Genomic DNA, 45005 nt, shown 5'->3' on the forward strand with positions numbered 1-45005 from the left:
CCTAGTATGCAGGCCGGCACCGGCCGAAACGACCGCGGGCCTGGCCTCCGGCCACCCGCCGGTGGCGTCCGGATCACCGCCGGGAAGACGTCCCGTTCAATACGCTCACTGCATGACCACCATCGTGCCCAGTACCGCCGCTCTCGCCGATCTCGATGTGGACGCGGTGGTGATCGGCACCGCCACCGGCGACGAGGGGCTCCTCGTGACCGGGGGCGCGGCGGACCTGGACACCGCGCTCGGCGGCCGGCTGACGGAGGTGCTTGCCTCGCTGGGTGCGACCGGCAAGGCCGGCGAAACGGTCCGCTTCGCCACCCTCGGTGCCGTGCCCTGCACGACGGTCCTCGCGGTCGGGCTGGGCCCCCTCGCCACGTCGTCCACGCCGATGTCGTCCACGCCGATCGACACCGAGGCACTACGCCGGGCGTCCGGGGTCGCGGTGCGCTCCCTCGCCGGGACCGCGCGGGTGGCCGTCGCTCTGGCGGCCGCGCCGGGCGCGGTCACGCCGGAGTCGGTGCGGGCCGTGACCGAAGGCGCGTTGCTCGGCACCTACTCCTATGACGGGCTGCGCACCACGTCAGCGAACGGCCGCCCACGCCCCGTCGAGGAGCTGACGCTGCTCGTTGACGAGCGGAGCCTCCCGACGGCGGAAGAGGAACTGCGCCAGGCCGTCATCATCACGGATGCGGTCACCCTGGTCCGCGATCTGGTGAACACTCCGCCGAGCCATCTGTCCCCCGCCCTGTTCGCCGACATCGCCGTCGAGCGGGCCACCGCCGCCGGCGTGACAGTCGAGGTCCTCGACGAGGTGACGCTCGCCGAGGGCGGCTTCGGAGGCCTGCTCGGTGTCGGCCAGGGATCCGCGAATCCGCCGCGGCTGGTGCGGCTGGAATGGCGCGGCGGTGGATCCGAGCGGCCGGCGCTGGCGCTGGTCGGCAAGGGCATCACCTTCGATTCCGGGGGATTGTCCCTGAAGCCGTCGACATCCATGGAATGGATGAAGACCGACATGGCGGGCGCGGCCGCGGTGCTCGGCACCGTCATCGCCGCGGCCCGGCTCAAGCTCCCGATCACTCTCACCGGCTGGATGCCCTGCGCGGAGAACATGCCCTCGGGCGACGCGATCCGTCCCTCCGACGTTCTCACCCTGCGCGGCGGCACCCGGGTGGAGGTGCTCAACACCGACGCCGAGGGCCGGCTGATGCTCGCCGACGCCCTCGTCCGCGCCAACGAGGAGTCACCGGACCTGATCGTGGACGTGGCCACCCTGACCGGCGCACAGATTGTCGCCCTCGGCCACCGGACGAGCGGGCTGATGGGTCGTGCGGCCGCGGTGGACGCGGTCGCGGCGGCGGCCGCCGCCGCCGGCGAAAGCGTCTGGCCGATGCCCCTTCCGCCGGATCTGCGCAAGGGACTGGACTCAACAGTGGCCGACATCGCCAACGTGCCACCGGGAGGCAACCGGGATGGCGGCATGCTGGTCGCCGCGCACTTCCTCGCCTCGTTCGTCCCCGAGAAGGTGTCCTGGGCGCACATCGACATCGCCGGTCCCTCCTGGAACGGTGGAGAGCCCTACGGCCACACCCCCAAGGGGGGGACCGGCATGATCGTACGCACGCTCGTCCAGCTGGCGCAGGACCGCGCGGCGATGGTGGCCTCCCCCGGTTCGGCCACCGGTTCCCCGGCTGAGAGCTGACCTGCGGAGGAAGGTAGGTACACAACGGTTGCTGGCGCATCGCGCAATGCAGCACACTCACGCCCATCCGAGCGGCAGTGGACGCACGACGTGAAAGACTGGCATCCGGTCGCCGTGGCTAGGCAAGTCGTGGCCTGACACTCCTGCTTCGGCGGCCGCGCTCAGCGGCGGGAACGCCGTCGGGAGCGGCGGCCAACCGCGCCACCGGCTTCGCCGCCGAGCGTAGCGGGCACTACGAGTAACGCTCTCAGCACCACCAGCAAGACCTCAGGATTCAACGAGAAGGGACCCCTGGCGTGACGAATTCAGCGGCCGGTCCCGTCGACCTGGTCATCCTCGGTGGCGGCAGCGGCGGATACGCCGCCGCGCTGCGCGCCGCGGAACTCGACCTGAGCGTCGTTCTGATCGAGAAGGACAAGCTCGGCGGCACCTGCCTGCACCGAGGTTGCATCCCGACCAAGGCGCTGCTGCATTCGGCGGAGATCGTTGACAACATCAACGAAAGCGAGGCCTTCGGGGTTCGCTCGACCCTCGACGGCATCGACATGGCCACGGTCAACTCCTACAAGGACTCGGTCGTCGCCGGGCTCTTCAAGGGGCTGACCGGCCTGATCAAGTCCCGGGGGATCGAGGTCGTCGAGGGATTCGGCCGGCTGGTCTCCCCGACCGCCGTGGCCGTCGGAGACCGGGTCATCGAGGGGCGGCACGTCCTGCTCGCGACCGGTTCGTACTCCAAGACCCTGCCCGGCCTGGACATCGACCACGACAAGGTCATCACCAGCGATGACGCCTTGACCCTCGACCGTGTGCCGGCCTCCGCGGTGGTACTGGGCGCCGGGGCCATCGGATGCGAGTTCGCCTCCGTCTGGCGGTCCTACGGGGCCGAGGTGACCATCGTCGAGGCGCTGCCGCACCTCGTCCCGCTCGAGGACGAGTCCAGCTCCAAGCTGCTGAAGCGCGCCTTCCGCAAGCGCGGCATCAAGCAGCATCTCGGCGCGCGGTTCTCCGGGGTGAAGTCCACCGACCAAGGCGTGACGGTGTCCCTCGAGAACGGGACCACCATCGAGGCCGAACTGCTGCTCGTCGCAGTCGGTCGTGGACCGGTCTCGGAAGGTCTCGGCTACGAGGAGGTCGGCATCGCGACCGACCGCGGCTACGTGCTGGTCGACCGTCAGCTGCGCACGAACATTCCGACCGTGTCCGCGCTGGGCGACCTGCGGCCCGGGCTCCAGCTCGCCCACGTCGGCTTCGCCGAAGGCATCTTCGTCGCAGAGCAGCTCGCCGGGCTGGGCCCGGTGCCGGTCGACTACGACAACGTTCCGCGGGTCACCTACTCCCATCCGGAGGTGGCCTCGGTCGGCCTGACCGCCGCGGTCGCCAGGGAGCGGTACGGCGAGATCAAGACGGTCACCTACAACCTGGCGGGCAACGGCAAGTCCCAGATCCTCAGGACCTCCGGTGCGGTCACTCTGATCGCGGTCCCCGATGGTCCGGTGGTGGGCGTGCACATGGTCGGCGACCGGGTCGGCGAGCTCATCGCCGAGGCTCAGCTCATCACCAACTGGGAGGCGTTCCCCGCCGAGGTCGCCCAGCTCATCCACCCGCATCCCACGCTGTCCGAGGCTCTCGGCGAGGCGCATCTGGCGCTGGCCGGCAAGCCCCTTCACGTCCACGGTTAGCGGGCACCGCCCTGGATCGTGCCTGCCCGCGCCACCCCCGCGGCCCGATCCGCCCAGGATGCAGGCCACGCCAAGCATGAGCGCCTCCGGCCGGCCGCCCGCGCGGTGCAGATGCCGGACGCGACGAAGGAGTCGTTCCGCATGTCTGTATCTGTCAGAATGCCCCGGCTCGGGGAGAGTGTCTCCGAGGGAACCGTCACACGGTGGCTGAAGCAGGAGGGTGAACGCGTCAAGGCCGACGAGCCACTGCTCGAGGTCAGCACCGACAAGGTCGACACCGAGATCCCCGCCCCCGCCTCCGGTGTCGTCAGCTCGATCAAGGTCGCCGAGGATGAGACCGTCGAGGTCGGCGTCGAGCTCGCGGTGATCGACAACGGGTCCGCGGGTGGCGGCGCCGCACCGGCGCAGGCCGCGCAGGCGCCCGCGGCGCCGGAACCCGAGCCGGCGCCGGAACCCGTGAAGCCGGCTGCCGCGGCGCCTCCGCCTACTCCGACGCCCGCACCCGCACCCGCTTCGACACCCGCTCCGACGCCCACGCCGGCACCGGCGTTCGCTCGTCAGCCGGAGCCCACCCCGGTCCCGGCCCAGATCCCGGCCGCCGCCAACGGGAACGGCGACGGCATCGGTCGCTACGTCACTCCGCTCGTGCGCAAGATGGCCGCCGAGCTCAGCGTGGACCTGGGGACCGTGGCGGGAACCGGGCCGGGTGGACGTGTCACCAAGCAGGACATCCAGGACGCCGCCCGGTCGCGGGACGCGGCTCCCGCAGCGCAGGAGACTCCCGCGGCCCACCCCACAGCCCCGGCTGCCCCCACAGCCCCAGCTGCCCCGGCCGTGGCGCCGACCGGCGCAGCCCCCGTCCGCGGACGGACCGAGAAACTCTCCCGCCTGCGGGCGTTGGTCGCTCGCCGCATGGTCGAGTCGCTGCAGATCAGCGCGCAGCTCACCACCGTGGTGGAGGCCGACGTCACCCGGATCGCACGGCTGCGGGACCGGGCGAAGAGCGACTTCCAGGCTTGGGAGGGCATCAAGCTGTCATTCCTGCCGTTCTTCGCCTTGGCGACCTGTGCGGCGCTGCGTGAGTTCCCGCAGCTCAACTCCAGCATCGACGTCGAGGCGGGCACGGTCACCTACCACGGGGAGGAGAACCTCGGCATAGCCGTGGACTCCGAGCGTGGTCTGGTCGTGCCCGTCATCCACAACGCCGGCAATCTCAATCTCATCGGGCTGGCACGCAAGATCGACGACTTGGCGAGCCGCACCCGGGCCAACCGAATCTCGCCCGACGAGCTCGGCGGGGGCACCTTCACCCTGACGAACACCGGCAGTCGAGGCGCCCTGTTCGACACGCCGATCATCAACCAGCCGCAGGTGGGCATCCTCGGCACCGGCATCGTGACGAAGAAGCCGGCCGTCGTCGACGATCCGGAGCTGGGCGAGATCATCGCGGTTCGTTCGACGGTGTACCTGTCCCTCACCTACGACCACCGCATCGTCGACGGTGCCGACGCAGCTCGCTTCCTGGCCTTCATTAAGCACCGGCTGGAAAACGGAGCCTTCGAAGCCGAACTCGGTCTGTAGCCCGGTCCCGGCCGGCTGACCGGACGGTCAGCCGGCCGGGACCGGGACGTTCTCCGAGACCCGCCAGCCGGAGCCGGTACGGATCAGGGTGAGGTCACGCCGTTCCGGCGGCTTCGCCGCCTGATGCGCCACCACCTTCCCCCCGGCGTCGAGGAAGTCGTAGGCGTTCAGGCGTTGGGTGACCCGCAGCACGGTGCGGTCCGGTTCCTCGACCCGGACCTTGAGATCGAGGATGTCGCTGCGCAGTGCCGAGGCATGCGCCCCCCTCGCGACCACCTGCCTCATCAGCGCGACGTCCGAAGCGTGCAGCTCACTACCCGCGGCATCAGACTCTGTCAGGAGGTTCTCGTCAGCCCGCTCGAACGCACGGCTGCGCGCGGTGTTCAACTCGGCGAGTACCGAACGCCAGACCTGCTCGGGCGACTGATTGGCGACCGGCGACGCCGTCGGTTCCCGCCCAGCCGCGGAGGCTGCACCGGTTGGTGGCGCAGACGTCCCGGCCGCGCCGGGCGCATCGTCCTTCTCCGGGCTGGCCAGCAGCAACGCGACGGCCACCACGACCACCGGCAGGCCCAGCCCGGCGGTCACCGGGAACAGCAAGCGCTGGCGGCGGGCTCCCACCCGACGCGGTCGGCGCGCGGAGGTCGGCCGGGTGCTTCGGCCCGGAGAGCTGAGGCCCCCCGGGGTGGCCGCACCCCCGGTGGCCGACCCGTTGCCCCCGGCGCCCCGGCCGCCACCGCGGGCGGCCTTCCGAGGGTTGGTCGTCGCACGGGTCGACCGTCGGGGCGGTGGCGGCAATGAGTCGAGCAGTTCCGCGGCGTCGACGGCCGTCGCTCCGGTGATGGTTCGGTCGGGCGGGGCCGGATCGCCGGGCGGGTCCACCCGGGGGATCACCGGCAGGGTTTCGGTCGGCGAGGGGCCGCGCCGCGCCGCGCCACCCGGCTCGCCGCCGCCCGCCAAGCGGACCGGGAGCGGAGTCGCACTGCGGGCCAGCGACGCGGCGAGTTCCAGGGCACTCGGTCGTCGGCGCGGGTCGTCGATCATGGCGGTCGCCACCGCCACCGCGGCTGCGTCCGGCCCGGTGGCCTCACGCATCGCCCCGAGCAGCAAAGTGGCCAGATCATGGACATCCGCAGACGCGGCCTCAGGTGGGATCGGATCCGGTCTGGCGGCGTCGGCCAGCGCCGCGGCCCCGAGCCCGATCAGAACCGGACGCCCGTTCGGCTCCAACAGGATGTCCTCACGCTCGAGCCGGCCATGCACGACGCCGACGGCGTGCGCGGCGGCCAGGGCCTGCGCGATCGGCAGACCGATCGTGACGACCTCACCGGGGTCCAGGTCCCCGCGGGCGGCGAGCAGCCGCGCGAGGCTGACACCGCCGACGACCGGCTCGGTGATCAACGCCAGGCCCTCCGCGGTCGGCAACACCGCCACGACCGGCACCAGATGGGGATGCTCCAGGTCCACGAGGGCCCGGGCCGCGATAACCGCCGCGGAACGCAGCACTGGGTCCGGCGCCAGCCGCACCCGCCGCACCACGCACTCGATCCCGGACTGGTCGAACTGACCCGACCAGAGCTCTCCAGAGCCGGCGTCCCGCAGGCGGGAACGCATGCTCACCCCCGGGACCTCGGGTACGCGGCCGACGCGCCGGGCCAGTCTGTCCGCGGAATCGTCGGTGAAGGTCACAAGAAGCGACGCTAGGCTCAAACTCGTCCGGTCTGCATACCTCTTCGTCCGGTTGTGGATAACTTTTTACGATCCGCCGCGGGGCATGCGATCGATGACCGTCACGTGCGACAGCCTTCAGAGAGCGACGAACCTGTGCAGATCCTCGCCACCAGCGGTGGCTTCCTTCCGGACGGCCGCTACGGAGCCAAGGTCGGTCCCATCCTCCATCACGCCATCAGTCTGTCCGCGACGGGCGCACGGCCCCGGGTATGCCTGCTGCAGACCGCCCTGGGCGACGACCAGGCCGCCTACGCCCGCGGGTACGCGGCGTTCAACCGCGACCGACCCGACGTGCTGGTCTCCCACCTCACGCTGTTCCCGATGCCGAACATCGCCGACATCCGCGCCCATCTGCTGGCGCAGGACGTCGTCTGGGTCGGCGGGGGCAGCGTCGCCAATCTGCTCGCGGTCTGGGCCGTGCACGGGCTCGGTGAGATCTTCCGCGAGGCGTGGGAGGCGGGGGTCGTGCTCGGCGGAGTCTCCGCCGGTTCACTGTGCTGGCATATGGGCGGCACCACCGACTCCTTCGGCCCGGATCTCCGCCCGGTGGCGAACGGCCTCGGCCTGCTGCCCTTCAGCAACACCCCGCATTACGACTCGGAGGCCGGCCGGCGGCCGCTGTTCCAGCGGCTGGTCGCCGAGGGCACGCTGCCGGCCGGATGGGCGACCGACGACGGAGTGGGTCTGCACTTCCACGGCACCGATCTCGTCGAGGCGGTGGCCGACCGGCCCGGGGTGCACGCCTGGCGGGTCGAACGCGGTCCGGACGGCACCGCCGTGGAGACCGCGGTGGTGCCCCGTCTGCTACCCGCGGTGCCCCGCGACTGAGCCGGCAGGCTTATGATTGTGGATGTTCTCAGGCTTTCCGCGGTCCCCTACCGCGAAGCATGGGACATACAGCGCTTCCTCGCCGAAATTCGCTTGGCCGCGGAGCGGCCCCTTCTTCGCACCGGTCGCTGAGCAGATGGAGCTGGTGGTATGACCGCCGTCGCCCCCGAGGGTCGTCCGCTGCTGCGCATCGAGGCCCGTAATGCGCAGACGCCGATCGAACGCAAGCCATCGTGGATCAGGACTCGGCTGCGCACCGGCCCGCAATACCAGGACGTCAAGGGGCTGGTCCAATCGGCCGGGCTGCACACGGTGTGCGAGGAAGCCGGCTGTCCCAATATCTACGAATGCTGGGAGGACCGCGAGGCGACCTTCCTGATCGGCGGGGAGGTCTGCACCCGCCGCTGCGACTTCTGCCAGATCGACTCCGGGCGACCCGCACCGCTCGACCATGACGAGCCGCGCCGGGTGGCGGAGTCCGTCGCCACCATGGGCCTGCGGTACGCGACGGTCACCGGAGTCGCTCGGGACGACCTCGCGGACGGCGGCTCGCGGCTGTACGCGGAGACGGTCCGCCAGATCCACGCTCGCTCGGCCGGTACCGGCGTGGAGGTCCTGATCCCGGACTTCGGCGGCCGGCCCGACCAGTTGGGCGAGGTGTTCGGCGCGGCGCCCGAGGTACTCGCCCACAACCTCGAAACCGTACCCCGGATCTTCAGGCGGATCCGGCCGGCGTTCCGGTACGAACGCTCACTCGACGTGCTGCGCCAGGCCCGCCAGTCCGGGCTGGTCACGAAGTCGAACCTCATCCTGGGTCTAGGTGAGACGGCGGAGGAGATCCACACGGCCCTGCGGGATCTGCGGTCGGCGGGGTGTGAGCTACTCACCGTGACCCAGTACCTGCGCCCGACGCCGCGGCACCATCCGGTCGAGCGGTGGGTGCGGCCGGAGGAGTTCCTCGACTGGGAACGTGTCGGCGCGGAGCTCGGCTTCTCCGGGGTGATGTCCGGTCCGCTCGTCCGGTCTTCCTACCGGGCCGGCCGTCTCTACCAGCAAGCGATGACGGCACGTGACCAGGGTCGCAGCGAAATGTCCGTTCCCCGGGAAAGTGTGTCGGAAAACTCTCACGGGCAATGGCCGAGTCCGTGGTGACCATTCCTCGAAGCAGCTAGAATTAGCTTAGCGTTACCCCCTTGTTACGTGGGGGTCATCCTCTTCGCCCATCATCGAGGTGTGTGCCCACGACCGTGCCGGGAGGTCGTTCCCATCGTGCTCCGTTCACTGCTCAGCGTTCTCGAAGAAGTGACCCTGCTGCTGCTGCCGCACGGAGGTCAGAAGACCGCGCGTCGTAACGCGTGGCGGGCGGCCACCGATCTGCACGTGACGACCGGCTATCGATGGATGGACACCACCGTGCCGCTGTCGGTCACGCCGGTCACGCCCGGGCCGCCCCGAGTCACCACCCCGGGCCGCCGCCCCGCGTCCGCTCGCGGTCGCCACCCAGCACTGATCCGCGTCACGCCCTGATCACGCCCGGCAGTCAGATCCGCCAGACTTCCCGCCGGCCAATGGCGATCGGCGGGCGCGGGACGAGCATGCCTACCGCCAGCCAGGAGGCCGTAGGCTCGCGGTCATGGCACTGAAGAAGAAGCCGACGGACGCCCCGGGGTCGGCGATCCCGGGAGCGGCGGGGAAGGACCAGTCGGCGGGCGCAGCCGACAAGAACGGCGCGGCTGGCAGGCGCGGCACCAATCCTGGCTCCGCGGGGAAGATCCCCGGCACGGCCGGCAAGGGTGGCGCGGCCGGTCGGAACGGCCGCAGCGGCGAGGCGGGACCGGGAAAGGGATTCACCACCCGGGTCGCCCAACTCCGGATGATCTACAAGGTCACCCGGCAACGCGATCCGCAGGCGTTCTGGATCACCCTGGCAGGCTTCCTCGCTCCGGTCGCCGTCGGCATCGTGCTCGCAATCTTCGTCGGTCCGCTGTACCTGTGGATTCCGATCGCCCTCCTGCTCGGGGTGGTCGTCGCCCTGAACCTGTTCAGCCGACGGGTGCAGCGGACCGCCTACGCCGAGATGGAAGGCAAACCGGGCGCCGCCGCCGGGGTGATCGAACGGATGCGGGGCGACTGGCGCCTCACCCCCGCCGTCGGCGTCAACCGGCATCAGGATGTGGTGCACCGTGTCGTCTGCCGCGCCGGGATCGTGATCATCGCGGAGGGTCGCGGGCGTGGCCCGCGGGAACTGCTCGCCGCCGAGAAGCGCCGGATCCGCAAGGCCGTCGGCGACACGCCGGTGACCGACATCATCGTCGGCACCAGTGAGGGGGAGACTCCCCTGCCCAAGCTGCAGAGCACCCTGATGCGGCTGCGGCGCACCCTGCGCCGCGGCGAGGTCGATGCCCTTGACCGTCGCCTGCGGGCGATGGGCGGCGCAGCGCTGCCGATCCCGAAGGGACCGATCCCCCGCAACATCCCGCGCGGCGGCCGCATCCGCTAGCGCCGCCGCCAGGCGTGGTCCGCCGTGCCACCCACGGTGGACCACCCCCGAAGCCCCGTAGTGGAGGGATCCGCGCTACTTCTCGGGGCCGGAGCCCACGGGGTCGCGCACCACCACGGTCCCGGCGGCGCGATCGTGAAGGCCGCGTAGGTCACGGTCCCAGATGAACACCGGGATGAACAGGCCCAGCAGAACGGTACGCACGACGATCCACGGCCAGGACTGCCGACCACAGTCACGCAGCCGGATCACGCGGATGCCGACCAGCCGCATGCCGATCGTCTGGCCGGCCGTACCGACGAGGATCAGCTCCTCGAGCAGGAAGACCGCGTAGATCGCGAGGCCACGCGCATCGGCGGCGTAGCTCAGTCCGACGATGTACAGCATGCCGACGATCAGGTTCGCGGCGACCGCGTCCACGAGGTAGGCCAGCAGGCGCGGACCGAACCCGACCACGGATCCTCGGCCGTCCCGCGGCAACCCGAGGCGTACCCCGGGCGGGGTGTCCCGCGGCAGACCTAGCCCGTCAAGCCAGCCTCCAAGTGCTCGTCCCACGACGCAAGCTTATGTGGCACCGCAACATGCACCCAACTCATCACGTTAAGTGATTAAGTAGGTTTCGGTAACGCTACGGAAACTATCCCGTGATGTCGTGCGCCGACGGCCTGGTGACCGGAGACACGCCAACATGGCGTAACCTGTGGCCCTAAGAAGCGTGACGCGATGCTGGAGGACGAATGTTCGCAAAAGCAGAAGACGTGCTTCGCTATATCCGGGACGAAGACGTTCAGTTCATCGATGTCAGGTTCTGCGATCTTCCCGGGATCATGCAGCACTTCACCATCCCGACCCAGGTCTTCGCGGAGTCGGTGTTCACCGAAGGCCTGATGTTCGACGGCTCGTCGATCCGCGGCTTCCAGGCCATCCACGAGTCCGACATGCTGCTGCTGCCGGATCCGCACACCGCTTTCGTGGACCCCTTCCGCGAGCACAAGACCCTCGCCATGACGTTCTTCATCCATGACCCGATCACCAAGGAACAGTACTCCCGGGACCCGCGCAACATCGCCAAGAAGGCGGAGACCTATCTCCGGGGCACCGGCGTCGCGGACACCGCGTATTTCGGTCCGGAGGCGGAGTTCTACATCTTCGACGATGTCCGCTATGACTACAACCCCTACGGGTCGATGCACCAGGTCGACTCGGTCGAAGCCGCCTGGAACACCTCCCGGAAGGAAGAGGGCGGAAACCTCGGGTACAAGCCGAGGTTCAAGGGCGGCTATTTCCCGGTGCCGCCCACGGACCACTTCACCGACCTGCGTTCCGAGATGACCCGGGTGCTCTATGAGACGGGTATCACCGTCGAGATGCAGCACCACGAGGTCGGCACCGCGGGCCAGGCGGAGATCGACATCAGGTACGACACGCTCCTGAAGACCGCCGACAACCTGATGCTCTACAAGTACATCATCCGCAACGTCGCCCGCGGCCGCGGCAAGACCGTTACCTTCATGCCGAAGCCGCTGTTCGAGGACAACGGATCCGGTATGCACGTCCACTCCAGCCTGTGGAAGGACGGGGAGCCGCTCTTCTACAGCCCGAACGGGTACGGCGGTCTCTCGGACACCGCCCGCTACTACATCGGGGGGCTGCTGCACCACGCCCCGGCGCTGCTGGCCTTCACCAACCCCACCACGAACTCCTACCGTCGGCTCGTGCCCGGCTACGAGGCGCCCGTCAACCTGGTCTACTCGGCCCGCAACCGGTCGGCGTGCTGCCGCATCCCGCTCAGCGGTGACTCACCGAAGGCCAAACGGGTCGAGTTCCGCGTGCCGGACCCGAGCTGCAACCCGTATCTCGCCTTCGCCGCGATTCTGATGGCGGGGCTCGACGGCGTGCGGAACAAGATTGATCCGCCGGACCCGATCGACAAGGATCTCTACGACCTCCCGCCGGACGAGCTGGCCGCGGTTCCCCAGGTCCCGGGTTCGCTGGAGAAGGTGCTCGACGCGCTGGAGGCGGACAACGAGTTCCTGCGGGAGGGCGACGTCTTCACCGCGGATCTGATCGAGACCTGGCTGGACTACAAGCGGGTCAACGAGGTCGACGCCATCCGCCTGCGGCCGCATCCTTACGAGTTCACCCTCTACTACGACATCTGACGCCCAGCCGTAAGGTTCCGGCCATTGACCCATCGCCGGGCCGCGGGTGATCCGGCGGGCGCCGAGGCGGTGACCGCGGCCTGCTCCCAGACAGGTGCGGCACGGTGAACCGCGGGGGGTCGGTCACGCTCTCGAGGCGGGCGGCCCCGATTGACCCCTGCGGTTCGTCTGGTCCTTCGCCGCGGTGGCAGAAGGCCTCTTCGAGCCGGGGACGCGTGCGGAAACCAGGTCGCGCCGCCACCTCCGGGCGGAGACCGGCCGAAGGCCCGCCGATATCCACCGAGTGCCGGCGAGCGCCAGAAAGATCACGGGCAGGGGATGCCCGGACCCTTTCCCGGGGTACCAGGCTAAACCCCCGAACCCACATTGAAAATTAATATACTAATTCCCCGAGGCCCTACTTCGACGACGTCGGAGGCGGGCCTCACGTCTATGCGGAACGGCGCAGTCCGGAATACCGGCCATCTCCCTCCGACACCCGCCGGGACACCACGACACGAAAGCGGAGCCGGGGACTCCGAAAATCCCGGACGGCAGTCGGCCCCGATCGCCCAGGGCCAGCCTTTCGTGACATAGCAGAGACCGAAAATTAACAATCACGGAACAGGAAGGTAACTGGGCACGACAAGGCTCCGGTCGAACCCTCCCGTCATTCGCGGCCTGGGTCGGCTGACCAGGCCGATCACGAAGTCGCTCCGTAACGTACAGGATCAACCACGGGGAGTATGAGTGAGTTATCAGGCCGAATACATCTGGATCGACGGCACCGAGCCCGAGCCGCTGATGCGCAGCAAGACCCGCATCAGCAGGGACGGTAAGGAGCCGGAGATCTGGGGCTTCGACGGCTCGAGCACCAACCAGGCGCCCGGATCGAACTCGGACTGCGTGCTGCGGCCCGTCTTCGTCACGCCCGACCCGCTGCGGGGTGGCGACAACCTCCTGGTGCTCTGCGAGGTCGAGCTGACCGACTTCACGCCGCACCCGACGAACACCCGGGCCGCCGCCCGGACCGTCGCCGAGAAGTACGCCGACATGACGCCGATGTTCGGCATCGAGCAGGAGTACACCTTCTTCAAGGACGGCCGTCCCTACGGCTGGCCGGAGGTCGGCTACCCCGCGCCGCAGGGACCGTACTACTGTGGCGTCGGCGGCTCGAAGATGCCCGGCCGCCAGATCGTCGAAAGGCACGCGCAGGCCTGCCTCGACGCCGGTCTCGCCATCGAGGGCACCAACGCCGAGGTCATGATGGGCCAGTGGGAGTTCCAGATCGGCGTGCTCCCCGCCCCGGCGATCGGCGACCAGATTTGGCTGGGCCGCTGGCTGCTCCACCGGATCGCCGAGGACTACGGCGTCGAGGTGTCGTTCGCCGCCAAGCCGATCCCGGGCGACTGGAACGGTGCCGGCGCGCACACCAACTTCTCCACCAGGCAGACGATGGAGGGCTGGGACGCCATCGTCGCCTGCTGCGAGGCGCTCGGCACCCGGGTGCTGGAGCACGTGACCCACTACGGTCACGGCATCCAGGACCGACTGACCGGTAAGCACGAGACGGCTCCGTGGAACAAGTTCTCCTGGGGCGCCTCCGACCGCGGCGCGTCGATCCGGATTCCGTGGGCTGTCGAGAAGGCCAAGAAGGGCTGGCTGGAGGACCGCCGCCCGAACGCGAACATGGACCCGTACCTGGTCTCCGCGCTCATGATTGACACCTGCTGCAGCGCCCTGGCCGGCGATAAGCCGACGCTGTTCGTGCCGTCCCAGACCACCCCGGCCCCGGCCGGGGCAACCGTCTGACGAACGGTCACCAGGCCGGAGCACAGGCGGCCGTGGCAGTACTCCCGACGACACGACCGCCTGCCCGGTCTTACGGTGGCGCGGTTCCGGCACCACCGGGCGTGCTAGCCGAAATCCGCGGTCCGCTCGCGCGCGAACACCTCCTCGACGACGGCGCGGGCCAGCGCCGCCGACCGGCGGTGCTCGGCGACGAGCTCGCCGGCCCGGTCGGAGGGATATCCCGCCGCGCTCGCCATCGCCTCCAGACCGGGCGGGCGGTCAGGGACGACGTCCGGACGCGGCCAGCCGGCCAGCGTGCTCGCGTTCCGGATGCGGGAGGCGGACATCCAGGCCGCGCGCAGGATCTCCGCCTCGCTCGCGTCGAGCAGACCGGAGACGACCGCAGCCCCCAGGCCCTCGAGCGTCGACGTCGTGCGCAGCGTGGGAATCTGCCGGCCGTGGCGCAGCTGGAGGATCTGCACCGCCCACTCCACGTCGGTCAGCCCCCCGGGGCCGAACTTCAGGTGCAGCGTGCGATCGACTCCCCGTGGGATCCGTTCCCGCTCCATCCGCCCGCGCAGGCGGATGATCTCGTCCAGGGCGCCCGCGGGAAGCGTGGTCGGGTAACGCACCGTGTCCGCTAGCCGGCAGAACCGGTAGGCGAGCCCGGGATCACCGGCCAGGGGCTCCGCCCGCAGCAGCGCCTGCGACTCCCACTCCTGCGACCACCGTTGGTAGTAGGCCGCGTACGCCTCCAGCGTGCGTGAGGCCGGGCCGCTGCGCCCCTCCGGACGCAGCGCTGTGTCCAGGCGCAGCGCCGGATCGGGTCCGGGAACGGCGAGCAGCCGGTGCAGCTCACCGACCACCTCGGCGACAGCCCTGCTCGCCCGGTCCGCTGACGCCCCTGGCCTGGCCTCGTGCACGAACAGCACGTCGGCGTCGCTGCCGTAGGACATCTCCGCGCCGCCGAGCCGGCCCATCGCGATCACCGAGATCCGCGCCGGCAACGACTCCGGGTCACCTCCGGCGACCCTGCGCTCGGCGACAAGCAGGGACGCGGCGATGGTGGCGGCCGCGGCGTCCGCCAGCGCCCGGCCCACGGCTGCGACGTCCTGCAGGCCGAGCAGGTCCGCGCAGGCGACCCGGACCAGTTCGACGCGGCGCACCGCCCGGGCCCGCCCGACGGCCTCCTCCCAGTCGGGGTTGCGGTGGGCGATCGCCACCATGGTCCGGACCAGTGCCTCCCGCGGCACCGGGACGAGATCGTCCTCGGTGCGCAGCAGCCGCACCGACTCCGGCGCGCGGGCCATCAGGTCCGCCACGTACCGGCTGGTCGCGAGTACCCGGGCGAGCCGGTCCGCGGCGCCGGCGGAGTCCCGCAGCAGCCGCAGATACCACGGGGCGCGCCCGAGTGCCTCGCTGACCCGGCGATAGGCCAGCAGCCCGGCATCGGGATCGGGGGCGTCGGCGAAGGCGGGCAGCATCGTCGGCAACAGGTGGCGTTGGATCGCGGCCGTCCGGCTCACCCCGCTGGTCAGCGCCTCGATATGGCGCAACGACCGGTCCGGCGCGGCGAATCCGAGCGCGGCCAGCCGGTCGGCCGCCTCCTGGGGAGTAAGGCGGATCTCCTCCGTCGACAGGCGGGCGACCGCCTCCAGCAACGGCTGGTAGAAGAGCTTCTCGTGCAGCGATCGGACGGATCGGACCACCCGGGCGTGGGCGTCCTCGAACGCCTCCGCCGTGCGCAACCCCATCGACCGGGCCAGCCAGCGCAGCTCGGTGGCGTCCCGGGGCAGGGTGTGCACCCGGCGCAGCCGTTGCAGTTGAAGGCGGTGCTCAGCGTTACGGAGAAAACGGTAGGCGTCGGCGAGCCCGGCCGCGTCGCGCCGACCGACGTAGCCGCCGCGGGCCAGACCGTCGATGGCGCCCAGGGTGGATGCGACCCGCAGCTTGGCATCCACCCGGCCGTGGACGAGTTGCAGCAGCTGGACGGCGAACTCGACGTCGCGCAGGCCGCCCGGCCCCAGCTTGAGATTGCGCTCCGCCTCCGCGCGGGACAGCGTCGACTCCACCCGGCGCCGCATCGCCCGCACGTCGGCCACGAAGCCGGGACGGGAGGCCGCCGTCCACACCATGGGCGCGACCATCGCGCAGAACTCGGCGCCCAACGCCAGGTCGCCCGCGATCGGGCGGGCCTTGAGCAACGCCTGGAACTCCCAGGTCCGGGCCCAGCGGCGGTAGTAGGCGTGATGGCTGGCGAGCGTGCGGACCAGGGCACCGTCCCGGCCCTCCGGGCGAAGCCCCACATCGACCTGGAACAGCGCACCGGCGGCGGTGACGGTGCCGGCGGCTCGGACCAGCCCCTCCGCCAGCCGTGCCGCCGCCGTCAGTACCGCCGGCCCGGCCGGTTCCGCCCCGATCTTCCCCCCGTTCGCCGTACCGTTCGCCGCATCGCGGGGTGCCATCGGCTCGGCGACGAACACGACATCGACGTCGCTGACGTAGTTCAGTTCCCGTCCGCCGCACTTGCCCATGCCGATCACGGCGAGCCGGACCGGGGGCAGCCGCGGGTCGAGCCCGGCACGGGCGACCGCCAGCGCCGCGTCCAGCGCGAATCCCGCCAGATCGGCGAGTTCGGCCGTGGCCTCGTCGAGTGGCACCACGCCGGTCAGGTCCCGCGCCGCGAGGACCAGCAGCGCCCTGCGGTACGCGGTCCGCAGGGCGTCGAGGATCTGGGGACCGTCGCCCGCCGCCCGGGGCGCCGGATCGTCCGGATCCGCGCCGACCGCGCGCAGCAGACCTGCCCGCACGCTCGCCGCCTCCGGCGGGGTGGTGACCACCTCGTCGGCTTCCAGGATGTGCCAGTCCGCCGGATGGCGGGCAAGATGATCGCCGAGCGCGATGCTCGCGCCGAGCACGGCGGCGAGCCGTTCCCGCAGCCCCTCGTGGCGGGCCAGCGCACCGACGAAGGCCGCGCCCCCGGCCGGGCCGAGGGCCTCCACGAGCCGGTCCAGCGCGGCGAGAGCCCGGTCCGGATCGGCCGCAGCCGCCAGCGAGCCGACCACGACGTTGGCCTCGAGCCGTTCCTCGCGCACGATTCCCACGGTGGCGGGACCGGGCAGGACATCCCTGCCGGCGGTGGGCGACTGGGCGGCCGGGCTGAGCAGGCCGAGGCGGCGCATTGTCGTCTCGACCCGGTCGACGTCGGTGAAGCCGAGTCGCGCGAGCTGCGCGGCGACCGAGCTCCCCCGCGGATGGGCCGCGACCGGCCCCGCCCCGGCTATGGGGGGCCGGGTGCCGGTCCGCCCGGTCATAGCACCGGCAGGTACCGGTCGATCTCGAACGGGGTCACCTGCCGACGGTATTCCAGCCACTCGGCCCGCTTGTTCCGCAGGAAGAAGTCGAACAACTCGTCGCCGAGGGTCTCCCGCACAAGCGCGGAACGCTCCATCACCTTGACCGCCTCGGCGAGCGAGCCGGGCAGAGCGGTGATCCCGCGCTCACGACGCTGCGTGTCGGTGAGCGTCCAGACGTCGTCCGCCGAAGCCGGTGGCAGCTCGTAACCGCCCTGGACACCCCGCAGGCCGGCTGCCAGCACCAGGGCGAAGGTGAGATACGGGTTGCACGCGCTATCCGGCAGCCGGAATTCCACCCGGGTGGCGTTGGATTTGTGGAGCTTGTAGAGCGGAACCCGCACGAGCGCCGAACGGTTGTTGTGGCCCCAGCACACATAGGCCGGCGCCTCCAGCACCTCGCCGACCCGCTGGTCGCCGATGAGCCGCTTGTAGGAGTTCACCCACTGGTTGGTCACCGCGGTGATTTCGGCGGCGTGCGCGAGGAGCCCGGCGATGAAGGCCTTCGCCACCTTGGACAGCTGATAGTCGTCGGTCGGGTCGTGAAAGGCGTTGCGGTCACCCTCGAAAAGGCTCAGATGGGTGTGCATCCCTGACCCGGCCTGGTTACCGAACGGCTTGGGCATGAAGGTGGCGTAAATACCTTGCCGCAACGCCACCTCCTTGACCACCTGGCGGAAAGTCATGATGTTGTCGGCGATGGTGAGGGCGTCGGCGTAGCGGAGATCGATCTCCTGCTGGCCGGGGGCCACCTCGTGGTGGCTGAACTCCACCGAGATGCCCAGCCGTTCGAGCATGCTGATGGCCTGTTGCCGGAAATCATGGCTGATGTCATTGGGGGTCAGATCGAAGTAGCCTGATTCGTCCACCGGCGGGGGCACCGGGCCACCGCGTTTCGGCGGCTCCCTGAGCAGGAAGAACTCGATCTCCGGATGGGTGTAGAACGTGAACCCCGCGTCGGCCGCCCTGGCTAGCGCGCTCCGCAGCACCCAGCGCGAGTCGGCGGCGGCGGGCGTGCCGTCCGGCATCACGAGGTCGCAGAACATCCGGGCAGTAAGCGGATGTTCACCGCGCCAGGGAAGCACCTGGAAGGTGGAGGGGTCGGGCCGGGCCAGCATGTCGGCCTCGTGTACCCGCGCAAAGCCCTCAATGGCGGACCCGTCGAAACCGATACCCTCCGCCAGCGCCCCCTCGAGCTCCGCGGGGGCGATCTCCACCGACTTCAGGTACCCAAGTACGTCGGTGAACCAGAGCCGAACGAAGCGGATGTCCCGCTCCTCCAGAGTCCGGAGAACGAACTCCTGCTGTTTGTCCATAGTGCCTCCGCGCTGAGGATGTGGACTCGACGATACGGGCCACCCGATGTGCTTATCCCGACCATAGCGACTACATCCGTTCGTCGCTGTGATGTTGCCTGGTAGCAACCAGTCCGCCAACGGCGTGTTACCTACCCTCCCGACACGGGACCTAACGGCCCACGCCGCGACCGCCTACGCTGCAACCATGGCCCAGCTGCGGATCGCCCTCGCCCAGGTGGACACGACCGTCGGGGATCTCGCTGGTAACGCCGACCTGGTCAGTACCTGGACGAAACGGGCCGTCGCCGATGGCGCTCATCTGATCGCCTTCGGTGAACTCACGTTGACCGGCTATCCGCCGGAGGACCTCGTCCTGCGCCGGTCCTTCGTCGCCGCGAGCCAGCGGGCGCTGGTGGCCCTGGCCCGCCGGCTGGCCGAGGAGGGGTGTGGCGAGATCGCCGTCGTCGTCGGCTACCTCGATGCGTCCGCGCAACCCGCGCCGAGTGTGGGACGCCCGGCCGGTGAACCGCAGAACGCCGCCGCGGTGCTCTGGGGCGGCGAGGTCGTCGCGCGTTACGCCAAGCATCACCTGCCGAACTACGGCGTCTTCGACGAGTTCCGCTACTTCGTGCCCGGCACGGCCTTTCCGGTGCTGCGGCTGCACGGGATCGACGTGGGCATGACGATCTGCGAGGACCTGTGGCAGCAGGGCGGGCCGATCACCGTGGCCCGCCGGTCCGGGGTCGGCCTCGTCCTGTGCATCAACGGCTCCCCCTACGAGCAGGGGAAGTCCTTCCAGCGCGACGCCCTGTGCGCCGAGCGCGCCCGGGAGGCCGCGGCCGCCCTGGCCTACGTCAACCTCGTCGGCGGGCAGGACGAGCTGGTCTTCGACGGGGACTCCCTCGTCGTCGACGCCGCGGGGGAGCTCGTCGCGCGGGCCCCGGTCTTCAGCGAGGCGCTGCTGATCACCGACCTGAACCTGCCCGCGGCCGGTCCCGGCCCGGCGCGGGCGGTGTCCGGGGCCATCGACGCCGGGGCCATCGACGCCGAGGATGGCACGACGATGACGGTGACGCGCACGATACTGGCCGCCGAGCCGCTGGCACCGTTCACCCCCCTGCCGCCGGTCGTCGCCGACCGCCCCGAGCCCGCCGGGGAGCTGTACACCGCGCTGGTCACCGCCACCCGCGACTACATCCGTAAGAACGGCTTCTCCTCGGTGGCGCTCGGGCTGTCCGGCGGTATCGACTCCGCGCTCGTCGCGACCATCGCGGTCGACGCGATCGGCGCCGGCGCCGTCCACACCGTCGCCCTGCCCTCGGGCTACTCGTCGGGGCACTCGGTGACCGACGCCGCCGAGCTCGCCCGCCGCCAGGGCACGCGGCACGCCGTGGTGCCCATCGAGCCGATCGCCGCCGCGTTCCGCGCCGCCGCCGCCCCCCTCGGCGGGCTGCACGGCCTCGCGGACGAGAACCTGCAGGCCCGGGTGCGCGGAACGCTGCTCATGGCGTTGTCGAACCAGCATGGGCACCTGATCCTCACCACCGGCAACAAAAGCGAGCTGGCAACGGGGTTCTCCACCCTCTACGGAGACAGCGCCGGCGGCTACGCCCCCATCAAGGACGTCTCGAAGACCCGCGTCTGGGAGCTGGCGCGCTGGCGCAACGCCGCCGCGGAGAAGCGTGGCGAGGTGCCGCCCATTCCCGAGGAGATCATCGTCAAGGCGCCGTCCGCCGAGCTTGCCCCGGGCCAGCTCGACTCCGACCGGCTGCCCGACTACGGCATCCTCGATCCCGTCCTGGACGACTACGTCAGCCACGACCAGGGCCGGGCCGAGCTGATCACGGCCGGGCACGATCCGGCCGTGGTGGACAAGGTGATCCGGCTCGTCGACCTCGCCGAGTACAAGCGCCGACAGAACCCGCCCGGGCCGAAGGTGACCTCCAAGGCGTTCGGCCGCGACCGCCGACTGCCGATCACCTCCCGCTGGCGCGAGAACCCGCCGGCCTGACCAGCCGCGCGGGCCGGGGCCAGCCGCGCGGCTCGAGTCGAGCCGTTACAGCCGGCGCTCGTTTTATGCCTGGCCCTTACGCCCCATACCGAGTGCCTTTCGGTACAGCTCCGGGACGCGGTAGCGCTCGGTGTCATCGCGGATACCAAGATCGATACCGAGGAGGCCGACCTCCAGCCCGAGGTTCTCGACGTCCGAGTCGACCTCCAGCTCTCGCGCCGGAAACGGCGTACGTCCGATCCCCCGGAGGGCATCGAACAAGGGAACGAGCTCGGCAAACTCGTCCTGCAGGGAGTCGATTTCCTGTTCACTGATGTCATCCAGCGACTCCACGAGCGCCCGGGGACGTATCAGGCTGCGCTCGTAGTAGGGCGGTGCCAGCGACAGTCACCGCTCTCGGTCAGCGGCGAGGTGGAAAAGCCGGACAAGCGAGCGTGGCGAGTGGTTTTCATTGCTGTCCGAAAGTCGGCGCCATACCCAGTTGTACGTGAAAGCGGTCTTGCCGCCGGAGATCCGCTCACCAACCAGCACGCGCCACGCATTGAGCACCTGCGGCTGCGGCCACCTCTCGACCAGCTCCGGCAAAAAGCGCTGCAGCCCGGGTTCCGGCACCCTCTCACGAACGAGATCAGTGACGGCCGGCGCCCAGAGCGCCTGCTTGACGACCACCTTGAGATAATCGGTCTGGTTTGCCCAGGACAACGTCACGTCGCGACCGAAGAAATGTGACTTGTTCGGTAGCTGAACGGTTCGCCAGATGTCCTCCCTGAGCATGATCTTCATCCGAAGATTCACCAGCTCGTCACCGCGCTCGGACAACAGGGACAGCAGTCCCCCCACACTTTCCCGCCGTCGAGTGAGGTCGGCAGGAGTGAGACCGAACCCAGTGTCAAGACCGTCGAAAAGAAGAAATGTGCCCCGGGCAACATCCGCGTCGAGGTCCCGAATCCACTGCCAGCCGACGAGTCCAGCGTCTTCGATGGAAAGCATTTTGCGTACATCTTGGACGAGGTTAAGTTCGTTGTACTGCGACTCGTCCTTGGAGTCACAGGTGAGTCCACCGAACGCGGGCACCGGCCGACGAGGGCGCCCACTGGTCAGCTGGATCACGACCCCGATAAGCAACATCCACGCCGTGCGCCAGTCGTCTCCCCGGTCCGCCAAGACCTCGCCGATGGCTCGGTATGTCCCGCTGGACGGCATCCAGGGTCTTCTCATCGGCAGCCGCGGAGGGCTGGTCACCACGATGTTCCCGTCCGCGGCGAGGCTGCGGAACAGGGTGGTCTTCCCCGTGCCCTTCCGGCCAAGTATCAGGGGCACGTCGTCCCGGGCGGCCCGGCCGACAACTTCTGTGCGTAGGAAGGTCTCCTGGAACTCGTCGTCGGACTGAGCCTCCGCGGTGCCCGTCGAGAAGTGGATCTCAGCCAGGGCGCCGGCTTTTGAACCGGGCGGCGGGATGGCCATGGCGGCTGCGCCGTCCCGCTCGGCTGCCGCCGACTGCGGAACGAACCCTGCGATCCACTCCCCGACGGGCGAATAAGCATCGATGCCGGTCTCGGGAACTACGGAATCAGATCCCGCGATGTCCTCGCTGTAACCGAGGACGTGGACAAGCTCGTCAACCTCCGGGAACGCTGGATCCCCGCCTTCGACCACCGCCGGCGAGAGCCATTCCAAGATCCAGCCCACCGCCCGGTCCTCGTATCGCCGACGAGTCTCCGGAGCGCCCGCGCCCGGAACCGGGCTCACCAGAAAACGGGGCTCAGGAGTGTAGGCCCGCTCGGATCTGGCCGCCAGAAGCGCCCGCGTCAGCGCCCGCGTTCCCACCCGTGCCTGCGGATGCAGGAAGAATGTTACGACAGCTATGTCGGCCAGATCGAAGAGAAGAGGTGCCGACAGCGGACTGATCCCGGTCCTTGAATCTATGAGAACAATCTGCGGCGAGATATGGAGGTCACGGACGGCGCCGATGAGCGCGCGGAGTGGATTATTTTCCTCACGGTACCATGCCGCTGGGTCGAGCTGAGCGAGCTGGCGCGCATAATTGGCATCCGGATATCCGGCGGGCAGAAGATAGAGTTCCCGTTCGGGATGAGCACGCAGCAGATGGGCGGTGACATCAGGCATTTCGCCGGCTATGTCCGCCTCCAGTAGAAGCGGAACAACACCCTATTCCTGGTATGACTTCGCGCTCCACGTCGAAGAGTGCGGCAAGACCAGGCGCCTCAAGATCCATATCGAGGCAGAGCACTCGGTGTTCACGGGCTAGCAACAGAGCAGTGTAGGCGGGCAATGTCGATCTTCCGACACCCCCTCTGAGGGAGTAGAAGGTGGCGATGACCGGCTCGGAAAGGAAGTCGTCCGATCGTGAGGGAAGCCGGACCTCGATCGGCTCGCGCTGACCGCGCGCCAACGAGTCGGGCCACAGCGGGAGTTCCGGTGACGTAGATGGAAGATCTTCCTCGGATGCAGATGCTGCTGCCTCGTCGGGGGTGAGCAGGCTCATGAACGCTACGTCCGCGTCAGGCAGGACGGCCGCGAGTGCGATTTCACGCCGTTCAGGCTGGGAGCGCCCGCTGAAGATCTGCGTGACGACGCGGATCCGATAGCCCCGGAATGGATCCGGCTTTACCGTCACCACTGCCTGTTCGTCGCGCGTGCGGATGCGTGCCAGAACAGCCACCCGCACACGGTCCGCTGTCTCCTGATGCATACTCGGCATGCCGTCACCTCCTTGACCTCGCTCTTCCCGCTGCCACGTCGAAGTGGCCGGCCCAAGACAGGTACCTCAGATACGATCAGAGTAATCGGTTGAGCCGGCGCCCGAGGTACGGCGGCGAGCCGCCGGGCCCGCGCAAGCTCCGTGACATAGTCGATACCGGGCCGAAGAACCAGTTCGTATCGCATCTCGACCAAGCGCGCATCGACGTAAGCACGAAGATCCATCGGAAGATCTCCTCGCCGGATTCCGCAGTCGTCGAGTAGCGGTACGAGGTCGTGGGTTCGTCTGACGATTTTACCATGAGCCGTGGCAAGCGCCTTCGCGTACGCCTCGACGACATAACCCATGAAGTACAGCGCAGCCAGCTGGCGCGACTGTACGTGTAACACGGCGGCATCGGCGCCACGCTCGGAAGCCACCGCGGCCCAGTACTCGACCTGTTCGCGCCACGCTGGTTTCAGCTTGCCTCCTCCCGGCCCCAGCAAAACCCCGACATCCCCAAAAAGTGTAGCCAGACGGTAGCGGGCCGGAACCATCGGCTCCGGCCCGCTACCGAGAAGTTGGTCCACCGGGACAGCACGAGTCCTCTGTCTTCTGAACGGGGCCCGGGGCCAGCCGCGCGGCTCAGACCTGGCGGCGGCGCTCCACCGCGTCGAGGATCTCCGCGACGGCCTCGTCCACCGGCACGCCGTTGCGCTGCGCCCCGTCCCGGAAACGGAACGACACCGCACCCTGAGCGACATCGGAATCTCCGGCCAGCAGCATGAACGGCACCTTTTGCTTCTGCGCCGTACGGATCTTCTTCTGCATCCGGTCGTCGGAGGAGTCGACCTCCACCCGGAGGCCGTGCGCGGCGAGCCGCCGGGCGACCTCGCCCAGGTACGGCACGTGCTCGTCGGTGATCGGGATGCCGACCACCTGCACCGGCGCGAGCCACGGCGGCAGCGCCCCGGCGTAGTGCTCCAACAGGATGGCGAAGAACCGCTCGATGGTGCCGAACAACGCCCGATGGATCATGAACGGACGCTGCCGGGTCCCGTCCGCAGCCTGGTACTCCAGGTCGAAACGCCGCGGCAGCTGGAAGTCCACCTGGATGGTGGACAGCTGCCAGGTCCGGCCGATGGCGTCGCGGGCCTGCACGGAGATCTTCGGCCCGTAGAAGGCACCGCCGCCCGGGTCCATCACCAGTTCCAGGTCCTGCTTCTGCGCGGCCTCCCGCAGCAGTTCGGTGGCCTGCGCCCACTCCTCGTCGGTGCCGACGGCCTTGCCCTCCGGCCGGGTCGACAGCTCCAGGTAGAAGTCGGTCAGCCCGAAGTCGCGCAGCAACCCGAGCACGAACGTCAGCACGCTGTCGAGCTCGGCGGGTAGCTGCTCGCGGGCGCAGAACAGGTGCGCGTCGTCCTGGGTAAGCCCGCGCACCCGGGTCAGGCCATGGACCACTCCGGACTTCTCGTAACGGTAGACCGTGCCGAACTCGAACAGCCGCAGCGGCAGCTCCCGGTACGACCGGCCCCGCGACCGGAAGATCAGGATATGCATCGGGCAGTTCATCGGCTTGAGGTAGTAGTCGGTGCCGCCGTCGAGCTGCATGGGCGGGTACATGCCCTCGGCGAACCAGTCCAGGTGCCCGGAGATCTGGTAGAGCTCCGACTTGGTGATGTGCGGGGTGTTGACGAACGAGTACCCGGCCTCGATGTGCCGGCGCCGCGAGTAGTCCTCCATCGCGGTGCGGATCGCGCCGCCCCTGGGGTGGAAAACCGCCAGCCCCGGGCCGATCTCGGTCGGGAACGAGAACAGGTCAAGCTCCGCGCCAAGCTTGCGGTGATCGCGTTTCTCGGCCTCGGCCAGCCTGGTCTGGTAGGCCTTGAGCGCGTCGCGCGACTCCCACGCAGTGCCGTAGATGCGCTGCAGCTGCGGGTTCTTCTCGCTCCCCCGCCAGTAGGCCGCGGCGGAGCGCAGGATCGCGAAGGCCGTGATGGCCCGGGTGGTGGGCACATGCGGCCCGCGGCAAAGGTCCTTCCAGCACAGCTTGCCGGTCTTCGCGTCGAGGTTGTCGTAGATGGTCAGCTCGCCCGCCCCGACCTCGACACTCGCCTCGGCGTCGTCGGCCGCCGCGTCACTCGACTTCAGTCCGATCAACTCAATCTTGTACGGCTCGTCGGCGAGCTCCGCGCGGGCCTCGGGCTCGGTGACGACCCGCCGGGAGAATCGCTGGCCGGCCTTGATGATCGCCTGCGCCTTCTTCTCGATGGCCCTGAGGTCGTCCGGGGTGAACGGGGACTCGACGTCGAAGTCGTAGTAGAAACCGTTGTCGATGGGCGGCCCGATGCCCAGGCGCGCCTTCGGGAAGAGTTCCTGGACCGCCTGGGCGACGACGTGCGCGGCGGAATGCCGGATGATCGCCCGCCCGGCCGGCGAGTCAATCATGATCGGCTCGACGACGGCCCCGTCGGCGAGAACATGAGCGAGATCATGTTGCTGGCCGTCAACCAGAGCCGCGATCACGTTCCGGTCGTCGGCGAACAGCTCGGCGGCCGTCGTCCCGGTCGGCACCACCCGCGGATCGCTGCGCTGGGCGTGCTGAACGGTAAGGCGGACGTCGGACACCGAATCTCTCCTGTTGCGCTGGGAACACGGGTGCGGGGATCGCACCGCCGGTGCGTCGCCGGCCGGCAGGCGGCCCCACGGCAGGCCTTCCTGGCCCGTTCGCGATGCTACTCGCGGACGCATGGTGCCCCCGGCGAGCAGGGTACGGCGAGCGAGGTACTCAGTGTGACGGGTGCGGCGCGGACGGCTCCGCCGTCGGCCGCGCACCCTCCCGGCAGCGGATACCACCGAGGATGGTGTCGACGATCTTCGCGATCCGCGTTCCGCTCACCTCGTAGTCACCACTCATGTACTGCCGATAAGCGACCGGACCGACCAGCATGTCGACGACGAGGTCGACGTCGACGTCCGCGGCGAGTTCCCCCGATTCGATGCCGCGCCGGAGCATGGCGGCCGCCTTCTCCCGCGACGGCTCGATCATCTTCTGCGAGTAGGTGGCGAACAACTCCGGGTGCGTGCTCCGCTCGGCAACGAGCTTCGGCATGATCCGCCCGGACAACGACTGGAGGTTGTGCCGGCGCAGCGCATTCAGCCAGGCCACCAGGTCGTCGCGCAGGGAGCCGGTCTCGACCGCGTCGAGACTGTCGGCCAGGGTGTCCAACGCGTCCCCGATCAGGGCATCCTTCGTTGGCCATCGGCGATAGACCGTCGCCTTGCCGACCCCGGCGCTGGTCGCCACCGCCTCCATCGACAGGCTCGCGAAGCCGACCGTCGCGAGCTCGTGCAGCGCGGCATCGATGATCGCCTCATCGCAGCGGGTGTCCCTCGGACGACCGGGAGCGCGGGAGACGCGGACCCCGGAGGGCACCCGGTCGGACGGCCGCCGAGGATGCGGAGTGCGCACGTCCCGGGTGGCCATCAGGCGGGACACCGGCCTGATCCCCCGCACGCTCCGTCGCCGCCGTGCCGATGCATCCGCATGGAAAGGCCACCCGCCACCTTGATCACGCCGCACGTTCCCGCCGGACTTCAAGATCAGAATACGTCCCAGCCGGCCAAGACGCATCCGTTTGCCAGGGCAGCGGCGTGGCGTGCGTCGCGTTCCACGCCGATCGGGCCATGGTCCACCGCGAAACCACCACCCGAACGCCCCAGCCCGAACAGCCACCTAGGGGCCGGGGGATCTGCTCCGCCGCGGGCTCTCCGCGTGGCGGCCGTTGGTGGCAGCATGAGAGGGACGCCGGGACGCCCAGCGCCCGGACGGACGTACAGGAGCACTCATGGATGCTTCAGGCACACCCACCCACCCGGCGGGCCCGGCGGCGACGCCCTACGGCGCGCCGACCACGCCGCCGCGGCCACGCCGGTCCCGTTTCACAGTGCGTGACGTCGCCGCGGCGAAGAACCGGGGCGAGAAGTGGTCGATGCTGACCGCGTACGACGCCACCTCCGCCGCCGTCTTCGACGAGGCGGAGATCCCCGTCCTGCTGGTCGGGGACTCAGCCGCCAACGTCGTCTACGGCTACGACACGACCGTGCCGATCACCGTCAACGAGCTGCTGCCGCTGGTCCGGGCGGTGGTCCGCGGAGCACCGCACGCGATGGTCGTCGCCGATCTGCCCTTCGGGTCGTACCAGGGGGGGCCGGCCGAGGCGCTGGCGAACGCTACCCGCTTCCTCAAGGAGGGCGGGGCGCACGCGGTGAAGCTCGAGGGCGGTTCCCGGGTGGTCCGGGCGGTGGACGCCCTGGTCGGCGCCGGCATCCCCGTTATCGGGCATCTGGGGCTGACCCCGCAGAGCATCCACACTATCGGGGGCTACCGGGTCCAAGGCCGCGACGAGGCCGGCGAGGTCCTGCTGGCCGACGCGCTGGCGCTCGAGGCGGCCGGCGCGTTCGCGGTCGTGCTCGAGGTGGTTCCCGCCGATCTGGCCACCCGGGTGACGAAGGAGTTGCGCATCCCCACCGTGGGCATCGGAGCCGGCTCGGGATGCGATGCCCAGGTGCTGGTCTGGCAGGACATGGCCGGGCTGAGCGACGGCCGCGCGCCGCGGTTCGTCAAGCGGTACGCGGATCTGCGCACGATTCTCGCGGACGCCGCCCGGGCCTACCGCGCGGACGTCCGGGACGGCAGGTACCCGACAATCGAGCACAGCTACTGATCAGCCATCCGGCCGGTGGTGCCGGCGGCGGCGCTGTCACTCCGGCCCATCGCCGGTCCGGGCCAGCGCCGCCGCGAGCACGGACCCCGCCTCGACCAGGGACGGGCCGTACCAGGTCAGCAGGCGGCCGGACACGCAGACCGCGGGCGCGCTGAAGGTCTCGGGTCCGTCCGACGGGCTGAAGGGGTACGGCTCATCGGGCAGGACCACCAGGTCATGGGGCGGGACGGCCGCGGGATCGATCCGAGGGTAGCGGTCCGGCGAGTCCGCCAGCACGTTGTCGACCCCCAGCCGGCGCAGCACGTCGCCGGTGAAGGTGTCCCGGCCGACCGCCATCCACGGCCGGCGCCAGATCGGCACCAACGCCCGCCGCCGCGGCCCGGCGGCCGGCACGGCCCAGGCCTGCCGGGCGGCGTCGAGCCAGCCGGGACGAGCCAGCCCGCAGGCCAGGCGCAGCATCCGGTCCAGGCTCACCAGAGCCTGATCGACCGTGGTAGGGGCGGTGACCCACACGGCGAGCCCGGCCCGGCGCAGCGCGGCGAGGTCGGGTTCCCGGTTCTCCTCGGCGTTCGCGCAGACCAGGTCCGGAGCCAGGGAGACGATGGTGTCGAGGTCGGGGTTCTTTGTCCCCCGGACCCGGGCGACGGCCAGCCCCGCGGGATGGCTGCACCAGTCGGTGGCACCCACCAGCAGACCGGGCGCGGTAACGGCGATCGACTCGGTGAGGCTGGGAACGAGCGAGACGATCCGTTCCACCCGCGCCGGAATCGCCACCGGGTGGCCCAGATCGTCCCGGAAGGCCGTCCCCGCCTCTCGTTCCCGCCCGTTCGCCACCGTGGCCACGTCCGAACGGGCCACGTCCGGAGAGGCCACGTCCGGACGCCGCTCAGACATCGGTGACCCGCAGGCCGGCGTGTGACTTGTACCGACGATTGACCGAGATCAAGTTTGCGGTCAACGCCTCGACCTGACCGGCGTTGCGCAACGTGCCGGCGTAGATGCCCCGCATGCCGGGAATGCGCTCGGCGAGCGCGGCCACCAGATCGGTGGCGGCCCGATCGTCGCCGAGGACCAGGACATCAGTGTCGATCTTCGCGACCGCGTCATCGGCCAGCAGCACCGCAGAGACGTGGTGGAAGGCCGCCACGATGGTGCTGTCCGGCAGGACGACGGCCGCCTGCTGCGCGGCGCTGCCCTCGGGCACCACGAGTGCGAAGGCACCCCCCTTGTCGAAGCCGAGGGGGTTGACGCAATCGATCACGATCTTCCCGGCCAACGGCTCCCGCAAGGCGGCCAGGGTCTGGCGATGGCCCTCCCAGGGAACCGCGATGATGACGATATCCGCGCGCTCGGCGACCGTGGCGTTGTCCGCGCCTTCGATACGCAGGCCGGGACGCGCGAGCGCGGCCGCGGCCTGCTGGCCGCGTTCGGTCGAGCGGGACCCGATCAGCACGAGATGGCCGGCGGCGGCGAACCGCAGGCCGAGGCCCCCGCCCTGCGGACCCGAGCCGCCGAGGATACCGATGATCAGCGCGGGGACATCCGGCCGGACGCGGTCAGTGGAAGCCACCCTGTTATCCTGCCCGATCCGGGCTTTGGCCGCCCGGCTGCGTGACACCCGTGAAAGCGTTCCCAGAACGGTGGGAACCAACCCGTTCACCCTCCGACATGACGATGCATGACAAGTCCACCCCCTTGCGGACAGCTCCTGGCAATGAGGGACTATGCAGAGACAACGGGACAGCTACGTGCCCGATTTTTCCGAGCTCGCCCCCCGTGGGGAGATCCGGATCGACCGGGTCCATACACGTCGCCACCGGCAGAGGAGCAACCCACGTGACTGACAGCTACAGCTCTTGGACCGCGACAATTGGTGAGAGAGTAGACACGAAAAGCGAACCTGCCGGTACTTCCAGGAACCCCGCGCGCGCATTGGTCTCAGATGGGCCGTACCGTTCCGTTTCACACACATCGAGCAGATCTTCGGAGTCAGGCGAGAGAGGTCGAGCAATGGCGGACGTGTCGGTTCGCTTCGCGATGACGAACGACAGCGAAGTGGTGCTGAACCTGTCGCTGCCGCAGGCACTGCGCCTGATGGAAGCGATCGCCCGTAAGGTGGGCGAAACCCTGGCCGAGCGCAGCACGCAGCCGGTCGGCGGTGTCGGCGGCGTTCCCGCCTCGGCTCCCTCCAACGGGATGCCCAGCCTGGGGCCGTACACCCCATCCTGAGCGTCCGCATCCTGAGCGTGTCCACGTGCCGCGCCGGTCCACCCGTCCCCAAGCGGTGGCGTCGCGCCGCTTGGCGCGTTCTCCCGCGGACAGTCCCGGGTGGACATTCGCCCGGGACACCGACCGTCGCTCAGAACCGGGGCGGTGCCCCGGCGAAACTCACGGATCCGTCATGCACGGATCCGTCCTCGGGTCCCCAGGTCCGGGAGTGGTGACCGATCGAGCCCAGGGTCGAGCCCAAGGCGCGTGGGTGTGAGGCCGCGTACACTTCGCGAAGCCGGTCCACCGTCACCAAGGTGTAGATCTGAGTGGTGCTGACCGAGGCGTGTCCCAGCAGCTCCTGCACCACCCGGACGTCGGCGCCGCCGTCGAGCAGGTGGGTGGCGAAGGAATGGCGCAGCACGTGGGGTGACACCCCCTCCACACCCGCCGCGAGCGCCGCCGTACGCAGCACCGACCACGCGCTCTGCCGGGACAGGCGGTTACCGCGGCGGGACAGGAAGACCGCGGGCCCCGAGCGGGGGGCGGCCAGCATCGGCCGCCCCACCCGCAGGTAGTCGGCCACCGCGGCGATGGCGCACCGACCGAGCGGGACGATCCGGTCACGTCCGCCCTTGCCGTGCAGGCGGACGGAGGCGGCCTCCAGATCGAGATCGTCGACGTCGAGACCGACGGCCTCCGAGATCCGGGCCCCGGTGCCGTAGAGAAGCTCCAGCAACGCGGTCGCGCGCAGACGGCGGACGGCCTCGGCCGGTTCCACCGGCGGCGGTCCCCCGGGCGGCGGCGGGGATCCCGACGGGGGCGCACCCGCGGCCGCGGCGAGGACGGCCACCACCTGGTCGATGCTCAGGGCCTTCGGTAGCCGCCGGGGAGGCGTCGGCGGTCGAACCGGCCGGGACACGTCCTCGGGGACGTCACCCTCGTCGGCCGCGAAGCGGTGCAGCGACCGGACGGCGACCAGCATCCTCGCGACCGACGCCGCGGCAAGCGGCGGGTGCGTGTCGTCACCGGTGCGCAGCACGGCGGCGAATCCGGCAACCTCCGCCTCACCGACCGCGCCCAACGAGGACAGACCGCATGCGGAGAGATGATCATAATAGCGGCGCAGGTCGCGACGGTAGGCGAGCACCGAGTTGTGCGCGAGTCCGCGTTCGCCCTCCAGATGGTGGAGATAGCGCTCGATGACGCCGGCGGGCGTGCCACGCAGCTGGGACCCGGCTCGATGATCCGCAGGCCGGGACAGGTCGTCCGGCCCAGCCAGGTCGTCCGGCCCGGGCCGAGGCGCCGACGGACGATGATCCGAGGACCCGCCGACGCCGGATGCCGAGGCCGCGGGGGGGCGCAGCCGGAATACCCGGTCGCCGTCGGTGACTCCCATCATCGAACTGATAGTAGGACCTGCCCCCCGTTCTCCGTTGGCGCCTATCCACATACCGCGTTTCCGCGGCTATCCTGGCGACTTGTGCAAGCGGACAACGGGTCGTCACGGTACGCCGCACGGCTGGGGGTCGCTATCGCCATGCTCGTCATCCTCACGGGCGCGGGCTGCGGCGGCGACCAGCACGAGCCATCCGGGGCCGCGGTCCCGACCCGCCCCGGTTCCCAAAACCCGGGCACGGCCGTCTCCGGCGGCCCTTCCTTCCCCGGTTCGGTCGACGACACGCCCGCGGCCGCTACCCGCACGGTCGAGGGCTACTTTCACGAGATCAACGAGGCCGCGCGGGCCGGTCGGGTCGCGGTTATCGCGCCGAGGGCGCTCGGTGGCTGCCAGCCCTGCGTCCTCGACGTCGGGGTGACCCGCTCACTCCAGCAGCGGGGGCTGCGCGCGGACGGGCCGGCCTATCAGCTGAGCGACGTGCTCGCCCGGCCGCGGGTCGGGCTCGTCACCGAGGTGGACTTCACCGTGCGAACCCGGGCGGTGGGGCTGCTGGACCCAGCGGGCCGGCGGGTCTCCGACGCCCCGGCCGTGCCGACCCGGGTCGGCACGGCCGAACTGTCGCTCACCGACCACGGCTGGCGTATCCAGACCCTGCGCTACGCCCCGGCCCGGGCATGACCACCGGCCCGGGGACGACCGCCCCGCGCACGACCACCGCCGCCCGCACGACCACCGCCGGCCGGCGCCGCGCGTTCCCGCGCCCGGCGCTGATCGCGGTCGGCGCGCTGCTGCTGGTGAGCCTGACCAGCCTCGCCGCCGGCGCGCTGTGGGGTACCTGTGACACCCGGGCCACGGACAACGGCTACCAGTACCGCTACCACGACGGAGTGCTGGAGCGCGTCGGGATCCCGACCGGATCGGGGGCCCGGCGGAGCGCGGCCTGCGGCCAGGATTGTCCGGACGACCCGGCGGCCGTCTGTGACCTGCTGACCGCGGTCGGGCCGGATCCGGCGATGGACGCGCAGGCGCGGGCCCAGTACGACCAGGCGGTAGCGGGCTGCTTCAACTACCTGCTGCCCGCCGGCGCGGTGCCGATCGCCCAGGTGCAGGCCGCGCTCGCCAACTACCTGCGCGAGAAACTCCTGCCGAAGCCGTCGATCGTCATCGCGCCGTCCGGCCGCAGCTTCGCGAACCTGGCCACGATCCTCTACACCCCCGTGCCCGACTCGTTCACGTTCAACGTCGACCAGCCGGTCGTGGCGACCATCAGCGCCGTTCCCCACTATCACTGGGAGTTCGGTGACGGCGAGACCGGCCCGGATGCTCCCGGCCGGCCCTACGACCCGGCGATCTCACCGCGCGATCATCCCGAGGCCTATGTGGCGCACGGCTACGCCCGGCCGGGCCGGTACCAGGTGACCCTCGCGGTGACCGGGGACGGCACGTTCACCGTCCCCGGGGTCGCGCAGGCATTCCCGATCGACGCGGTGACCCTCGCCGCCGCGCGGGGCATCGTCGTCGACGAGGCCGCCGGCGTGCTGGTCCACAACGATTGACGCCACCGCGGGACCGGACCGACACCACCGCGGAGAAACGGGGCCGCGGCGCGGCGGCTCAGCCGCGGTGGGCGGGACGAGCGGGCCAGGGTGCGTCGGGTGGGCGCAGACCGGCGTAGTTCTCGCCGCGCGCCCGGGCCGTGGCCAGCAGCCCGATGACCGCCATCGCGTTGGTGATCTCACCGCGCAGGACCCGTTCGACAGCGTCGGTGAAGTCGATACGCGCGAGACCCATCTCGGCCTCCTCGTGCACCGGCACGTACCGCTCGGCAGCCGGGATCTCGTGCAGCCCGCGGGCCAGGAAAAGGCGGTAGGCCTCGTCGGTCATCCCCGGCGAGGCCCACACGTCAACCAGCAGATCGTAGCGGTCGGCGCGCAGCCCGGCCTCCTCGGCCAGCTCCCGCGCGGCGGCCGAGGACGCCGGCTCGCCCGGCACGTCGAGAATGCCGGCGGGCAGCTCCCACAGCGGACCACCGACGGGATGACGGTACTGATGGACCATCACCACCCGATCGGCCTCGTCGAGGGCGACCACCCCCACGGCGCCGGGATGCACCACCACATCACGCTGCGAGATGTCGCCATCCGGCATCCGCACCTGATCGCGGCGGACAGAGATGACCCTCCCCTGGTAGGCCAGGGTGCTCTCGGTGACCTCGTACCGGTGCGGGGTCGCCGTCACGGGGACACCAGCGCGGCGGTGCCGTTGGAGCTGACGCTCGGACGGGATGCGCTCGCGCCCCGGCGGATACTCCCGCCGGATCGACCGGCCGTGACGCCGCGGGTCTGCGCGGCGCCGTTCTCCGGGGCGCCGTTCTCCGGAGTGGGAGCGTCCTCGCCCGGCAGGTCCACCGGCAGCACCCCGCGGCGGCGGTCCGCATGCGCGACCGCCGCGGCGACGAGACCCCGGAACAGCGGATGGGCCCGGGTCGGCCGGGACCGGAACTCCGGATGTGCCTGGGTGCCGACGTAGTACGGGTGCACGTCGGCGGGCAGCTCGACCACCTCGACCAGGCGGCCGTCCGGCGACGCCCCGGAGAAGACCAGCCCGGCGGCGGCCAGCCGGTGCCGATAGTCGTTGTTCACCTCGTACCGGTGCCGGTGGCGCTCGGCGACCTCGGCGGCGCCGTACTCACGCCGGGCGTGCGTGCCGGGCGCCAGCACGCACGAGTACAGGCCCAGTCGCATTGTGCCGCCCATGTCCCGGGTGCCGGCCACCACCTCGTGCTGGTCAGCCATCGTGGAGATCACCGGGTGGGGGGTCTCGGGGACGAACTCGGTGGAGTTCGCCGCCTCCAGGCCGGCGAGACTGCGGGCCGCCTCGATGACCATGCACTGCAGGCCGAGGCAGATACCGAGGGTCGGAATACCGTTCTCGCGGGCGTGCCGCAGCGCGGTGAGCTTGCCCTCGATGCCCCGCACCCCGAAACCACCGGGAACGATGATCCCGTCGACCCCGTCAAGCAGGGTGGCCGTCACGTCCGGGGAAGAGCACTCGTCCGAGGTGACCCACCGCAGGTCCACCCGAGTGTCGGTGGCGAAGGCGCCGGCGCGCAGGGCCTCGGTCACCGAGAGGTAGGCGTCGGGGAGGTCCACGTACTTGCCGACGATCGCGATCGTCGCCGTGTTGGCCGGGTGGTGCACCCGTCGCAGCAACGTGTCCCATTCCGTCCAGTCGACGTCGCGGAAGGACAGCCCGAGCCGACGCACCACGTAGGCGTCGAGACCCTCGCGGTGCAGCACCCGGGGAATGTCGTAGATGGAGCTCGCGTCCGGCGCCCCGACGACGGCCTCGTCGTCGACGTCGCACATCATCGCGATCTTCTTCTTGAGTGAATCGGGCAGCGGCCGGTCGGACCGGCAGACCACGGCGTCGGGCTGCAGGCCGATGCTGCGCAACGCCGCGACCGAATGCTGGGTCGGCTTGGTCTTCAGCTCTCCGGAGGGGGCGAGGTAAGGGACCAGGCTCACGTGCACCGTCAGGGCGTTGTCCCGACCGACCTCGTGGCGTACCTGACGGATCGCCTCCAGGTAGGGCAGCGATTCGATGTCCCCGACGGTCCCGCCGACCTCGGTGATCACCACGTCGACGGAGTCACCGGCCAGCCGCCGGATCCGGTTCTTGATCTCGTCGGTGATGTGCGGGACGACCTGGACGGTCTGGCCCAGATAGCCGCCGCGGCGTTCCCTGGCGATAACGGCCGAGTAGACCTGGCCCGTCGTCACGTTGGCGCTGCCGTCGAGGTCGACGTCGAGGAACCGCTCGTAGTGGCCGATGTCGAGGTCGGTCTCGGCCCCATCGTCGGTCACGAACACCTCACCGTGCTGGAACGGGTTCATCGTCCCCGGGTCCACGTTGAGGTAGGGGTCGAGCTTCTGCATCGTGACGCGGAGTCCACGAGCCTTGAGGAGTCGACCGAGGCTCGACGCGGTCAGTCCCTTGCCGAGGCTGGACGCGACCCCGCCGGTGACGAAGATGTGTTTGGTGATATGCGCCTGACCCACCCGAAGCTCCCGTGGTTACGCCGCCGGTCCGGCCCCGGCGCCTCCACGGGACTTCACGGTAACAGCTCCCCCGCACGACGCCTCCAGCGCAATGCGGGGACTCTGCCATAAGGGTGAGTCAGGGCCCTCGGCTATCACTTTCGGTGACTCCCTGGACCACCGCAGGATGCCCGGCCTCCCCGACCGCGGTGGCACTACGGCAGCGCCTTGTCTGCCGCCGCGGCGGCGAGCAGCTCCTCGGCGTGCCCACGGGCCAGCGGGCTCTCCTCCTGGCCGGCAAGCATCCGGGAGAGTTCCCGCACCCGGCCGGCGTCGTCGAGCGTGACGACCCCACTGCGGGTGACCGATCCGTCGTCGGCCTTGTGGACCACCAGATGACGGTCCGCAAAGGCGGCGACCTGCGGCAGATGGGTGATACAGATCACTTGATGAGTGCGGGCGAGACGGGCGAGGCGCCGGCCGATCTCCACCGCGGCCCGACCGCCGACCCCGGCGTCCACCTCGTCGAAGACCATGGTCGAACCGGTGTCGGCGGCGGCGAGGACGACCTCGATCGCGAGCATAACCCGGGACAGCTCACCGCCCGACGCGCCTTTCTGGACCGGCCGCGGCGGCGCCCCGGGATGCGGGATCAGCCGCAGCTCCACGTCGTCGACGCCGAACGGTCCAAACGCGACGACCCGCAGGCCGACCGGCAGACCGGCCGGATCGTCGCGCTGCGACACGGCGGCCTCCACCCGGGCCCGGGGCATCGCGAGCCCGGCGAGCTCGGCGGCGACCGCCGCACCGAACCGGGCCGCCGCCTTGGTCCGGGCGTCGCTGACCTCCTCGGCGAGCCGGGCCAGCTCGGCGGTCAGGCTGTCCCGCCGGACGGTGAGCGCCTCGACGCTGTCCCCGGCGCCGTCGAGTTCCAGCAGCCGGCGCCCAGCCTGGTCCGCCCAGGCCAGCACGCCGTCGATGCCGGTACCGTGCGCCCGGGTCAGGCTGGTGAGGGCGGCCTTACGCGCCTGGGCGTCGGCGAGGCGCACCGGGTCGGCATCGATGCCCTCCGCGTAGGAGGCGAGGTCCGCGGCGACGTCGGTGAGTAGCATCCCCACCTCCGTGAGCCGCACGCCGAGAGCGGCGAGCTCGGCGTCGAGGGCGGACTCGCCGGCGATGATCCGCTGGGCCGCGGCCACCAGATCGACCGCACCGGGCTCGTCCGACCCGGTGGCCGGATCGCTCATCAGCGCAGCGTGCGCGGTCCGCGCCGCCCGCACCAGGGTCTCCGCATGCTCCAGCCTGGTCAGCTCGGCGTCGAGGATGACGTCCTCACCAGGGCCGGGGGTGACCCGTTCCACCTCGTCCAGGCCGAGGCGCAGCAGCTCCGCCTCCTGCTCGCGTTCACGCACCCGATCGGTGATCTCGGCGAGCCGCCGACTGACCCGGGTCAGCTCCCGGTACACACCGCCGTAGCGGGCCAACGGCCCGGCGACGGCGGAACCGGCGAACCGGTCCAACGCGTCACGCTGGGTGGACGGCTTGAGCAGGCGCTGTGCCTCGGACTGGCCGTGCACGGCGATCAGCTCCTCGGCGATCTCGGCGAGGACACTCGCCGGGACCGAGCGGCCCGCGACCTGCGCCCGGGACCGGCCCTCCGCGGTCAGGGTCCGACCGACAACGAGGACAGCGCCGCCCGGATCCTCGTCGAGGTCGCCGCCGACTTCGCGGACCCGGGCCGCGACAGCCGACTCGGCACCGATGACGAGCCGACCCTCGACGAAGGCGCGATCGACCCCCGGCCGGACCAGACCGTAATCCGCCCGCCCGCCGGTGAGCAGCCCCAGCCCCTGGACAATCATGGTCTTGCCGGCTCCGGTCTCGCCGCTCACCACGGTGAGGCCGGGAGCAAGGTCGAGGGCGGCGTCGTCGATGACCCCGAGGCCGCGGATGCGAATCTCCTCGAGCACGCCCCGAACTCTAGCGTCACCAGAACGGAGGCCGATATCGCAGAGGCGGAAGATCCGCCACCGCTGCCGCCGCGTCGCGGCGAAGCCCCCCGACGATCATCCCAGGAAGCTCGCCGAAGGCGAGCTAACGGAAACCCCGAACGGCGCCCTAGGCCAGGGGTCCCCGCGTCGCGGCGAAGTCGCTACGCGGGGGAGGCACGTTGGTTGCGTCCTCGCCAGCCTTCCACCGGAAGGCCAAACTTGGCGACGAGACGATCAGTGAACGGCAGCGGATGCACCACGGCGAGCCGGACCGGTTGGCGGCCGCGGACCACCTCGACCCGCGACTCGGGGGGCACCTCGACGAACCGCCGGCCGTCACAGTAGAGGACCGCGGGCACCGGCGGCAGGATCTCCACGGCGACCGCGGAGGCCGGTGCCAGCACGAGCGGCCGGGCGAACAGCGCGTGCGCGCTGATCGGGGCGACCAGCAGGGCCTCGACGCCCGGCCACATCACCGGACCACCGGCCGAGAAGGCGTAGGCGGTGGATCCGGTGGACGTCGAACAGATCACCCCGTCGCATCCCCACCGGGACAGCGGACGCCCGTCAATCTCCAGCACGCATTCCAGCATCCGAGCGCGCTCGGCCTTCTCCAGGGACATCTCGTTGAGCGCCCAGCCGGTATAGGTGACCTCGTCACGCCGCCGGACCGTGACGTCGACCGTCATGCGTTCCTCGACCGTGTAGTCCTTGCGGACGACGTGCTCGATGGTGGATTCCAGCGCGTCGGGTTCAGCCTCGGCGAGGAACCCGACGTGCCCGAGGTTCACGCCCAGCAGCGGGGCGTCAGCGGTGCGGGCCAGCTCCGCGCCGCGCAGCAGGCTGCCGTCGCCGCCGAGGACCAGCACCAGTTCCACCCCGACGGCCGCGTCGGCGTCGTGCGGCACGATGTTGGCGGCGGTCAGGTCGAGCATCTCCGCCTCGTCCCGCAGCACTCGCGGCGACACCCCGGCTGCGGCCAGGCCCTCGATGACCCAATGGGCGCTCTCCCGGACCACCGAGCGGCGGGGATGGGTGACAACGAGGATCTCCCGCGTCATGCCCGACGCCCCGATCCCGCGGGGCCGGCGGCGATCGCCCCGGCCAGGACGTCCGCGTCGAGCGGTGGGGCCCCGGCGGCCAGCCACAGCAGGTACTCGACATTGCCCGCCGGGCCGGGCAGCGGACTCGCCGTGACACCACGCACGCCGAGATCTAGCATGGCTGCGGACGTGGCCACGTCGCGGACCGCCTCGGCGTGCAACGCGGTGTCGCGCACCACCCCGCCTGGCCCGAGCCGCTCCCGGCCGACCTCGAACTGGGGCTTCACCAGCAGCACGAAATCGGCGTCTGGGGCCGCGCAGGCGCGCAGCGCGGGCAGCACCAGGGCCAGCGAGATGAACGACAGGTCCCCGACGACCAGGTCGACGCGGTCACCGATCTCGGCGGGCGTCAGGTTCCGGGCGTTGGTGCGGTCGAGCACGCAGACCCGGGGATCGCAGCGGAGCCGCCACAGCAACTGCCCGTAGCCGACGTCCACGGCCACGACGGAGGCCGCCCCGTACCGCAGCAGCACGTCGGTGAAGCCGCCGGTGGAGGCACCGACGTCCAGGCACCGTCGACCGGCCACGACCAGCGTGGGGCCGGTGGAACGCGGGATTTCGACACCCGGTTCCGGTGCGGGGACCCCGAAGGCCTCGAAGGCACCGAGAAGTTTGTGCGCGCCGCGGGAGGCGTAGCCGGGATCGTCCCCCTTCGTCACCGCGATGGAGGTGGATCCGTCGACCACCGTGGCGGCCTTCGTGGCAGGAATGCCGCCGACCAGCACCCGACCCGCGGTGATCGCCGCAACGGCCTGCTCCCGGGACCGGGCGAGACCACGACGGACAAGTTCGCTGTCCAGACGCGTCCGGCGGGACATCGTGACCCCGGAGCGACTCACCACACCGGCCGGATCATGCCCGGCCCGGGCCGCGGCCCTCCCGTGGGACGCGCCCCGGAACGCGCCGGAACGGGCACGCCCGGCCCGGCCGCGCCCCCAGCGCCCTTGACGTGGTCAGCGCCCTTAACCTGGTCAGCGCTCCCATCCAGGTCCGCCAGTGCCCCGGCCAACCGGCGGTTTATCTCCTCGAAGACCTCGACATGCGCGGCCGTCGGTAGGACGTCGAGCATGTCCAGCCGGCCAAGGGCGTCGCGAACCTCGGCGGGCAGATTCTCGGTGTTCACGTTGTCAGCCTCCCGCACTCACGGCCGCTGACGCGACGGACCCTGGCGGCGTGCGTCATGCGACGAATCTCATGTCCTGTCCACTCCTCGTCCGGCCGGATCCGCCCTCGGCCGGCCCGGGACCTCACCCCGGGTCCGTCAGGACCACCGGAGATCGGCTCGCAACCGGTGTAAACTCGCCCACCACGCGGGTCGTCCCGCCCGGAACACCTACTCCCACGCTAGTGTCCCGGACACGCCCGGCCGAGAGGGGCACAGGTCGAACAGGCCGAGAGGAGGACCGGCCGGGATGGCCGACAGGTCGCAGTGCGAGGCCGCGCTCCATGCTCTCGCCGCCCGCCTGGATGGGCTCTCCGCCGACGGCCGTCCCCCGCGTGCCCCGGATCGCGTCATCGTCTGCCGTATCCCCGATCTCGATGCCGTCTTCTCCGGGGAGCTGCGTGACGGCTGCCTGCGGCACATCGGCGAGGGCACCCGCGACGACGCCCAGATCATCCTAACGCTGGACAGCGACGACCTGGTGGCGGTCGCCGAGGGAAGGCTTCCTGCGATGACCGCCTGGGCCAGTGGACGGCTGAAGGTGGACGCGAGCGTGCGGGATCTGCTGCGGGTCCGCTCGCTGCTGTGACGATGCGCCTGTTCGCCGACGATGCTCCAAGGCGCCGGGACTCAGGCGGGCGCCACGGGCTCCAGCGCCCGGGGCGCCGGAGCCATCAGGTCCTCGACCCGGCTGCTCCAGGCGCCGCAACGATAGGCGTGGTTCCCCAGCTCCGGGACGGCCTTCACCGGTGGCGCCACCCGGAGCAGCCCGCGCAGGTCCGCGGCGACGAAGTCGGGACGGTGCGGAGCGGGAGCGGCGAGCAGGTCCCCGGGGGTCGTCACCCCGGTGAAGACGAGCAGGGTCGGCGTCGACGTCCGGTGACCGGCCTCGATGTCGGTGTCGGTGTCGAGCCGGTCACCGACGATGAGGGGTGTCCGGGCTCCGCTGCGCCGCATCGACTCGCGGTGCATCGCCGACTCGGGCTTGCCGGTCACCACCGGCTCGCGGTCCGTGGCGTCCCGCAGGAAGGCGATGACGGATCCGTTGCCGGGCGCGACGCCCCGCTCGGTCGGCACGGTGCGATCGGCGTTGCTGGCGATCCACAGTGCTCCGGCCCGGATGGCATAGGCCGCCTCGGCGAGGCGGGCATAGGTGAGATCCGGGTCGAACCCCTGGACCACCGCCGCCGGATCGTCCTCGGCCGAGTCCACCGGGACCAGGCCCTCCTCCGTCACCGCCTGTCGAAGTCCCCGCCCTCCGGTAATGAGCACCCGGGATCCGGTGCCCAGCCGTTCAGCCAGGACGTGCGCCGCTGCCTGCGCCGAGGTGACGACGTCCTCGGTTTGCGCCGGTACGCCGAAGCCGCGCAGGCGGGCGGCGACCTCGGCCGACGGGCGCAGTGCGTTGTTCGTGACGTACACCGTGCGCATCCCCCGGCGGCCCGCGGCAGCGATGGTGTCCGCCGCGTGCGGCACGGCGGCGCCCCCACGGTTGACGACACCGTCAAGATCCATCAGGGCGACGTCGAACAGATCGGCCAGCGGCCGGTCCGTCCCACGCAACGGCCCGGGGAAGCCACCGGAAGACACGGAGAAACCAGAAAACACGGAAGACGACGAAGCGGAGGAGACCGCGGAAGAGCTGGCTGACGAAGAGCTGGCTGACGTGGTCTCGTCCGCGGGCACGGCGGCCGGCCGGGTCACGCTCGGGCCAACGCCGCGCGGGCGCCACGCAGCGCGACATCGTAGTGTCGGATGTCGGGACGCATCGCCACGGCCAGCGCCAGATGCTCCACAGCCACCCGAAGATCACCGATCTTGCGGGCGGACAACCCGAGGCCGAACTGGGCGTAGTCGTCGGTGGGATGCCGATCCACGATCCAGGCGAAGGTCTCCCGGGCCGCGCCGTACTGACCGGCGGTGAACTGCGCCCGGGCCAGCGCCTCCCGCACGCTCGGCGAGGCGGGTTCGGCCGCGACGGCGTAGGCCAGCAGCTGCACCGCGGCATTGGCGTCCCCGTGGCCGAGCAGCGCCATCCCCCGGGTGTACCAGTCGTAGACCTCACCCGCCGGTCCCGGCCGGGACCGGTCCGCACCGTCATCCCCCCAGGACGTCACCTCGGACGGCACCGAGCTGGATCTATCACGTCGTCCGCGGACGGGCAGCCCACCGGGCATCTCGTCCGGTACATCCCCCGGAGGGCCGGTCTCCTCGGACATCTTCACCTCCACTACACGGATGATCATCTGTCGCCTCGCCAATCCTGAGCACCGGGCACGGGCCTCGCGCCGGGCTCCGCCGCACCGTGGCGCCCTCGGTGCGCATCACCGCCTCTCACCCGAGGAACACCTCCGGATCCGGAATCACTCCGTCCGCCACCGCAGGCACCAGGCACATCCTCGAGGTCCGCAGCTCCAGTGTCGCCGCAAAGCCACCCGACGTACCTCGAGATCCCCATAACGATCAGGTGTGCGCTGTCCACCGTCCCGCCGCTCCGATGGCACGCTCGCACTACGTAAAGGTGATGAAATGTTCCTCTCGCCCGGTTGGGCCGGCCGGAACACGGGCGGTCAGTGGCGAGGGCACTCCCGGGTCACACCGGGTCCGCACTCTCGGGGCCCTACTATGCGGCTCATGGTTGACGCCGATCGTCCCGTTCCCGCCCCGGCGGGTCTCGTGCTCGCCCCGTTCCGGGCCGCACGATTTCCGTCCTCCGGGCCGGACCTCGCCCCGCTGACCTCCCCGCCCTACGACGTCATCGACGACGCCGAGCGGGCGGAACTCCAGGCGCGCGACGAGCACAACGTGGTACGGCTCATCCTCCCCGGGGAGGACTACGACGGGGCCGCCCGCACGCTGCGGGCATGGCTGGACAGCGGGGTGCTGCGTCGCGACGAGAAGGCCTCCGTCTACGTCTACGAGGAGGAGCAGGCCGGCCATGCCCAGCGCGGGCTGATCGGGGCGGTCGCGCTGACCGATCCGGATGCGGGGATCATCCTCCCGCATGAGAACACCATGGCGGGCCCGGTCTCAGGCCGGTTGGCGCTGACCCGCGCGACCCGCGCGAACCTGGAACCGATCTTCCTGTTCTACGCCGGCGGCGGCGAGACCAGCCGGGTGGTCTCGATGGTGGTCGCCACGACGCCACTGGTGGAGACGTCCACGGGCGACGGGGTGACGCACCGGCTCTGGGCCATCGACGATCCGGCGGTCCTCACCGCCATCGCCGCGGACCTGCTGCCCCGGCGCGCGGTGATCGCAGACGGCCACCATCGGTACGCCACCTACCGCCAGTACCAGGCGGAACGGCACGCCGCCGGGGATGGTTCGGGTCCCTGGGACTTCGGCCTGGCCTTCCTCGTCGACGCGACCGTCTCGGGGCCCCAGGTGCACGCCATCCACCGGGTGGTGCGTGGTCTCGGGCTCGCCGAGGCAGTGCGGCGGGCCGCCGAGGTGTTCACCGTGCGTCAGCTCGCCGGGCCCGGCGAGGGCGGTACCGCTGCCGGGGATGCCGGTGGCGTGGGGCCGGCAGGCGCGGACCCGGACGCGCTGGTGGAGGAGCTGGCCAAGGCCGGGCAGGGCGGGCACGCATTCGTGGTCACCAACGGCACCGCGGCCTACCTGCTCACCGAGCCCGACCCCGACCTGCTCGCGCGTAGTCTGCCCCCCGAGCGGTCGGCGGCCTTCCGTGGACTCGACGTCACCGTCACTCATCTTGCGTTGATCGTGGACGTCTGGGGGTTGACGGACACGGTGGGCGTGGTCGACTACCACCACGACGCGCCGGCCGCGATCGCCGCGGCGGCTGCGGCGGGAGGTACCGCGCTGCTGCTCAACCCCACCCCAATCGCCGATGTGGCGGCCGTCGCCGAGGCCGGCGAGCGGATGCCGCGCAAGTCGACGTTGTTCACCCCGAAGCCGCGCACCGGACTCGTGCTGCGTCCACTCGACGACTGACCGGCGTACGCATGACCGGCGTAGGTACGGTCCGTCTCCACCGCGGACCCACCTCCCCGCAGACCCACGGATACCGCGGACGGAGTGGCCCTCGGCCGGACGGTCCTACCCCTCGGTCTTCGTCCCCTCGGTCTCGAGGCCGGGGCCAGGGGCGTCACCATGATCAGTAAGATCATGGTCGGTAACGTCCTGATCGACATTCGCTTCGGTATTCGCCTCGGTCCCGGCGTCCGCGCCGGGATCGGCCCGATCGGAGAGCAGGAGATCCACGCCGTCCCACGCAGCCTCCTCGTTCTCCTCGGGGAGAAGCCGACCAGTCATGATCAGATACGCGCGGGCGTCAGCGTCAGTCTCTCCTTCGTCGATCGCCGCCGTGGAGGTGAACCAGCGTGCGGCCTCCTCGGGACGACCGGCGGCAAGCAGCGCCTCGGCATAGGCGTACCAGAGACGGGCGGTCCACGGCGCGGGCGGCGTCTTGGCCGTGGCCAGATCCCGCAGCAACACGACGGCGGCCTCCGGCTGACCGAGGTCCCGGCGGGCCCCGGAGACGACGATGAGCATCTCCGCCCGAGCGGCCGGATCAAGCTGGTCGATCTGCGGATCCCGCAGGTAGGCGACGGTACGCTCCGGCCGGCCCAGCCCCCGTTCGCTGTCCGCCATCAGCGGCAGGTTGTGCGCGGAACCGTCCATCCGACGAGCGGCCCGAAGTTCCACCAGGGCCGTCGCGTACTCCCCCGCGTGGTAAGCCGCGATACCGACTGCCTCGCGCACCGCGGGCAGGCGTGGCACTCGATCGGCGGCGGCGCGGGCGTGGGCAAGCGCGCGGGCGGGATCGTCGTCGAGCAGCAGGGCGGTTGCGACGAGATGGCGGGCGATTGTGTCGGCGAGCGACGACGGCAGCCCCCGAAGGGAGCAGCGCACGTCGTGGTCCAGCAGGTCCGCGCGGGCCTCGTCGGGAAGTGGCGGAGCCGGCACCCGGGCCCGCCGGCTGCCCTGCTCAGTCTGATCTGTCCGGCCAGCCCGGTCGGTTCTGTCGGGCCGGCCCGGCCCGGTCGGACGGCCGCCGCGGGGGCCGCCGCCCCCGGGCCTGGAAGCCTCGGTGAACGGC

At 70.5% G+C, this 45005-nt stretch carries 36 protein-coding genes and 1 pseudogene; 16 read left to right on the forward strand and 21 right to left on the reverse strand.

Annotated features, from left to right (window positions below; translation table 11 throughout):
• Positions 1 to 112: 112 nt before the first annotated feature.
• The 3 genes from AC08OT_RS03210 to sucB all read left to right on the forward strand — a co-directional run bounded on the left by AC08OT_RS03210 (position 113) and on the right by sucB (position 4956).
• Positions 113 to 1696 (forward strand): leucyl aminopeptidase, encoded by a 1584-nt coding sequence (locus AC08OT_RS03210; protein WP_476594600.1) that lies wholly within the window; start codon positions 113 to 115, stop codon positions 1694 to 1696.
• A gap of 296 nt (positions 1697 to 1992) precedes the next feature.
• The gene (gene lpdA, locus AC08OT_RS03215; protein ID WP_476594601.1) at positions 1993 to 3375 is read left to right on the forward strand and encodes a dihydrolipoyl dehydrogenase; all 1383 of its coding nucleotides are present in this window, start codon (positions 1993 to 1995) and stop codon (positions 3373 to 3375) included.
• Between the two features lie 141 nt (positions 3376 to 3516).
• Positions 3517 to 4956, forward strand: a complete 1440-nt coding sequence (gene sucB / locus AC08OT_RS03220; RefSeq protein WP_476602521.1) for a 2-oxoglutarate dehydrogenase, E2 component, dihydrolipoamide succinyltransferase — start codon at positions 3517 to 3519, stop codon at positions 4954 to 4956.
• Positions 4957 to 4983: 27 nt separating this feature from the next.
• Here sucB and AC08OT_RS03225 read toward each other — a convergent pair whose 3' ends face one another.
• Entirely contained in the window at positions 4984 to 6570 is a 1587-nt protein-coding gene (locus tag AC08OT_RS03225) for a protein kinase (protein ID WP_476602523.1), read from the reverse strand.
• A 210-nt stretch (positions 6571 to 6780) separates the two neighbouring features.
• Between AC08OT_RS03225 and AC08OT_RS03230 the strand changes: the two genes are divergently transcribed.
• The 4 genes from AC08OT_RS03230 to AC08OT_RS03245 all read left to right on the forward strand — a co-directional run bounded on the left by AC08OT_RS03230 (position 6781) and on the right by AC08OT_RS03245 (position 10015).
• Complete coding sequence (locus AC08OT_RS03230) at positions 6781 to 7515, forward strand: Type 1 glutamine amidotransferase-like domain-containing protein (RefSeq protein WP_476591715.1); 735 nt, start codon at positions 6781 to 6783, stop codon at positions 7513 to 7515.
• 150 nt (positions 7516 to 7665) lie between these two features.
• Complete coding sequence (lipA, locus tag AC08OT_RS03235; RefSeq protein WP_476591712.1) at positions 7666 to 8667, forward strand: lipoyl synthase; 1002 nt, start codon at positions 7666 to 7668, stop codon at positions 8665 to 8667.
• A 117-nt stretch (positions 8668 to 8784) separates the two neighbouring features.
• On the forward strand, positions 8785 to 9042 hold the full coding sequence (locus tag AC08OT_RS03240) for a hypothetical protein (protein WP_476591711.1): 258 nt from the start codon (positions 8785 to 8787) through the stop codon (positions 9040 to 9042).
• 106 nt (positions 9043 to 9148) lie between these two features.
• Complete coding sequence (locus tag AC08OT_RS03245) at positions 9149 to 10015, forward strand: DUF4191 domain-containing protein (protein ID WP_476591710.1); 867 nt, start codon at positions 9149 to 9151, stop codon at positions 10013 to 10015.
• A 75-nt stretch (positions 10016 to 10090) separates the two neighbouring features.
• Here AC08OT_RS03245 and AC08OT_RS03250 read toward each other — a convergent pair whose 3' ends face one another.
• Positions 10091 to 10570, reverse strand: a complete 480-nt coding sequence (locus tag AC08OT_RS03250) for an RDD family protein (RefSeq protein ID WP_476591709.1) — start codon at positions 10568 to 10570, stop codon at positions 10091 to 10093.
• A 182-nt stretch (positions 10571 to 10752) separates the two neighbouring features.
• Between AC08OT_RS03250 and glnA the strand changes: the two genes are divergently transcribed.
• Positions 10753 to 12177: a type I glutamate--ammonia ligase gene (gene glnA / locus AC08OT_RS03255; protein ID WP_462187559.1), complete on the forward strand. Its 1425-nt coding sequence runs from the start codon at positions 10753 to 10755 to the stop codon at positions 12175 to 12177.
• A 729-nt stretch (positions 12178 to 12906) separates the two neighbouring features.
• Positions 12907 to 13968 carry a glutamine synthetase GlnII gene (gene glnII, locus AC08OT_RS03260; RefSeq protein WP_476595050.1) on the forward strand — a complete coding sequence of 354 codons (1062 nt, stop codon included), beginning with the start codon at positions 12907 to 12909 and terminating at the stop codon, positions 13966 to 13968.
• A 104-nt stretch (positions 13969 to 14072) separates the two neighbouring features.
• Here the strand turns inward: glnII and AC08OT_RS03265 are convergent, their stop codons facing one another.
• Together AC08OT_RS03265 and AC08OT_RS03270 are read right to left on the reverse strand one after the other, a co-directional pair.
• Complete coding sequence (locus AC08OT_RS03265; protein ID WP_476591707.1) at positions 14073 to 17261, reverse strand: bifunctional [glutamine synthetase] adenylyltransferase/[glutamine synthetase]-adenylyl-L-tyrosine phosphorylase; 3189 nt, start codon at positions 17259 to 17261, stop codon at positions 14073 to 14075.
• Entirely contained in the window at positions 17258 to 18616 is a 1359-nt protein-coding gene (locus AC08OT_RS03270; protein WP_462187556.1) for a glutamine synthetase family protein, read from the reverse strand. Before AC08OT_RS03270 ends, AC08OT_RS03265 begins: the two co-directional genes overlap by 4 nt.
• Before the next feature lie 187 nt (positions 18617 to 18803).
• Here AC08OT_RS03270 and AC08OT_RS03275 point away from each other — a divergent pair, with 187 nt between their 5' ends.
• Complete coding sequence (locus AC08OT_RS03275) at positions 18804 to 20609, forward strand: NAD+ synthase (RefSeq protein ID WP_476591706.1); 1806 nt, start codon at positions 18804 to 18806, stop codon at positions 20607 to 20609.
• A gap of 63 nt (positions 20610 to 20672) precedes the next feature.
• On the opposite strand, the gene AC08OT_RS03280 is transcribed toward AC08OT_RS03275, so the two are convergent.
• The 5 genes from AC08OT_RS03280 to AC08OT_RS03300 all read right to left on the reverse strand — a co-directional run bounded on the left by AC08OT_RS03280 (position 20673) and on the right by AC08OT_RS03300 (position 26809).
• Positions 20673 to 20942, reverse strand: coding sequence for a hypothetical protein (locus tag AC08OT_RS03280; RefSeq protein ID WP_476591705.1), 270 nt, complete (start codon positions 20940 to 20942; stop codon positions 20673 to 20675).
• 54 nt (positions 20943 to 20996) lie between these two features.
• Positions 20997 to 22736: a hypothetical protein gene (locus tag AC08OT_RS03285; protein WP_476591704.1), complete on the reverse strand. Its 1740-nt coding sequence runs from the start codon at positions 22734 to 22736 to the stop codon at positions 20997 to 20999.
• Positions 22729 to 23331 (reverse strand): hypothetical protein, encoded by a 603-nt coding sequence (locus AC08OT_RS03290; protein ID WP_476591703.1) that lies wholly within the window; start codon positions 23329 to 23331, stop codon positions 22729 to 22731. The genes AC08OT_RS03285 and AC08OT_RS03290 overlap by 8 nt, the downstream gene beginning before the upstream one ends.
• Before the next feature lie 624 nt (positions 23332 to 23955).
• Complete coding sequence (thrS, locus tag AC08OT_RS03295) at positions 23956 to 25938, reverse strand: threonine--tRNA ligase (RefSeq protein WP_476591702.1); 1983 nt, start codon at positions 25936 to 25938, stop codon at positions 23956 to 23958.
• 160 nt (positions 25939 to 26098) lie between these two features.
• A complete protein-coding gene (locus AC08OT_RS03300; RefSeq protein ID WP_476591701.1) occupies positions 26099 to 26809 on the reverse strand; it encodes a TetR/AcrR family transcriptional regulator in 711 nt (236 codons plus the stop codon).
• Between the two features lie 349 nt (positions 26810 to 27158).
• Here AC08OT_RS03300 and panB point away from each other — a divergent pair, with 349 nt between their 5' ends.
• Positions 27159 to 28037 (forward strand): 3-methyl-2-oxobutanoate hydroxymethyltransferase, encoded by an 879-nt coding sequence (gene panB, locus AC08OT_RS03305; protein WP_476591700.1) that lies wholly within the window; start codon positions 27159 to 27161, stop codon positions 28035 to 28037.
• Between the two features lie 36 nt (positions 28038 to 28073).
• Here the strand turns inward: panB and AC08OT_RS03310 are convergent, their stop codons facing one another.
• A complete protein-coding gene (locus AC08OT_RS03310; RefSeq protein ID WP_476591699.1) occupies positions 28074 to 28931 on the reverse strand; it encodes a helical backbone metal receptor in 858 nt (285 codons plus the stop codon).
• Positions 28924 to 29607: an NADPH-dependent F420 reductase gene (gene npdG / locus AC08OT_RS03315; RefSeq protein ID WP_476591698.1), complete on the reverse strand. Its 684-nt coding sequence runs from the start codon at positions 29605 to 29607 to the stop codon at positions 28924 to 28926. Before npdG ends, AC08OT_RS03310 begins: the two co-directional genes overlap by 8 nt.
• A gap of 440 nt (positions 29608 to 30047) precedes the next feature.
• Here npdG and AC08OT_RS03320 point away from each other — a divergent pair, with 440 nt between their 5' ends.
• The gene (locus tag AC08OT_RS03320) at positions 30048 to 30266 is read left to right on the forward strand and encodes a hypothetical protein (RefSeq protein WP_476591697.1); all 219 of its coding nucleotides are present in this window, start codon (positions 30048 to 30050) and stop codon (positions 30264 to 30266) included.
• 130 nt (positions 30267 to 30396) lie between these two features.
• Here AC08OT_RS03320 and AC08OT_RS03325 read toward each other — a convergent pair whose 3' ends face one another.
• Positions 30397 to 31644, reverse strand: a complete 1248-nt coding sequence (locus AC08OT_RS03325; RefSeq protein WP_476591696.1) for a site-specific tyrosine recombinase XerD — start codon at positions 31642 to 31644, stop codon at positions 30397 to 30399.
• Positions 31645 to 31785: 141 nt separating this feature from the next.
• Here AC08OT_RS03325 and AC08OT_RS03330 point away from each other — a divergent pair, with 141 nt between their 5' ends.
• Together AC08OT_RS03330 and AC08OT_RS03335 are read left to right on the forward strand one after the other, a co-directional pair.
• Positions 31786 to 32322, forward strand: a complete 537-nt coding sequence (locus AC08OT_RS03330) for a hypothetical protein (RefSeq protein ID WP_476591695.1) — start codon at positions 31786 to 31788, stop codon at positions 32320 to 32322.
• Positions 32319 to 33200, forward strand: a complete 882-nt coding sequence (locus AC08OT_RS03335; protein WP_476602522.1) for a PKD domain-containing protein — start codon at positions 32319 to 32321, stop codon at positions 33198 to 33200. Before AC08OT_RS03330 ends, AC08OT_RS03335 begins: the two co-directional genes overlap by 4 nt.
• A 58-nt stretch (positions 33201 to 33258) precedes the next feature.
• On the opposite strand, the gene AC08OT_RS03340 is transcribed toward AC08OT_RS03335, so the two are convergent.
• From AC08OT_RS03340 to AC08OT_RS03365, 6 genes are all read right to left on the reverse strand, one after another.
• A complete protein-coding gene (locus AC08OT_RS03340) occupies positions 33259 to 33882 on the reverse strand; it encodes an NUDIX domain-containing protein (protein WP_462188285.1) in 624 nt (207 codons plus the stop codon).
• On the reverse strand, positions 33879 to 35705 hold the full coding sequence (locus AC08OT_RS03345) for a CTP synthase (protein ID WP_476591693.1): 1827 nt from the start codon (positions 35703 to 35705) through the stop codon (positions 33879 to 33881). The genes AC08OT_RS03340 and AC08OT_RS03345 overlap by 4 nt, the downstream gene beginning before the upstream one ends.
• A gap of 194 nt (positions 35706 to 35899) precedes the next feature.
• Entirely contained in the window at positions 35900 to 37654 is a 1755-nt protein-coding gene (gene recN / locus AC08OT_RS03350; protein ID WP_476591692.1) for a DNA repair protein RecN, read from the reverse strand.
• A 182-nt stretch (positions 37655 to 37836) separates the two neighbouring features.
• The gene (locus AC08OT_RS03355) at positions 37837 to 38736 is read right to left on the reverse strand and encodes an NAD kinase (RefSeq protein ID WP_476591691.1); all 900 of its coding nucleotides are present in this window, start codon (positions 38734 to 38736) and stop codon (positions 37837 to 37839) included.
• Positions 38733 to 39596 (reverse strand): TlyA family RNA methyltransferase, encoded by an 864-nt coding sequence (locus AC08OT_RS03360; protein ID WP_476591690.1) that lies wholly within the window; start codon positions 39594 to 39596, stop codon positions 38733 to 38735. The genes AC08OT_RS03355 and AC08OT_RS03360 overlap by 4 nt, the downstream gene beginning before the upstream one ends.
• A gap of 17 nt (positions 39597 to 39613) precedes the next feature.
• Positions 39614 to 39901 carry a hypothetical protein gene (locus tag AC08OT_RS03365; protein WP_476591689.1) on the reverse strand — a complete coding sequence of 96 codons (288 nt, stop codon included), beginning with the start codon at positions 39899 to 39901 and terminating at the stop codon, positions 39614 to 39616.
• Between the two features lie 289 nt (positions 39902 to 40190).
• Here AC08OT_RS03365 and AC08OT_RS03370 point away from each other — a divergent pair, with 289 nt between their 5' ends.
• Complete coding sequence (locus AC08OT_RS03370) at positions 40191 to 40529, forward strand: alkyl sulfatase C-terminal domain-containing protein (protein WP_476591688.1); 339 nt, start codon at positions 40191 to 40193, stop codon at positions 40527 to 40529.
• A 41-nt stretch (positions 40530 to 40570) separates the two neighbouring features.
• Here the strand turns inward: AC08OT_RS03370 and AC08OT_RS03375 are convergent, their stop codons facing one another.
• Together AC08OT_RS03375 and AC08OT_RS03380 are read right to left on the reverse strand one after the other, a co-directional pair.
• On the reverse strand, positions 40571 to 41455 hold the full coding sequence (locus tag AC08OT_RS03375) for an HAD-IIA family hydrolase (RefSeq protein WP_476591714.1): 885 nt from the start codon (positions 41453 to 41455) through the stop codon (positions 40571 to 40573).
• Positions 41456 to 41640: 185 nt separating this feature from the next.
• Entirely contained in the window at positions 41641 to 42159 is a 519-nt protein-coding gene (locus AC08OT_RS03380; RefSeq protein WP_476591687.1) for a tetratricopeptide repeat protein, read from the reverse strand.
• Positions 42160 to 42565: 406 nt separating this feature from the next.
• On the opposite strand from AC08OT_RS03380, the gene AC08OT_RS03385 reads away from it, so the two are divergent.
• Positions 42566 to 43897 carry a DUF1015 family protein gene (locus tag AC08OT_RS03385; RefSeq protein ID WP_476591686.1) on the forward strand — a complete coding sequence of 444 codons (1332 nt, stop codon included), beginning with the start codon at positions 42566 to 42568 and terminating at the stop codon, positions 43895 to 43897.
• A gap of 105 nt (positions 43898 to 44002) precedes the next feature.
• Here AC08OT_RS03385 and AC08OT_RS03390 read toward each other — a convergent pair.
• Positions 44003 to 45005: pseudogene (locus AC08OT_RS03390) on the reverse strand (hypothetical protein); the annotation flags it as partial.

This window comes from Frankia sp. CgJB1, assembly GCF_977947065.1.

Bases quoted from the DNA above. Each gene is read 5' to 3' on its own strand.
- AC08OT_RS03320 (WP_476591697.1), top strand. From the start codon at position 30,048: ATGGCGGACGTGTCGGTTCGCTTCGCGATGACGAACGACAGCGAAGTG.
- AC08OT_RS03370 (WP_476591688.1), top strand. From the start codon at position 40,191: ATGGCCGACAGGTCGCAGTGCGAGGCCGCGCTCCATGCTCTCGCCGCC.
- sucB (WP_476602521.1), top strand. From the start codon at position 3,517: ATGTCTGTATCTGTCAGAATGCCCCGGCTCGGGGAGAGTGTCTCCGAG.
- AC08OT_RS03285 (WP_476591704.1), bottom strand. From the start codon at position 22,736: ATGCCTGATGTCACCGCCCATCTGCTGCGTGCTCATCCCGAACGGGAA.
- AC08OT_RS03325 (WP_476591696.1), bottom strand. From the start codon at position 31,644: ATGGGAGTCACCGACGGCGACCGGGTATTCCGGCTGCGCCCCCCCGCG.
- lipA (WP_476591712.1), top strand. From the start codon at position 7,666: ATGACCGCCGTCGCCCCCGAGGGTCGTCCGCTGCTGCGCATCGAGGCC.
- AC08OT_RS03335 (WP_476602522.1), top strand. From the start codon at position 32,319: ATGACCACCGGCCCGGGGACGACCGCCCCGCGCACGACCACCGCCGCC.
- AC08OT_RS03385 (WP_476591686.1), top strand. From the start codon at position 42,566: ATGCGGCTCATGGTTGACGCCGATCGTCCCGTTCCCGCCCCGGCGGGT.
- AC08OT_RS03290 (WP_476591703.1), bottom strand. From the start codon at position 23,331: ATGCCGAGTATGCATCAGGAGACAGCGGACCGTGTGCGGGTGGCTGTT.
- AC08OT_RS03265 (WP_476591707.1), bottom strand. From the start codon at position 17,261: ATGACCGGGCGGACCGGCACCCGGCCCCCCATAGCCGGGGCGGGGCCG.
- AC08OT_RS03210 (WP_476594600.1), top strand. From the start codon at position 113: ATGACCACCATCGTGCCCAGTACCGCCGCTCTCGCCGATCTCGATGTG.
- AC08OT_RS03355 (WP_476591691.1), bottom strand. From the start codon at position 38,736: ATGACGCGGGAGATCCTCGTTGTCACCCATCCCCGCCGCTCGGTGGTC.
- AC08OT_RS03310 (WP_476591699.1), bottom strand. From the start codon at position 28,931: ATGTCTGAGCGGCGTCCGGACGTGGCCTCTCCGGACGTGGCCCGTTCG.
- AC08OT_RS03225 (WP_476602523.1), bottom strand. From the start codon at position 6,570: ATGCGTTCCCGCCTGCGGGACGCCGGCTCTGGAGAGCTCTGGTCGGGT.
- AC08OT_RS03375 (WP_476591714.1), bottom strand. From the start codon at position 41,455: ATGGATCTTGACGGTGTCGTCAACCGTGGGGGCGCCGCCGTGCCGCAC.
- glnA (WP_462187559.1), top strand. From the start codon at position 10,753: ATGTTCGCAAAAGCAGAAGACGTGCTTCGCTATATCCGGGACGAAGAC.
- AC08OT_RS03275 (WP_476591706.1), top strand. From the start codon at position 18,804: ATGGCCCAGCTGCGGATCGCCCTCGCCCAGGTGGACACGACCGTCGGG.
- AC08OT_RS03380 (WP_476591687.1), bottom strand. From the start codon at position 42,159: ATGTCCGAGGAGACCGGCCCTCCGGGGGATGTACCGGACGAGATGCCC.
- AC08OT_RS03270 (WP_462187556.1), bottom strand. From the start codon at position 18,616: ATGGACAAACAGCAGGAGTTCGTTCTCCGGACTCTGGAGGAGCGGGAC.
- AC08OT_RS03330 (WP_476591695.1), top strand. From the start codon at position 31,786: ATGCTCGTCATCCTCACGGGCGCGGGCTGCGGCGGCGACCAGCACGAG.
- AC08OT_RS03360 (WP_476591690.1), bottom strand. From the start codon at position 39,596: ATGTCCCGCCGGACGCGTCTGGACAGCGAACTTGTCCGTCGTGGTCTC.
- panB (WP_476591700.1), top strand. From the start codon at position 27,159: ATGGATGCTTCAGGCACACCCACCCACCCGGCGGGCCCGGCGGCGACG.
- AC08OT_RS03245 (WP_476591710.1), top strand. From the start codon at position 9,149: ATGGCACTGAAGAAGAAGCCGACGGACGCCCCGGGGTCGGCGATCCCG.